Here is a 57,098-nt window from a genome sequence, read left to right as displayed (position 1 = left end):
GCTGGTGGGGTGGCGCTGTATGGCGTGGCCACCCGCGATCAAAGCTTCGATGAGCTGAACCCAATGGCCAGCCAGCAGGAATCCGGGGCCAGTCATCGGTTGCTGGGGGTCTTGCTGTAGGTGTCGTACCACATCGTTGCCGGGGTGCTGATACTGGCGATCATGGGTGGCGCAATAGTGGGTTTGCTGAGGGTGGTGATGAGCTTGGTGGGCCAGGTGTATCCGCTGTTCGGTTACGGGGGGGTGCTGCGATTGGCGCCGTGGTGATCGGCGGGATCAGGGCACGCCGACTCGTGACCGCCTGACCGTTTAGCCCACTGCGCAGCGGGTAGAAAATCCTTATTTTTTGCCCGCTGTTCTAAATAAAGGCAAGGCCAGAAACAGCAGCCCGCCCCCTAGAAGACTGGTGCCAAAACTGGCATGCCCGGCAACGATCATCCCCAGCCCCGCAACAATCCCCGCGCAGCCGACGATTCGAATATTTTTGTCTGGTGATTTCAGTTCCATTCTTCAAGCACTCCCTTTGCGATTGCCACACAGCCTAGCAAAAGATAATGCTGCCTCGCCAGAGCATGGGCGTCGGCGCTATTGGCGCAGATGGCTTGTCAGCCATTGCCGGCAGGCCCTAACGGCCCGCCTGGGAAAGGTTGCAAAAAAGGCCCGGCGTGGCCGGGCGTCAATCAGTCAGCTAGCGCGTCAAAACGGGTATTGACGCGGCGTGTGTTGCACGCTGATCCAGTGATCACGGGTGAATTCGTCGATGGCCCAGTCGCCATTGAAACGACCCAGGCCCGAGTTCTTCTCTCCGCCAAACGGAGCGTTGGCTTCGTCGTTAACCGCGATGTCGTTAACGTGAGTCATGCCTGCTCGAACCTGCCGAGCAAAGTTCACCGCACGCTCCAGGTTGGTGCTGAACACCGCACTCGAAAGGCCGAATTCACTGGCGTTAGCCAGCTCCAGGGCATGGGCCTCGTCACGTGCGCGGATTAGCCCCACCAGTGGGCCAAAAATTTCGTTGCGCGCCAAGTCCATGTCGACCGTCACTTCGCCATACACATGCGGTGCCAGCACGTTGCCATGGCAGGGGCCCTCGTAAAGCGGCTCAGCGCCCTGCGTACGGGCCAGCTGGATTTTTTCATGCAGCCCCTGTAGTTGACGGGCGTTGATCACAGGGCCAATCACCGTGTCTTGCGCGTTCGGGTCTCCGACCTTGAGCCCCTTGACCCGCGCCACAAAACGCTCGGCAAACGCCGAATACAGGCGGTCGTCGATGATGATGCGATTGACCGCCATGCAGATCTGGCCCTGATGCAAAAACTTGCCAAACACCGCCGCATTCACTGCTTGCTCAAGGTCCGCATCCGCCAAGATCACAAAGGGGCTGTTGCCGCCCAGCTCCAAAGCCACGTGTTTGAGGTGCTCCCCGCCACTGGCGATAGCGCCGATACCTCGGCCTACCGGGGTCGATCCGGTAAAGGTGATGAGCGACGGCACCGGATGTTCGACAAAGGCATCACCAATCTCACTGCCCGCCCCGACGACCACGCTCAGCACCCCGGCGGGCAACCCGGCTTCTTCGAAGATCCGCGCCAGCAAAAGACCACCACACACTGGGGTATCGCTGGCCGGTTTGATCACCACGGCATTGCCCAACGCCAGCGCCGGTGCAATGGAGCGCTGAGTCAGATGCAGGGGGAAATTCCATGGACTGATGACCCCGACCACGCCGAGGGCGCTGCGATAAACCCGGCTTTCTTTGCCCGGCACATCGGACTCCACAATGCGCCCATGGACACGGGCCGGAAACGACGCTGACTCCAGAGCGATGGCGCGCGCAGCGCCCCACTCCAACTGTGCTTTGAGCCGGGTACTGCCGGACTCGCGGATCAGCCAGTCGATGATTTCTTCACGCCGCTGGTCGAACACCGCAACCACCCGATGCAATACCGCCGCCCGTGCTGACGGACCGAGTGCCGCCCACTGCGGCTGCACGTCGGCGGCCTTGCGGTAGGCCGCATCCAAGTCCTCGCGGTTGGCTTGGGCAATCTCCAGCACACACGTGTCGTCGAACGGGTTCGTCACTCGCAGCGTTTTACCGCCTGCGCCGCTGCGCCACTCTCCAGCAATCGGTTGCAGATGAAAGTCGCTGTAATGGGTCATGTCATGCTCCTTGAAAAGATTCAGTGGCTGTTTTTGGCTGCCACTTCGGGCTGGCCAATGGAAGGCTGGGGACGAACCTGAATGCACACGATCGCCAGGGCACCTATAACTCCGGGCAGCGCGAACGCCAGAAAGTTCTGTTGGAATGGCAACTCAAGGGCCAACAGGCTGCCACCCAGCATCGGCCCGGCAATCGCGCCAAGCCGGCCAATGCCGGCCGCCCAGCCCACCCCGGTAGAACGAATATGCGCCGGGTATGAAATGGACGCGTAAGCATGGATCACCGCCAGAGTGCCGATGGTGGTGGCGCCAGCGATCAGTAACAGGACGTTGAGCAGCACCGGGCCAGGTTTGAGGCCGAGCGCGGCCAGTGACAGTGCGGCCAACACGAAAAACAGTGCCAACGTGCGTTGCACACCCAGACGGTCGGCCAGCCAGCCGCCGAACAGCGCGCCAAAGGTGGCCCCAATGTTGAGGGTGACCAGAAACGCCAGACTCGACCCTAACGGATAGCCACCGTGGGCCATGAGCTTGGGCAGCCAGGTGTTAAGCCCGTAGCTCATCAGCATGCACATCGCAAATGCCACCCACAGCAGCAAGGTTGCCAGTGCCTGGCCCTTGCTGAACAACTGCGGTAAACGCGCACCACGGGTCTGTTTGTCACTGACCGGCAAGCTCAACTCAGTGCCCGGGCGGTAGGCAGGATCGACTTTGACCAGCAGTTGGTCGAGTTCACCTCGCCGCCCCTTGAGCGCCAGAAACGCCGCCGACTCAGGCAGGTAGCGCCACATAAAAGGCACCGCCAGCACAGGCAGTACCGCCACGTAGAACACCGCCTGCCAGCCCCACTGCGGGATCACCGCAATCGCCAGCAACGCCGAAAGCACCGCGCCTACCGAGTAGAAGCTCGACATCACGGTGATCATGGTGCTGCGCCGCCCTTCGGGAGCGAATTCGCTGATCAGGTTAATGGCACTCGGCACCAGTGCGCCCAAGGCCAATCCGGTGACCAGACGGCAAGCGCCCAGCTCGAATGGGGTGGTCGCATGCCCCGTGAGAAACGCCGCCAGACTGGCCAACAAGGTGGTGAGGATAATCAGCTTGCGGCGCCCGAAGCGGTCGGCCAAAGGTGCGAGCAGAGTACCGCCAAACAACATGCCGAACAGCGCGCAACTGCCCAAGGTCCCGGCTTCAATCGCGGTGAGTTGCCATTCCTGCATCAGCTGCGGCACGACCGAGCCGTAGATCACCATGTCGTAGCCATCGAACAGCATGATGAAGCAGCCCCACATCAGAATCAGCAAATGGGTGCGATTAAAAGGCGCAGCGTCGATCACTTCGCTGACGGAAGTCTTGTTCATAACCACCTCTTTTTTATTGTTGTTGTAGTGCCGCGTCAGGCCTGTTCAGCAGCATCGTGCCCGGGCCTGACGCCAAGCCTCAGGGTTCGATGGTAAGCGTCGGCACCTCGATCAAGACCGGGCGCTGCCCCGCCAGGGCTTCACGCAATGCCTGCGCAAACTGCTGCGCGGTATTAGCCTGCACAGCGTGTACGCCGTAGCCCTGAGCAATCGCGCAAAAATCCAGACCTGGCACATCCAGCCCCGGCGCGTCGCTCACGTTCAGTACATCGGCAAACCAGCGCAAGGCGCCGTACGTGCCATTTTTAAGGATGATAAAGACCACGGGGATGCCGTACTGCGCAGCGGTCCACAGGGCCGTAATGCCATAGTTGGCCGAACCGTCACCAATGATTCCCACGACGCGTCGCTCGGGGGTTGCCAACTGCACACCGACCGCCGCGGGTAGGCCAAAACCCAAGCCACCGGCCGCCGGAAAGAAGTAACTGCCCGGCTCACGCATTTCGACTCGCTGCCAAAACGCCCCCACTGTGGAGGTAGATTCTTTGACGTAGATGGCATCTTTAGGCGCCAGTTGATCGATCAGATCGAACACGGTTTCGGGGCGCAGCAAGCCACCCTCCTCGACCACTGTCTGCGGGCGTGGCAACGCCTCTGGCATCGCTCGGGTACTGGTGTGAACAGTGTCCACCAATGCTTCTAGGGTCAGGGCAATATCAGCCACCAGCGCATCGCCCATGGGTGCGCGCGCCGCTTCACCCGGATCACAGGTGATATGCACCAGCTCAGTACCGGCTGGCAGGTAATCGCCGGGGGCGAATTGGTGGTAACGAAACACCGGCGCGCCCACCACTAAAATCAAATCATGCTCGGCCAAGATACGACTGATACCGGCAATTGCCGCTGGCAACACGCCCCTGAAGCACGGATGACGCGTCGGGAAAGGGCACCGCGACGCCGAAGGTGCAACCCACGCAGGCATTCGCAGCTTTTCGGCCAATTGCACGGCCAAGGCATTGCTGCAACTGCCATCCACATCCGGTCCAAGCACCAGCACCGGGCTACGTGCTGACGACAGGCGCTGAGCCAGTTGCTGCAACTGTGCCGTTGAGGGCAGGCCAGCGCTGATCACCTGGCGCCGCGCCAAATGCTCGACCCCAGGCGGGGCTTCGCAGGCCCAGTCATCGTAAGGAATAGACACATACACCGGCCCGCGCGGGGCCATGCTGGCCATATGAATCGCCTGACTCAAGGCCCGTGGCACGTCTTGCGCACAGGCCGGTTCGTGACTCCACTTCACCAGAGGCTTGGGCAACTGGGCGGCATCTACGTTAGCCAACATCGCTTCGACGCCGATCATTGAGCGCACTTGCTGACCAGCAGTGATCACCAGCGGGCTGTGGGAGTACCAGGCATTGGTTAGCGCGCCCATGCCGTTGCCGGTACCGGCCGCCGCATGCAGGTTCACGAAGGTTGGTTTGCCCGTGGCCAGGGCAAAGCCATCCGCCATGCCGACCACCGCGCCTTCGTGCAGGCCGAGAATGTAGGTGAAGTCTTCGGGAAAACCTTTAAGAAATGGCAGCTCATTAGAACCGGGATTACCAAAAATGGTGGTCAGGCCTTGCTCGCGCAAAATGTCGTAGGACGCAGAGTGAACAGTTTTCATGGGGACCCTTGCCGCTGTTTTTAGACGTTGAGTTACTTTTGCAGCTGTCAGGCAATTGATCAAATCGATACTATCTCTAACAAAAATAAGCACTATCTATATCGATACCGCAGTGCGAGGCACCATGAGCCACATCGACCTGAACCTGATCCGCACCTTCATCACCCTGTACGAAGCCCGCAGCGTGACCTTGGCTGCCGAACGCCTGTTCGTCACTCAACCTTCGGTCAGCTACGGTTTGGCCCGCCTGCGCGAGTTGTTCGATGACAAACTGTTCAGCCGCACTCGAGACGGTATCCAGCCGACCTTTGTTGCCGAACAGTTGTACCCCACATTGCGTGATTGCCTGACCCGCATCGAAGGTGCAGTGCAAAGCACCCGCCAGTTTGACCCGGCCACGACTGAACGCCGCTTTCGCATCGCCCTTTCCGACCTTGGCGAGATGGGATTTTTACCGTTGATTCTGGCGCGCCTGAACCGCGACGCGCCGTTGGCTGAAGTCGAGGTCTTGCCGCTGCAGGTCGATCAAGTAGGTGAGTGGCTGGCCAGCGCCAAGATCGATGCCGCCATATGCCGTCATCCCGTGTCCGGCACTCACAACCAAGTGCTGATGAACGAGCGTTACGCCTGCTTGCTGAGTGCCAGCCATCCCCGTATCAAGCGGCACCTCAACCTGGAGCAATTTCTTGCCGAACGGCACGTCACCGTAACGCGCACCACCGGCCACGGCAGTGTTGAAGATGTTTTGAAAAGCATGAATGTAGAACGTCGGATCAGCCTGCATGTGCCGCATTTTTCAGTGCTGCCCAAGATCTTGCCGGGCACAGATCTGCTGGCCGTGTTACCCGCGCAAATAGCCAAACTGTTCATTAATGAGGGCGGTTTGCAGATGCTGGAACTGCCGTTCCAGGTGCCCGAGTTCGATGTCTCGCTGCACTGGAACCCCAACAGTGACAGCTCAGCAGCGTTGCGCTGGTTTTGCGCAACCATCGCCGATGCCATCATCAGCGGGCAGGTTTGACCCTGATTGGAGTAACCAGCAAACGGTCTGCGCAACCGTTTTCAACGGCCGCCATCAGACGCCAGATCATCGACCAGCCCAAGTCAGAAGAGCGGCGTTACTCAAAGCTTGTTGGAAGCAACCAAACTACGCTTCTCGCGCCTTGCCCTGCCCCACGTGGGCTTTCGTCGCGGCGGCAATGAAATGGGCCTGGAGGCACGGAAGACAAAAAATCCCGGCTCACTCGCATTGACAGTCTTGCAAACTATGAGAGGCTTGCCTGCCCTGCTGCTTGAGTCTTCCGGAGATTTTCCCGTTGGTTTCAATAAATGATTGGCTCAGCTTCACCTTTATTGCCCTGCTCGTGACGCTCACCCCTGGACCCGCGGTCATCATGTCGCTGTCCAATTCCGTCAGCTACGGCCCGTTGCGTGCCATGATCGGCTCGCTTGGCAACGCGATCGGGCTGCTGATTATTGCCTCGGCAACCAGTGCCGGGCTGGGCGCGCTGCTAATAGCGTCGGCCACGGCCTTTTTGGTGCTGAAAGTCGCAGGTGCCAGCTACCTCATCTACCTGGGCGTTAAGCAATGGCGCAGCCGTAATCGCGCTTTCGATAACGTGCAGGCAGCTACCTCGCAAAGCCTGTCGGCCTGGAAGCTGTTCAGCAAAGGGTTTTCGGTGGCGATTACCAACCCCAAGGCCATTCTTTTCTTCGCCGCATTCCTGCCTCAGTTCATTCAGGGCGGTGACTCCAGCATGACCTACCTGGCCGTGCTGATTGTCACGTTCGCCGGCTGTTCAATTGTCGCGCATGGGTTTTACGCCCTGCTGGCTCAAACGTTAAAGGGCTACCTGTCGTCTCCTGGACGCGCAAAAGCACTTAACCGTTTGTTTGGGGTTTCGTTTATCGGATTGGGCGTAAGCCTGCTGACGATCCGCGGCAAAGTTGCCTAAGTCCGCCCCTCAAGTCGCAACGTAGCCCGTACCAGTCGCTGCTCCTCGTTTTCAATTTCTTTGAGGTTTTCGCAAATGCTCTGGATGTGCGCGATAGCGGCTTTACGCGCCTGCTCCGGCAGGCGTCCGGTCACGGCGTTGTAAAGCCGCGCATGCTGACGGTCGATTTGGCGTTTCTGCGGTTCGCGGTGGTACAGGTTGTTGACCGAGGCAAACACCGTGTTGAGCAGCAAGTCGGTCAGCGAACGCAGGGTTTGCACCAGCACCGGATTGTGCGAGGCCTCGCAAATGGCCAGATGAAAGGCATGATCGAGGCGGGCATGCTCGCACGCTGGTAGCGATCGGCTGTGAGCAGCAAGCAGGGCGTGATAACTGCGGGTGATCAGTACAAAATCGGCGTCAGTGCCGCGCAATGCCGCCAGACGCGCTGACTCCCCTTCCAACAGGCTGCGAACCTCGAACAGATCATAGAGTGTGCGTGGCTGAGAGTTGAACAAGTGCATCAGTGGCGACGCGCCCGCATGGCCTGAAAGGTCGGCCACAAAAGACCCTTTGCCCTGTTCGGTGTTGATGATGCCGCGAGCCCGCAGCAACTTGAGCCCCTCACGAAGCGCAGTGCGCGAGACACCGAGTTTTTCGGTCAAACGGCGTTCCGAGGGCAGCACTTGCCCAGTCTTGAGAACGCCATCTACGATCAGGCGCTCAATGCGCTCGCTCACCACGTCGGCCACTTGCGGCTGGCGGGTCGATTCTGCATTTTGCATGAAGCTCTCCAACAGGTATGACCCGCCAGGCCACCCGTATCAGTTCGACTCAGATGCAAACTCAAGCCGTTGTTTTATTGATTATTTTTATTAAAAACAAAAAATCAGCAGGTCAGAAACTGGTTCGACCAGTTTAATAACCCATGGACAGTAGAACGCCTCAGGCCAATGATGCAAGTCAGCTGCATCCGGCAACGGACCTCTAATAAAAATAACTGAGCGTCGCCTACCGCCTATGAACATTCTCTACGACGAACGCGTTGACGGGATTCTGCCCACCGTCGACAAAAGCGCCCTGCTGCTGGCCCTGCAAACGCAGGTGCCGGACCTGAAAATCCTGCATGAACCCGAAGAGCTAAAGCCTTACGAGTGCGATGGCCTCTCGGCGTATCGCACCACGCCCATGCTGGTGGTGTTGCCGCACCACATCGACCAGGTCCAGAGTGTGCTGCGGCTGTGCCATGAACGCCAAGTGCCGGTGGTCGCACGTGGCGCGGGCACGGGCTTGTCCGGGGGGGCATTGCCGCTGGAGAAAGGCCTGCTGCTGGTGATGGCGCGCTTCAATAACATCCTCGACATCGACCCGGCCGCACGCACCGCACGGGTTCAGCCGGGGGTGCGCAACCTGGCGATTTCCCAGGCCGCAGCGCCGCTCGGTCTGTACTACGCGCCGGACCCTTCGTCGCAGATTGCCTGTTCAATTGGCGGCAACGTGGCCGAAAACGCCGGAGGTGTGCACTGCCTGAAATACGGCCTGACCGTGCACAACGTGCTCAAGGTCGACATTTTGACCGTCGACGGCGAACACCTGACCCTGGGCTCTGATGCCCTCGATTCGCCAGGGCTGGACCTGTTGGCGCTGTTCACCGGCTCCGAAGGCATGCTGGGGGTCATCACCGAAGTCACGGTCAAACTGTTGCCCAAACCACAAACCGCCAAGGTACTGCTGGCGGCGTTTGACTCCGTCGAAAAGGCCGGGCGTGCGGTCGGTGACATTATTGGCGCCGGGATCATTCCGGGGGGGCTGGAGATGATGGATAACCTGGCGATTCGCGCCGCCGAAGACTTTATCCACGCGGGCTATCCGGTCGAGGCCGAAGCCATTTTGCTGTGCGAGCTCGATGGCGTTGAGGCTGACGTACACGATGACTGCGAGCGCGTACGCCAGGTGCTGGAAAGGGCCGGGGCCACCGAGGTTCGCCAGGCCCGCGATGAAGCCGAACGCGTGCGTTTTTGGGCCGGGCGCAAAAATGCGTTTCCTGCGGTGGGTCGCCTCTCGCCGGACTATTACTGCATGGACGGCACCATTCCACGCCGCGAGCTGCCCGGCGTACTGCGCGCGATCAGCGCCTTGTCCGCCGAATATGACTTGCGCGTGGCTAACGTTTTTCACGCGGGTGACGGCAACATGCACCCGCTGATCCTGTTCGATGCCAATCAACCCGGCGAACTGGATCGCGCCGAAGCACTGGGCGCCAAGATCCTCGAGTTGTGCGTCAAGGTCGGTGGCAGCATTACTGGCGAACACGGCGTGGGCCGCGAGAAAATCAACCAGATGTGCGCGCAGTTTAATCGCGATGAGTTAACGCTGTTTCATGCCGTAAAAGCCGCGTTTGACCCCAGCGGGCTGCTCAATCCGGGCAAGAACATCCCCACCCTGCACCGCTGCGCCGAGTTTGGCGCGATGCACGTCCACATGGGTCAGATGCCCTTCCCTGAACTGGAGCGTTTCTGATGCGCAACCCACTCGATATCGACAACAGCACTGCGCTGCTGGAGCAGGTCAATCAGGCCCTTAACAGCGCTACGCCACTGCGTATTCAGGGCGCCAACAGCAAGGCATTTCTGGGGCGCCCGGTGGCCGCAGATGTACTCGACACCCGCGCCCACCGGGGCATCGTCAGCTACGACCCGACCGAACTGGTGATCACTGCCCGTTGCGGCACGCCCTTGACCGAGTTACGCGAAGTGCTGGACGCCGCGCAACAAATGCTGCCCTGCGAGCCGCCGGGCTTTGGGGTTGGCGCCACAGTCGGCGGTATGATCGCCAGCGGGCTGTCCGGGCCACGCCGCCCATGGGCCGGGGCCGTTCGCGATTACATACTGGGGACCCGCGTGATCACCGGCCACGGCAAGCATTTGCGCTTTGGCGGTGAGGTGATAAAAAATGTCGCGGGTTACGACCTGTCGCGTTTGATGGCCGCCAGTTATGGCGCGCTGGGCATCATCACTGAAGTGTCGCTTAAAGTCCTGCCCAAGCCGCGCCAGTGCTTGAGCATCAGCCTGGAGATCGACACCGATCGCGCCCTGCTGCGCCTCGCAGAATGGGGCCAGCAGCCGCTGCCGATCAGCGCCGCCTGCCACGATGGGCAGCGCCTGCACCTGCGACTTGAAGGGGGCGAAGGTTCGGTGGCCGCCGCCCATGACCGACTGGGCGGCGAGTTGCTCGACGCTTCGTACTGGGCTGACCTGAATGAGCAACGCTTGAGTTTCTTTGAGCAAGAGCCGCCCCTTTGGCGCCTGTCCTTGCCCAACAACACCCCGCCTTTGTCACTGCCGGGGCAACAATTGATTGATTGGGGCGGCGCTCAGCGCTGGCTCAAATCCGATGCCGAAGCAGCCTATATCCGCCGAGTCGTCGAAGCAGTCGGCGGGCACGTGACCTGCTACCGACACGGCCTGATCGACAGCCCGTTCCAACCGTTGCCAGACGCCCTGATGCGCTACCACCGCAACCTTAAGCAACAACTCGATCCCAAGGGCATCTTCAACCCCGGGCGCCTGTACGCGGAGCTTTGAGCCATGCAAACCACCCTGAGCCAACACGCCCGCCAGCTGCCACGCGCCGAAGAAGCCGAGCGCATTCTGCGCTCGTGCGTGCACTGCGGTTTTTGCAATGCTACCTGCCCGACTTACCAATTGCTTGGCGATGAGCTGGACGGCCCGCGAGGCCGTATTTACCTGATCAAGCAAGTGCTGGAGGGCAATGAAGTCACGCAAAAAACCCAGCAGCATCTGGACCGCTGCCTGTCGTGCCGCAACTGCGAAACCACCTGCCCTTCGGGCGTCGATTATCACAATTTGCTAGACATTGGTCGGGCGGTGGTTGATGCGGCGGTTACGCGCCCTCTCGGCCAACGCCTGTTGCGTGGGGGGTTGCGCGCTGTGGTGCCCAGCGCTGGGCTGTTCAAAGGGCTGGTCGGCAGTGGCCAGATGCTCCGCGCGTTGCTGCCCAACACCTTGCAATCCAAATTGCCGCACGCCGTACCGCCTGCCAAGGCACGCCCCACCCGCCGCCATGCCCGGCATGTATTGATGCTCGAAGGCTGCGTGCAACCGAGCCTGTCACCCAACACCAACGCAGCCACCGCACGGGTGCTGGATCGACTGGGGATCAGCGTCACCTCAAGCCGTGAAGCCGGTTGTTGCGGTGCCGTGGATTACCACCTTGACGCGCAGGCGGCGGGCCTTGACCGGGCCCGACGCAACATCGACGCCTGGTGGCCAAGCATTGAACAAGGCGCCGAAGCGATTGTGCAAACAGCCAGTGGCTGTGGCGCCTTTATCAAAGAATACGGGCACTTGCTCAGCACCGATCCGGCGTATGCCGACAAGGCCAAAACGGTCAGTGCGCTGGCCAAGGATCTGGTTGAAGTGTTGCGCAACGAGCCGCTGGAAACACTCGGCGCCCACGCCAGTCAGCGGCTGGCGTTCCATTGTCCGTGCACCTTGCAGCACGCACAAAAACTTGGGGGTGCGGTGGAGTCGATTTTGACTCGTCTGGGGTTTAGCCTCACAAGCGTTGCCGACAGCCATCTGTGCTGTGGCTCGGCAGGCACCTACTCATTGACCCAACCCGAACTGTCCCGGCAACTGCGCGACAACAAACTGAACGCGCTGGAGAACGGAGATCCTGACATCATTGTCACGGCCAATATCGGCTGTCAGTCACACCTCAACAGTGCGGGTCGAACCCAAGTGCTGCACTGGATCGAGCTGGTCGAAGCGGCATTACCCCACTGAACAGACCCACTGAAGACTGGAGAACCCCATGAAAAGCAAAGCCGTACTGAGCCAGACCGAAGTCCAGCAAATCCTCGCCGCCGCTCGCGCTGAAGCTCAGCACAATCAGTGGGCAGTCAGCATCGCGATCGTCGACGACGGTGGCCACCCTTTGGCGCTTGAACGACTCGATGGTTGCGCCCCGATCAGCGCCTACATCGCCACCGAAAAGGCCCGCACCTCAGCCCTGGGTCGGCGCGAGTCCAAAGGCTACGAAGAAATGGTCAATGGCGGGCGCCAGGCCTTTTTGTCGGCGCCGCTGCTGACCTCCCTTGAAGGTGGCGTGCCGATCATTTTCGACGGCCAGGTGATCGGCGCGATTGGCGTGTCCGGTGTGACCTCCGCGCAGGATGCCCAAGTGGCCAAAATGGGCGCGCAGAGCCTCAATTGACCAGAACGGATGGAGACAGCAAGTGACTGATCTGCGCGGCCGGGCACCGATGGTCAAAGGCAGGTGGGTGCGGGTTGCCCGCTCGTCCTACAGCACGCGCCTACTCCCTCTGCAACACCGACTCCCCAGCCTTGGGTGGCAGCCGCAGGTTGTCCAGCAGCGCGAGGGTTGCGATCACTGCCACACACAGGAAGGTCAGTTGAAAGTCGACCGTTTGCGCCTGCCCCGCATTGCCATGGAGGTTCATGGCAAAGCGCAGCAGCAACGCACCAATAGCCACGCCCATCGCCATGCTCAATTGGAAGAACATGCTGAACAAGGTGGACGCATCGCTCATCTGGGTTTTGGGCACGTCGGCAAAACCCAGGGTGTTGTAGACAGTGAACTGCATTGAGCGAGACAAGCCGCCCACAAACAGGATGAACATGATCAACGCCCAACTCATGCGCTCATCCAGCAAGGCGCAGGCGGCAATCGCCAGCACCCCGAGGATGCCATTGACCATCAATACCGGGCGAAAACCCCAGCGCTGCATCACCCGGGTGGTGAACGGTTTCATGGCCAGGTTGCCGGCAAATACCGCCAGCACCAACAGCCCCGCATCGAATGCCGACAGGCCGAACGCCAGTTGAAACATCAGCGGCAGCAAGAAAGGCAAGGTGCTGATCGCCACCCGAAAAATCGACCCACCGAGCAAGCTCACACTAAAGGTGCGCACGCTCATGACGCCTAGCGCCAGCAACGGTTGCGCGTGCTGGCGCATGTGGCGCCAAGCAAACAGCCCAAGCAACAGGCCTGCACCGCTCAGCAGTAGGCCTGGCAGGAGATTGGCGCGGTTTTGCCCAAGCATTTCCACGCCATACAACAACGCCGAGCTGGCGATTCCCACCCGCAGAAAACCACTGAAATCAAAGGTTCTGGCGCTGACGTCGTGTTCCTTGGGAATCAACACCAAAGCGCCGATCAGCGCGAGCAAGCCCAGGGGCAAGTTGAGGTAGAAAATCCACGGCCATGAGGCGTGAGTGACGATAAAGCCGCCCACTGGCGGGCCAAGTATCGGGGCCACCAGACCGGGCCAGGTGATGAATGAAATCATCCGTACCAAATCTTTTTTCTCGGTGGAGCGCAGCACCGCCAAACGCCCGACCGGCACCATCATCGCCCCGCTTATACCTTGCAGCACCCGCGCCATCACGAACGTCTCGAGGCTTTCGCTCATGCCGCACATCAACGACGACAGGCTAAACAGCACGATGGCGACGCTAAAAACCCGTCGTGAGCCGAAGCGGTCGGCCAACCAGCCACTGAGGGGAATGAACACCGCCACCGCCAGCATGTAGGCACTCATGCCGATGTTCACGTCCACGGCGGTAACGCCAAATGTTCTGGCCAGATCTGGTAACGCGGTACTGATCACCGTGGCGTCGAGGTTCTCCATAAAGAACGTGACGGCCACCAACAGGGCGATCAGGGTTGAACGACGTGGGGACATCAGGCACCTGTGTTCAGCGATGGCAACGCCCGACACTTTACGCCCGATGCGTGAACAGAAGGGTGAAAAACGTAGTACCCCTCTATTACCTACCTGCCTGCGCTTGGGCTCATGATCAATTGGAAGGTGCTTATAACAAGAATCAGGCATTCCAATAAAACAGGTAGAGGCAATGGCAAAGTTTATTCACAGCATGATCCGCGTAGGCGATCTCGAAAAATCCATGGACTTTTATCAGCAGGCGTTTGGACTCATGGAATCTCATCGCCTGGACTTCGATGATTTCTCTCTGGTGTATTTGCGAGACATCGAAAGTGGCGCAGAAATCGAGCTGACCTGGAACAAGGGACAGACCGAATACACCCACGGCACGGGCTACGGGCACACCGCTTTCGTGGTGGATGATCTCGACCAGCAGTTCAATCGGCTGACCGAGCTGAAGTTATCGCCCGCACCGATCAAGGCGTTCAAACGGGACGGTGCGTTACTGGCGCGCTTCTTTTTTATCCAAGACCCCGATGGTTACAAGATCGAGGTCTTGCAGCGTGGAGGTCATTACCAATAAAGCGGCTGACTGGACAGGCGTGACGTCATAGCACCCTGTTACCTTTCCCGTGTACCCGCGACCTATGATTTGCCTGTGACACTGTTACTCCTGAATAAAAATAAGAAGGAGACATTTCATGCAAGACCTAAAGGTCAATCGTCGTCGTTTCCTGCAAGGAAGTGGCGGTCTGTTGTTAGGTACCCTCATGTTCGGCTCCGGCCCCATTGCATTACTGGCTCCCAGCCGGTCCTGGGCCATGGAAATGAACACTCTGCCCAGCGAAACAGCGTCGAAGTTGCTGCTCGTGGTGCGCCGCATTTATCCCCATGACCGAATGGAAGACGCTGTCTACGCCTTTGCCGTGAAGGCACTTGATGAGCGCGCGTCTGCCGATCCTTGCGTGTTGGCGCAGCTTGAAAAAGGCTTGTCTGAACTGGACACCCTGGCAGGTGGCCAGTGGTCGAGCCTCACTGAAAACCAGCAAGTCGCCCTGCTCGAAAAAATCCAGGATTCGGACTTTTTCAAACAGGTACGCGGCACCTCGGTCAACTCGCTCTACAGCAATGAATTGGCTTATGAGCATTTTGGCTACGAAGGCGCTTCCTTCCCTAAGGGCGGCTACCTGATGCGTGGCTTCAATGACCTGAAGTGGCTACCCGCCGCGCCAGCAGAAGCCAGTCCCAGTGCGTTTTCTTGAGGAGCAGCGAGCATGACGACTTACAGTTTTGACGACGACTCTGTGGTAATCATCATCGGCTCCGGCGCAGGAGGCGGCACACTGGCTAACGAATTGTGCCAAAAGGGTATTGCGGTGGTGCTGCTTGAGGCCGGCGCCCGGCAATCCCCGGCGACGTTCATCAATGATGAATGGCCTTCATTTGCGCAGCTGTCCTGGGGCGACACCCGGACCACATCGGGCTCTTGGCAGATTGCCCAAGACTTCCCCAACCTGCCCGCCTGGATCTGCAAAACCGTGGGCGGCACCACCACCCATTGGGCGGGCGCCAGCATTCGCCTGCAAGAACACGAATTTCGCGCACGCCAGATGTACGGCGACGTCAAAGGCGCCAACCTGCTGGACTGGCCCTTGACTCTGGCCGAGCTTGAACCCTACTACGAACGCGCCGAAAACAAGATGGGGGTTACACGCACCCACGATATTCCCGGCCTTGCGGGCAATAACAACTTTCAGGTGATGTACAACGGCGCCACAAGGCTCGGCTACAAGCACTGCTCGACCGGGCACATGGCCATCAACCCCCGTGGGCGTGACGGCCGCGCGCAATGCATGCAGCTCGGGTTCTGTTTTCAGGGCTGCAAGATGGGCGCGAAGTGGTCAACCCTTTACACCGAAATCCCCGCCGCCGAAGCCACCGGCAAGCTGGATCTGCGCACTCAAGCGCATGCTGTGCGCATCGAACACGACGCCAAAGGCCGTGCCAACGCCGTGATCTATGCCGATGCCAAGGGCCAATTGCAGCGGCAAAAAGGTCGAATCGTGGCCATTGCCGGCAATGCCATCGAAACACCGAGATTGTTGCTCAACTCCTCCAGCACGATGTTTCCACACGGGTTGAGCAATGGTGCGGGGATGGTCGGCAAACACTACATGCGCCACACCACCGGTTCGGTTTTTGCTGAATTCAGCGATCCGGTGCATTTTTATCGCGGCACTATCATGGCGGGCTTGATCAGCGACGAAGCGCACTTCAACCCTGATCGCGGCTTTGTAGGGGGCTATGAGATGGAGACGATTTCGCTCGGGCCTTCGTTCATGGCCGCGTTTTTCAATCCGGGCGCCTGGGGTCGGGACTTCACCCGCGTGATGGACAACTACACGCACCTGGCCGGCATGTGGCTGGTGGGTGAAGACATGCCCCGCGAGACCAACCGCATCACCTTGAGCGACACCAAGGACCACTTGGGCATCCCGGTGGCCAACGTGCATTATGACGACCACCCCAACGACCTGGCCATGCGTGAGCACGCTTTCAAACAAGGCAGTGCGGTGTACGAAGCGGTCGGCGCGCTGAAAACCCACCGGGTTCCACCCTACCCTTCAACCCACAACATGGGCACCTGCCGCATGAGCCTCAAAGAAGCAGATGGGGTGTGCAATAAGCATGGCCAGAGCCACGAGGTACCCAATCTGTTTATCTCGGATGGGAGCCAGTTCACCACCAGCGCCGCAGAGAACCCGACGTTAACCATCGTCAGCCTGGCCATTCGACAAGCTGATTACATTGCCGAGGCGTTGAAGACCCTGGCAGCAATGGATCGGGCGTCATGACCGGGGAAGTGCTGCATGTGAATGGCGAGTTATATATCGCAGGGTGAGTCTGGCGAACTCTGTTCCAGCGACAGCGTGCAATGTGCAGGAGCGGGCTGCCCGCTCCTGCAAGGAATAGAACCGACTGGCCTTAGCCCCCCTGGTTACGTACAAACAGCTTGGCCATCACCTGCAACAAACGATCATCCTCCCCCGCCGCACCAATCACTTGCAGCCCTACCGGCATGCCATTAACCCACCCCACGGGCAGGCTGATCGCAGGCAGGCCCGTGAGGTTCCAGGCACTGGTGTAGCTCAGTACGGCGGCGCGCACATCGATGTCTTGTTCACCTACACGGACCTCGCGCGCATTCACTTCAGTTGCGGTAATCGGCACGCTGGGCGAGACCAACACGTCATAGCGTTCGAACAAGTGGGCCATTTGCACCTTGTATTGCGCTTGGCTGGCCTGCGCACGAATGTATTGCCAGCCTCTGGTTTCTTGCGACAGTTCGAGGCGTTCGCGCACTTCTTGATCGAACAACTGCGGCGCTTGCTGCATGCGCTCGGCATGAATATTGAAGGCTTCTGCCCGTTGCAGTACCAACAAGGTTTCTTTCATGCCCGCGGCCAGCGGCGCCAGTTCGGCGGCCTCCTGCAACGCGTCGCCAAACAGCTGCTGTGCCGCCTCATAGACCTGATGATCCACGCGGGCATCGACCGGACCAAAACTACCGGAGGTGATCCAGCCCACACGCAGGGCGCGCGGGTCGGCCTGCACAACACATTTACGGCCCGCAATCACTTCGAACAGCAGGCGCGCATCTTCAACGTGATTGGCGATGGGCCCGACATGATCGAGGCTGGATGACAGCGGGAACACGCCTTCCAGCGACACGCTGGCAAACGATGGCTTGAAGCCGACCGTGCCGCACAAAGCTGCCGGAATGCGGATTGAGCCACCGGTGTCGGTGCCCAGCGCCAGCGGCACCATGCCGCTGGCCACCGCCGCCGCACTGCCCGCGCTGGAACCGCCAGTCATGCAACGGGCGTCCCACGGGTTGCGTGCTGCACCCTGCAGCGAACGGTCGCCAGTGGGACCGTAGGCGAATTCATGGGTCAGGGTTTTGCCGACAATCACCGCTCCTGCCTCACGCAAGCGCTTTACACACAACGCATCGTGGCTCGGTTTAAAACCGTCGAAATGCGCCGAGCCATAGGTAGTGACGTAGTCGAAGGTGTCGATGTTGTCTTTGACCGCCACCGGAATGCCATGCAGCGGCCCCAGGTCTTGGCCTTGGGCCAACAGCTCATCCGCTTTAAGCGCTTGCGCCAAGGCGATGGGGGCATCGACCTGCACAAAGGCGTTCAGGGTCGGGTTGAGGCGCTCGATGCTGTCGAGGGCGGCTTGAGTCAGTTCGACGCTCGTCAGGCTGCCCGCACGCAGGCGCTCAGCCAGCACAATGACCGATTGGCCAAAAAAATATCCAGCATGGGTAGGCTTCACCAGGCTCATACAAACAACTCCATCAAACTGCAGCAGGTAGAGGGGATGCAGCCGCCTGTCGACCACCGGGACGCACCATCAACATGGCGCTCATGCCCAGGGCAGTGGCGACTGCCGCAGCCACGAACATCGACGAGTAGCCGTAGCGAACGGTCAGGTAGCCGGTAAGCATGGGAGCGATAAACGAAGCGGTGTTGGCGATGAAATGGGTCATGCCGCTGTAGGCACCCACCCGATTCGACGGCGCGGTGTCGATTACCACGGCCCAGTACACGGAGTTGGGCAGCGCGTTGAGGGCGTTGGCCAAGGTCATCAGGGCGATCACACCCCACACGGTTTGGGCTTGCGACACCATGATGAAACACAGCGTAGTCAACAGCAGCCAGTCGGAGATCTTGCCGCCCAACAGCACAGTGAAGCACGCACCGGTCCAAGGGATCATGCCCATGTACCACAGCGACGACAGGTTGTAGTGGAACTCGTCTTGCAGGTACTTGGGGGTCCAGGTCAGCAACAGGAAGGTGACGTACACAAACGAAAAGTAGCCGACCGCATTGAGCAGCAGGTCTTTGTTCTTGAAGAAGTGCCATACCGGCGAAACGGTGGTGGTTGGGGTCGACGCATTGACCGATTCGGCGCGCTCTTTGCGCAGAAACTCAAGCTCGGCCTTGGACACACGCGGGTTTTCATCCGGAGTGTTGGTGAAGCGTGTCATGAAGAAAATCAACAGCGCCAGGCTGATAACGCCAAGGATCACGAACATGCTGCGCCAGTCGCCGGTCAGCGTTTGCAGCCCCACCGCAATCGGTGCAGTCAGCAGTGCACCCAGCGGAGTGCTAAGCAACCCAACCGACACCACAAAACCGCGCTCTTTAGGGGTCGCCCAGTTCGCCACGCTCTTGTTAATCACTGAATAGGCCGGGCCTTCAGCAAAGCCGAACATCACGCGGATGGTGGCGAAACCGGCCATGGCCGAACCGCCGAGAAATGCCAAACCGAAGTCGCCCGCAAATGCGGTGGCAATTTCAAAGATCGACCACGTAGCACCCGCAATAAACCAGATGCGCCTGGCGCCAAACCGGTCGGCCAGAATGCCACCAATCAACGCGCCGAGGATGTAACCGTAACCGAAGTAACCCAACACCTTGCCCCAGTCGGCCTTGTCGAAACCGTACTCGGGAAGAATGCTCGCCGAGGCATACGCAATCGCGCCGCGGTCAATGTAGTTGAGCAATGCCATCAGCATGATCAGGAAAAAAATCTGGTAGCGGAAAGACGGAATAGCTGGGCTGTTCATAGGGATCTGACTCTTCAAATGATGGCAGAAGTCAAAAAGTCGGCCGCGTCCGGCGTATTTTTATTGTGTGACCCAAACGTTTGGGTTGGAAAAATGTAGAACGCGCAAAAGTTTTAGTCAAACGTTTGGGTAAAAATTTTATCCAAGCGTTGCAGGCGCCTGTTCGGTTAGAATTCGCGCGCTAAATAACAGACAGCAGGAAGCCTCTCACACATGCCGAACCCATCTCGCCCCGCCACCCTGAAGTCCATGGCGACTGCACTTGGGGTGCACGTTTCCACCGTGTCGCGGGTGCTCAATGGCGACCCCGCGGGGGTCGAGCGAGCGGCGTCGCCCGAAGTGGTAGAGCGCATTCGCGCCTTGGCAAAAGAGCTGGATTATCGACCGAACACGCAGGCATCTAACCTGAAATTGCGTAAAAGCCAGGAAATCTGCGTGCTGATGCCACGCCTCACTGATTTGGTGATGGCGACCATTTACGACGGTATCGACAGCACTGCCGAACAGGCCGGCTACCTCACCTTCGTCTCCAATACCGACGACCAGCAACCGCGCCAAATGCAACGTGCCGAGCACGCCTTGCGCCGCTCGGTCGCCGGGCTGATTGTGGGCGACTCACATGTGGGCGAAACCCAGCCCCTGCTTGATTTACTGACCCGCAAACACATCCCCTACGTACTGGTCAGCCGCCAGATAGCCGGGCATGTCGCGGCCTGCAGTGACGATGAGCTGGGCGGTTGGCTGGCCGCCGAGCACCTGTACCGATTGGGCTGTCGCGACGTGGCCATTCTGGCCGGTGAAAAGCATGCCTCGACGGGCGCTGATCGCACCCGCGGCTTCACCCGTTATTACCGCGAGCAAGGCATTACCCTGCGGCCCGAGTGGACCATCAACGGACCATTCGACAGCCTCACCGGACATAAACAAGGCGAATACCTGCTGGGGCTGAAACCACGCCCGCACGCCTTTTTCGCGGTTAACGATTTTCTGGCCATCGGCCTCATGGGTGCTGCACGCGACAAGGGTTTAGTGCCAGGCAAAGACATCGCCGTGGTCGGCTTCAACGACATCCCGCTGGCCAACGAACTCATGGTTCCACTGACCAGCGTGCGCCTGCCGCTGGCCGAAATGGGCCAACATGCAGTTGAGTTGTTGCTCAAGCGCATCAAAGGTGAGCCGGCAGAGTCGATTATGCTCAAGCCGCAATTGCAGGTGCGGGCGAGTTCTTCAGTGTCGCCGGTTAACGCCTTGTAGCCGCTGAGGAGCGACTGGGCAGGTCGCGTCTTGATCCTGCGCTTCAGATGCATCCGCGGTGTAATGTCGTAAATATCTACCACTCACGATTCACCGTTCACTTCTAATGTGCGCACTCCACCGCTGAATACAAAACGGAGCGCACAACTGTGACGATCGGATCAACCTATGACTACCCGGAGTACCGCACACGCCCTTAACGAGACAGCTAACCGCCCTTCCCATGTAGTCCAATTGGATAGATAGCACTTCATTCAAGGCAATGGACTACATCTCAGAAGGATAAAGCCGATAGACGCTGATACTGACAAATCCTCTTACTAAACCCCCGTTATCCAGCGGGTCATAAGAATAAAGAGAGGTTTGAGCCATGAATCAAGCTGTCAGTGCAGTGCGCGTTGCGGTGGTGCAATTCGATCCGCAGGTGGGCATCCAACATAGCCAAAACAACTTGCGACACAGCCTGGAACTGGCCCGTGAAGCGGCCATGAACGGGGCAAATCTTATCGTGCTGCCGGAGTTGGCCAACACCGGGTATTTGTTCGGCACTGCCAGGAAGCTTACCTGCATGCCGAGGTGATTCCCGATGGCCCAAGCGTGCGGGCCTGGCTCGACTTTACACAAAAGCATCAGGTGTATCTGGCCGCTGGGCTGGCGGAACGGGACGGTGTTCAGCTGTTTGATACTGCGGTGTTGCTGGGGCCGAACGGTTTTATTGGCAAGTACCGCAAAGCCCATTTATGGAACCGTGAGAAGCTCTGGTTTACCCCTGGCAATCTGGGTTTCCCGGTGTTTGACACGCCCATTGGGCGTATCGGCCTGCTGATTTGCTGGGATATCTGGTTCCCGGAAGTACCACGCCTGCTGAGCCTGCAAGGGGCTGACATTATCTGCAGTTTGAACAATTGGATCTGGACGCCACCGCCGCTGTTCGATGAAACCGGCAAGTGCATGGCTTCGTATTTGACGATGACTGCTTCTCACGCCAATAACGTGTTTATTGCCGCTGCCAACCGCATCGGCGAGGAACAAGGCGAACGTTATCTGGGCTGTTCTCTGATTACCGGCACCCATGGCTGGCCAATCGCAGAAGTGGCTTCGGCAGACGAGCAAGCCATTCTCTATGCCGATATTGACCTGACGAGCACACGCAGCGCACCGATCTGGAACAACTTGAACGACCTGCACCGCGACCGCCGTGTCGACATGTATGAGTCGATGCTCGGCTATATCGACCACCCTCAACTGCCACGTTGATGAGGACGCCCTCATGCAATCTTTATCGCAAAGAGCGTCTTCAAATACCGCCACCCGTTACCTTGTGTTGCTCATTGCACTCACACTGGCAACCCTCGCGCTGATAAGCGGTTTATCGTGGCTCTACGCCTCGTCGGCGTCAGGTTACTGGCCCGGATATAACGACATGATGGGCGACTGGCCCTCACCACTCGCCTGGCTGCGCTGGGTTATCGGTGACATCAGTGAAGTCGCCTTTTACAAGCACGAGTTCGCTTCGCTGGGGTTGTTGCTTGGTGGCGCCCTGGGTTACTGGGCCAGTCGCTACGCGAAAGCGTGGCGAGGGTTCAGTATCAGTTATGGCTCGGGACTGTGGCCTTGGCTGGTCACCAGTTCTGTGTTGGGGTTGGTACTGAGCAATGCACTGTGGGGCTGGGCCTTGACGGCCGATACTTGGCAGCCCACGTTCGCAGCCTTTGTGTCCTTGCCCGCGGCGATGGTGTTGTTGTTTGGCGGCGGCTGGAAAGTCACGCTGAATGGGGCAATTCTGGGGGCCTTGCTGGTCACGCCGTCTTGCCTGCTAATGGTTAACTTTGTGTGCTTGCCTTTGGGATTGCCTGTGGTGGTTGGCAATGTACTGGGCATGGCACTGGGCAGTGCAGTGGCTTTTGGCATGTGCCGTTTCATGCCTGTACTGGTTAGCCGTCAGGCAGAAAAAAACGTTGCAAAACCTGAAGCCGATCCGCCCCCAGACTACGGCATGGTCTGGACGTTACGCCGGGTACTGGCGGACTTTTCCGAAGCGCCGTTCTTTGGCAATGAATGGGCCAGCCTGGGGATGTTGGCCGGTGTTTTATTGGCTTATACCTTAAACCCGTTAAGCCCCGCTTATGGTTCAGGCCTGTTGCTGCATCTGGTGGCAGCGCAAGCATTGACCTCGTTGCTGGGGGTGATTATGTGGCGTGGTCAATGGCACAAACGCGGCTGGTATCCCACTTATGTGCCCTTGGTGTCGGTGGTACCGGCGGCGGTACTGACCTACGGTGGTAGCGCGTCGGTGATGATCGCAAGCGCTTTACTCGGAGCTCTAATCGCCCCGCCACTGGCGTGCGCCATTACCCAGCGGCTGCCGACGTACATGCACCCTTACATTGGCAATGTGTTGTCGATGGCGATTAGCACGCTGCTGATTGTTCCCGTGATTGGTATCTGGATCGGTCGGTAGCTATTTGACCTGCGCACTACACGTCGATGTCGTAGAAGTTGCCACACGTCACATCCTATTGTTGATCGATCGTACGTGCAGTGAACTCAGTTTTTCTGGTTCGCCGCATACGCTGTCTTTACGACTGCTTGGCAATCGGACTTTGCAGATTGTTCCCGCAGAGGTGGTTGCTTTGCTGGGCGCCAATGGCGCAGGCAAATCAACCTTGGTGAAGATCAGTGCCGGCAGTCAGTCGCAGGATGGCGAATTGCATTGCCACTGACCAACCATTTGCATTCGACTTGACCAGTTGTTTGCATGGCATCTGACCAGCCAACGGGGTGGGCCTTGATCGGCATAAATCGGCCGATTCTGTTGAAAAAGTAGCTCCCCTGTTTGGCCTGCGGCAAAATATCTGCATTGGCCAGCAGGGAAGCACGCAGCATGATGGGACAGTTATCGAGTGGGCAGGAGCGGCTGTTTTACTCGTTCAACCTTGAAGATCACATTCCTGCTAATCACCTCCTGCGCAGCATTGATCGGTGTCTGGATCTGAGCGACCTGCGCCATTACCTCGCCGTTTTTTATAGCCCGATCGGGCGTCCGTCGATTGATCCTGAACTGATGATTCGCATGCTGATCGTGGGCTATTGCTACGGCATTCGCTCAGAGCGGCGGTTGTGTGAAGAGGCCCATTTGAACTTGGCGTATCGCTGGTTCTGCCGATTGAGCCTTGAAGATGAAGTCCCCAATCACTCGACCTTTTCCAAAAATAGACACGGCCGTTTTCGGGACAGCGATCTCTTTCGCTGGCTGTTCAATGAAGTGCTGCGTCGTTGTATGGACGCAGGCTTGGTCAAAGGTGAAGGCTTTGCCGTTGCCAGCCGGCAGCGCGGTGTACCGGGTGATGAACCGGTCAATTGGAGCGATCCGGCCCTGAGCACCCGCGCCGTGCGTGAGTATCTTGAAGCCCTCGATGAAGAGGCTCTGGCCGAAACTCTGCCGAAGCGCCTATCACTGACTGATCCGCAAGCCCGCTGGACCGCAGCGCCCGGTGGCCCAGCGTTCTATGCTTACTCCACGAATTATCTGATCGATACCGAGCACGGCGTGATCATGGATGTGGAACCCACACCGGCTCATCGAACCGCAGAAGTCGAGAGCACCAAGACGATGATCGATCGGGTCGAAGCGCAGTTCGACATCAAGCCAGAGCGCCTCATTGGCGACACCGCTTACGGTACCGCGCCGATGCTGGCCTGGATGGTTGAGGAAAAAGACATCGAGCCGCATGTGCCGGTGTGGGACAAAACCGAGCGTAAGAACGACAGTTTTTCGAGCAACGATTTCCACTGGAATGAAGAGGCTGAGGAATACCGCTGCCCGACCGGCAATCCATTGCGCAGCGAATGGCGAGCCTTCAAAAATGAGCGTTCACACGTCACCAAAGCCAAGACCATCATCTTCAGATCCAGGCAGACCGACTGCGTTGCCTGTCCGATGAAAGCCAAGTGCTGCCCGAACACTGCGTTCCGCAAGATCGCCCGCAGCGTCCATGAGGCCGCACGCGATGTGGCTCGGCGCATTGCAGCAACGCCGGCATATCAGCGCTCTCGCCACGAACGTAAAAAGGTCGAAATGTTGTTTGCCCACCTCAAGCGCATCCTGAAATTGGATCGCCTGCGGCTACGTGGCATGAGTGGCGCGACGGATGAATTCACGCTGGCCGCTGCGGTGCAGAACCTGCGACGGCTGGCCAAATTTTCATCTCAAGGGCCACCAGTCACGGGATAGGTGCGCCTGCACCAAGCAAAAAACCTCAAACTAACCCACTAACAGAGCAGCAAAGGTCAACGAAGGGCCGAGAAGCCACTCAATGTGGTGAGTAGGTTCTCCGGTGGTGGTCGCGCCTGAGTTCAGGCAATCTGAAAGTCCGACTTTTTCAACAGAATAGTCCTATAGCAGCCGTTCGTGACTGACTGCTTTTGGCCGCGAGTCGCCTGTTACGTGGATTTATATTGGCCATCGTTAGGGTTGCTGGAGCCTAGCTTGATTTCACAGAAGCCGAGTGAGTGGAGCCAGCTCGTGAGGTCGCTTTCGATTCAGAGTGTGTAAAAAGGGGGGCTCTTACTGGACTGCTGTATGTCCGCCAGTCAGTCGACTGCAGATGGACGCAGACAACCGATGGCCATGGTGACCAGGCTGTCGAGCAAGGCCGGATGCTCAAGCTGCGCCGGCATGTCTTCCAATATCGAGCGGATTACACTGCGCAACCCCTGCCCGAGCAGATAAGCCGCCAGGGCAGGGTGCTCCGTGCTGATCTCATGCTCGTACAGATGCAGGAGCGGCAGCCAGGTCGCCTCGATGAATTCACCTGTCGTGCGGTAAGGGCCACGCCACATTCCCAGATGAAGGGCGCAGTGGTAACGCAAGTGAAAGGCCTTGTTCAATTTGAACAGACGTGTTTCGACACGAATGATGTTGGCCAGAATATCGCGCAGTGCCGACTTCAAAGGCATGCCAACCAGCCGTTCGCGCACCCTCAGTAGCTCCTCCGATTCCTCGTCGAGAACACGCTCGTACAGCAAGGCGACAATCGCGTCCTTGTTGGGGAAGTATTGGTAGATCGAGCCAACGGCGACCCCTGATATTTCCGCGATGCGGGCGACGGTCAGCGCTTGCTCGCCGGCCCCATCCAGAATTCGCAGGCACGCCTGCTCCACTGCTTCGACCAGTGCGCGAGAGCGTGACTGGGTCGGACGCTTGCGTAGCGCGGGAAGCTGCTCCGGCGAAGAGTGTGGGCCCATCCTGGTTTCAAGGCCTTTCCTGTTCATGGAAATCCGAGTGTTGTATTTTTCGTGGTACTAAAAACTCAATATTTATCAATTGAATCAATAAGTTATTTGCGTATTTTGGTGCTTCCGGAATGCGAATATTCCAGCAGTCGCGACCTGAGTATGATCGTTTTCGTCGATCAGACATCGTCCAAACGCGTAGTGATACGCCCATAAGATCGTATGTTTCAACCTATCGGGAGATTGCCCATGTCTTCATCTTTCACCGTCCGGTCCCTTGGCCCAAGCCTGGGTGCCGAAGTGCTTGACCTGGATCCGGCTTCAGTCGTTTTGCCAGAAACGCTGGCGGCGCTTGAGGCCGCACTCATCAAGCATGAAGCCGTCGTACTGCACGTCCCAGGGCTTAAGCCCGAGCAACATTTGGCGATTGCACGGTATTTCGGTGAGCCGGAAGTACACACCTTCTACCCCAACCTGGGTGAGGGCTTTGAACAAATCACCGTGATCGACTCCAAACTGGGCGATCGAGCTGATATGTGGCATCACGACGAGAGCTTCCTGCCCAGCCCCCCGATAGTCACCATGACTCACGCCCAGATCCTGCCGCCGTGTGGCGGCGACACCTGCTGGATCAGCATGACCACGGCCTACGACGCGCTGTCCGAGCGTATGAAGCACTACCTCGAAGGCCTTAGCGTCTGGCACGATATGAACGGCCCCATGACGACGGCGCTACGCCAAAACGTGGTAACGCACGAGCGCTATGTCGAGGTCATCAAAGCAAACCGACGACACCTGCATCCGCTGGTCACTCAGCACCCGGTGACAGGTCGCAAGGCGCTGTACCTGAGCCCCACCTACACCACCCACATCGACGGCCTGGCGGTCCCCGAGGGCGACGCCATCCTTGCCTACCTGCATGCGCATTGCCAACACGTTCAATTCGGTTTCCGTCATCGCTGGCGCGTCGGTGACATGGTGCTCTGGGACAACCGCAGCGTGCTCCACAACGCCATCCTGGACTATAAACCGCACCAACGGCGCATGCAGCGCACCTCGGTATTCGCTCGCGGATCTTTCCACGGGTAATCCATTGTTGGGTCAATCACAGCTTTTGACAGTCGCAGAAGAGGAAACAGCTATGTTGAAGGACACGCTGAACAAGGAATTGCTGGCCCGCTACGCGCCCAAGCCGGGTCGCCATGCGCTGCTGCCCGAATTGACACCGCAGCAGGCCGTGGCATTGCTGTGCCGGGTGTTGTATCGCGAGGGTTATAACGACCACATCGCCGGCCACATCACCGTTCGCCAGGACGACGGCACTTACCTGGCCAACCCATGGGAGCTGACCTGGGGTGAAGTGACCGCCTCGGATATCGTGCGCCTCGATCCGCAAGGCAAGGTGATCGAAGGGCAGTGGAACATCACCCCGGCCATCAACCTGCACATTGATGTACATAACGCCCGGCATGAGGTCGGCGTAGTGATCCACAACCATCCACAGTGGGGATCGGTGTGGTCGGCGGCCGGGCGTGTTCCACCGATCTATGACCAGACGTCCGCCTTGGTCGACACGGACCCGGTGCTCTACGACGAGTACCGGGGCACCGTTGAAGACACAGAGCGGGGCCGTGCCGTCGTGGACGCTCTTGGAACGCAAAAATGGGCGTTGCTCGCCAACCACGGCGTACTGGTGGTGGCCAATGGCATTCGCCAGGCACATTTACGCGCCATCACCCTGGAGTGGCGCAGCCGCTTGGCCTGGCATGTCGAAATGCTCGGCGGCGGCTCACCGTTGCCCGCCAGCGTCGCGGTTGCAACGGGAGGGCGCACCGATGCCAATGGGTTTCCATTCCTGTGGGAAGCCATGGCTCGCGAGGAAATCCGGCGCGATCCAGGCGTTCTGAAGTAAGCCTTTCTCTCCAGTCGCGGCGGCATGGCGGACGCCCATGCCGCTGATGCCTTGAACCTTGCCGAGACATGACCACGCGATGAGACCCACTTTGCTACTGCTGTCCCGCATGCCCGATAGTTTTATCATCCGCCTGCGCGAGCATTTCGACTGCCACTCGTATTCGCTGCTCGACGAAAAGGCGCTCATCGCGCTGGCCCCCACTGTGCGAGGCATTGTTGCAACTGCCGAGTGCAGCGTGCCCCGTGTATTGATCGCTCGACTGCCAGCACTTGAAATCATCTCGGTGCTCGGTGTCGGTTACGACGGAATCGATCTTGAAGCCGCGCGCAAACACAACGTCTGTGTCACCTATACCCCTGGACTGTCCACCGACGACATTGCAGATTTCGCCATCGCGCTGTTGCTGTGTACCGCACGCCAAGTGTTAACCGCCGACCGGTTTGTGCGAAGAGGTGAATGGACAACCGGCCGTCATCCGATGACTGTGCGGGTGTTCGGCGGGCGAATGGGCATCGTCGGTTTGGGCCGTATTGGCAGAGCAGTGGCTTTGCGAGCCCAGGCGTTCGGTATGAGCATTGCGTATACGGGGCGCACGCTAAAGGCTGATGTGCCCTATCGCTGGTGTAACGATGTACAAGCACTGGCGGCGAGTGTCGATTATCTGGTGGTGTGCGCGAGCGGTGGCTCCGACACTCGCGGCATGATTAACGCGGCCGTGCTGGCAGAGCTTGGCCACCGCGGTGTATTGATCAATATTGCGCGCGGCTCCCTCGTCGACGAAGATGCGAGGCGTTGCGCGAGCGCAAGATTCTCGCGGCGGGGCTCGATGTGTTTTGCGATGAGCCGCACGTTTCGCAGGCATTGCTAGCGTTGCCCAACGTGGTGCTGACACCGCATATGGCCAGTTCTACTCATGCGACAGTTCAGGCAATGCTGGATCTGACGTTCGATAACCTGGCGACTCATTTCGCGGGGGAGCCTGTATTAACTCAAGTGAACTAGCGCTGTTATCGGCAGACCTTGTAGTGATGTTAAACCTTGTCGCGGCCGCTCTGACGGGCTGCTTCTGGCCGATTTCTGCCGGTCAAGGACTTCCCCGTGGGCGGGTCAGATCCCATGCAATTACGCAGCAGGATGGGGGTGAGCTTCAGGTTGACGGGCATCTCCAGCGTTTCAGCTTACCGCTCTCGACACGCAAGGACGGGATTGTGGCGGTGCATAAGCACGTCAACCAAGGTATTGCGCCCGGCTTGAGTGTGGCAGAAAACCTCTTGTTCGATGAGCTAGCCAGCCAGGCGCGGGGTTTTGGCTAGCACGTAAACATATGCTGGAACGTGCGGCGCGTATTGCTGCCGGATTGGGGCTGGATTTGCCACTGGAGCATCTGATTGAAAATCTCGGTGAGGCGGAACGCTAACTGGTGGTGCTGGCGCGGGCTTTTGCGCAAGAGCCGCGCTTGCTGATTCTCGATGAGCCCGCCGCCGCGCTGTCAGATACCGAAGCCCAGCGGTTGTTTGCGTTGGTAGAAACCTTGCGCGAGCGTGGTGTGGCGATTCTTTATATTTCCCATCGTTTGTCCGATCTGCAGCGTTTGGCTGATCGCGCCGTGGTGCTGCGAGAAGGCAAGTTTGCCGGTGAGTTTGGCGCACATCAGCTCAACGAGGCGGTGTACGCAATGCTCGGTGAAGCGCCGGACACCCGGCCCTTTGAGCCACGTTCTGTAGGTCGCCCAGTACTGACATTGCGTGCAATTAAAGTGACGCCAAACTCCGCCGAGTTTGATTTAAGCCTTCACGAAGGACAGGTCGTGGCGCTCACTGGGTGGCTGGGTGCAGGCAAGACAGAAAGTGCGGGCGCCCCGGTGCATCAGTTCAGGAAATGGATGGGTGCTCGATGCACTGGTCGCCACCTTGCTCAATGGATTGGCGATGCTTAACGCACCTTACTACGCCTAGGATTTCTTCAAGGGACTGGTGTTGGTGCTGGCTCTATTTGAGAGCACGGTGGTTTCATCCTGGATTTCTCTGCGATAGAAATCCAAGTGATCTTAAGACGTGCCAAATAGTGAACGTCTGAAGGAGACTCCTGATGAGGCCGAGTTTCTTCAGTAATGATCGTGGTCAAAGTACATCTCCAATGAGCTAAATGAGTTTAGAAGCCCTTTTTTGTGCGTGCCTTGTATGCCAGGCAGATTGGGTAATGAGTTTGAGTTTTTCTGGGTTGAACACCCGGTAGCGAGTACGGCTCTGGGCGTGGAAGCACCTATACCTCTAATAGGTACTCTGCAAAAAAACCTTGAGGCGCTGCGCCAAGCTTTCGAGGGTTAGCGTGCTGTAGTGCTGACGGTCCCAGGCAGCGTGCAGCGTGACACCCAGCTCAACGTGCGGGGTAAGTGCTGATGCTTGAATCAGCACGCAATGCAGCCCGTAGCGCGCAAGGTCAGTCACGACGCCCACGCCACGCCCATTGGCGGCCAATGCCTGAATAATGGGCGACTGATCGCACTCCTCCACCGACGTATAGCGCAATCCTTCGCGCGTCATGGCCAGATCCAGTTCAAGTCGGCTGACGCTTGAACTGCTGGGCAACAACAAGGGTTGATCCGCCAGTTCAGCAAGCGTCACCCTGCTTATTTTGTTGATGGCCCATGGATGATTGCAGCTCACATAGGCTCGAAGCGGTACAAGGCCCAATTGAAGCGTGGCGCAATCCTGCTGCGGCGTGATCGGGGAGACAACCATGTCCATCCCGCCATGCAACAGTTCGTGCAAACCAAAATGCGACGACTCGTGAGTCAGGATCAAGGGATCGTCGACATTCAACGTGCTGATAAAGGGCGCAATCAAGCCAGCGATCGTGGCATAGGTGGCCCCCAGATGAAGGCGTTTAATATGCCCTTTGGACCAGCTCTGCGCCGCCGTCTTTACCGACCGCGCGTTGCTTATCAGTTGGCGTGCCAATGGCACCAACTCGCGCCCGGCAGGCGTTAGCAGCAGGCGATTGCGCTGATTATCGAACAGCTTGAAACCCAGCTCGCCTTCAAAACTCTGTATCTGGCGACTCAGGGCTGGCTGCGCCATATGCAAGTGCAGGGCGGCAGCGGTCACCGTGCCAAAATCGACTACGGCGAGAAAACACTCGACACGTCTTAAGTTCATGGCGCCTTTACCCTTGTGCACTCCTGAAAAGTAGCGCTGGACGATGGCTGCGCTTTTAACAACTCAATCGGTCAGCGACGGACCGCCGTGACTTCTATTTCAACTAGATAACCCGGGTTGGCAAGGCCGGCCACCTGAAACACTGAACGAGTTGGCAGCAGAGGTTGTTGCGCAGTACCGAAGAACCCGGTGTACGCCTTCATGAAACCGGCAAAATCCATGTTGCCTTGCTTTGCCGGATCTCCCACCAGGTAAACTTGCATTTTCACCACATCACCCATGCCCAGGCCAAGACGCTTGAGCGACCTCTCGATACCCTGCAACACATTGACCGTCTGCGCCTGGGTGTCGCCATAGGCGGCGACTGTGTTTTTGTCCTCATCGGCATGGATAACCGCCGGCACCGCCCCACTGAAATTCACAAGCGTAGAGTTTGCCGGAATCTCGATCGCCAAGGCGACTGGAAAATCGGTGTCAGGTATTTTGTGACGGATTAATTCACCGGCATCGGCTTGAGTGATCAGCATACATAGTCCCAGACCAACGGCGAGCGTTTGATGGATGGCGTGATAAAACATTGAGATTCTCTCTTTGCGATGGGTCAAATCAGCGGCCGGTTAATGCTTTTACCGTTGCCATGTTGACCGGCTCATTGAATGAGTTGCCGTTGTGGGTGCGGATGTAGGTCACTACCGCGGCGATTTGTTCGTCGTCCAGGAAGTTCTTGAAGGCAGGCATGCCACCCTGCCCTTGAACCACCATGAACACCGGATAGGCGTCGGCAGAGAGACGCGGATTATTGGCCAGGGCCGGATAGGCTCCCGCACCGTGCGCACCTTGACCTTCGGCCATGTGACAGCCTTGGCAGATGGCCTTGAACAGGTTCTCGCCCTCTCGTTGCTCAAAATGCTCGCCCGGAGCGGACACTTGCGGGTCCAGCGCATGGGCGTGGGCACTCGCCAACATGATCAACAAGAAGGCTGGATAAAGTCGTTTCATGTACTGCTCCTCAGACCTTCGCGCTCGCACGGGCGACAATGTGCGCATGCAGACGGGTGATCGCATCCTGTGCTGAAAGGATGGCGCCTTCCTGCCAGGCCGGCAGGCGCGAGGCATGCTCCCCGGCCAGGACCAGGCGGCCATCGATCTGACACAGATTGTTGTAGTGAGCGTTACGCGAAGCCTCGGTCCAGGCCCCATAACACCCGTTGCTCCAAGGCACACGATGCCAACCCACCGCGATGCCGTTGTCAAACTCGGCCGGGTACTGCGGGTGAACTTGAGCGCCGTACTCCACAGCCTTTTTGATGCGTTCTTCAGGTGTCATGGCCGTAAACTCGAAAGCGTTGTTGTTCTCCCAGAGATAGCCCCCCAGCACCACGCCTTTGCCACGACTGCCGTAATCGCAATTGGGATAACCGATCTGTTGCATCGGTGAGTCCGTGTAACTCACACCGCCATAGATATGTTCGTCCTGCTCCCAGAACCGTCGTTTGAACTGCAAGCCGATTTTTACCGAGGCGTTGTAGGGCACCGCGCGAATGGCGGCCTGCATCGGCGCGGCGCAGTCGATCGGGATCTGGCTCAGGATTGACAGCGGTAACGTGCAAACGCACCAATCCGCCTGCTCTTGCCGGGGCTGGCCACCCTCGCTGCTTTCCCAGGTGACGCTCACACCCTCGGCGTTCTGCTGGATGCGGGTCACCTTGGTATTGAACTGGATAAACCCCGACAATTGGCGGGCGAATGCCTGGGCAATCATGTCCATCCCTCCCACGGGCTGGAACAGGGTGGTCTGGAACTCATGCAACTGACCGACCATCAGGTACAACCACATGCCTGACTGCAGCAGCGCCTGGCGCTCGATGATGGGCGAAGGCTGGGCTGGCGGCATCAGGCCGCCACCGGCATCCACGGCAAAGCCGCGGCGCAGGCTGCTGGTCGTTGACTGACGGTACTGATTATCGGCATCAAGGCCAGCCCAGACCCGCAGGCTTTCCAGGAGTTTTTGCCGATCTTCGGCTGTGACTTCCTGATCCAGCGCGCCCTGGTTGACGGCCTTGCTCAGCAGCTCGGCGATATGGCCCTGGTAATCGGCCTGGACTTCGCGGTAGCGCTTGGGCTTTGCGTCGAACGCCTGGCTGTTATGCACAAACGCGTTGTGGTTCACCTGCACGAAGGGCTCGAGCTTGACCTCGAATTTTTTGCAGTAATCCAGAATGGCGTAGTGATGGTAGGGAATTCGCCAAGGCCCCGGGTTGAAATACAGGCCCGGATCGAAGCGGCACTCCTGAACGGCCCCCCCCAACTCGGTGAAGCGATCACCGCCACGCAAGGTCCAGCAACGGCCTCCCGCCTTGGCGTTATATTCCAAGACTTTGACCTTGTAACCGGCCTGGCGCAGCTCATACGCAGCCGTCATGCCCGCCAGACCAGCACCCAAGACCAGCACGGTTGAACCTTTCGGTGCCTGGCTCAGCTTGAAATCCCCTGCGTAAGTCGACTCGCCGGCAAAACTCAAGGCGCTCATGGCCTGGTACATCGCAGCGGCACCGGCGGTGTTGCCTATCCAGCGCAGCAGCGTGCGGCGTGTCATTTTGGCTCGATCGATCATCACGGCTTTCCCCCCAAACCAGCGAGCAGTGGATAGTTCAGAATGAACTCGACATGAGCCCGCACACCGGTCTTGAGCGTGGCATCGTCAACGGTAAAAAAAGGGCTGTGGTTGACAGGTGCTTTGAGCATGTCCTGGTCAGGAGACGTCGCTCCGAGGAATACAAACAGCGCAGGAACCTTGTTCGCATAATGGGCAAAGTCCTCACTCGCAGCCGAGAAGTTCGGGGTGAGTTTAGCGTTGCCATCGGCCGCCTTTTTCATCGAAGCCGCCATCATGCGAGTCAGGCGCTTATCATTCATCAGCACCGGCGCGTACTCCGCGAGCTCGACGTGGGCGCTAACACCATTCGCTTGGGCAACGTGTTCGATCATCGGCGGCAACTGGCTCAGGATGCCGGCGCGGATCTCATTGTTGTTGGTGCGCACCGTGCCCAACATCGACAAGGAGTCGGGGATGATGTTGCCGACCGTACCGGCGTTGACTGCACCGATGGTCACCACTCCCATGCCCTGACTCAGGTCAGCGCGACGGCTGATGAGCGTTTGCAAGGCAGTGATCATCTGCGCACCGGCGACGACAGGATCCGCGCCTTTCCAAGGCATGGAGCCATGCACCTGGCGTCCGGTTACGGTAATGCGCAGCCCATCGGCACTGTTCAGAGTCGGCCCAGGTTTGTAGCGAATCTGTCCGCTCGGCAGCCCGGCCATGACGTGCAGACCAAAAATGGCCTCGACTTTCGGATTATCGAGCACGCCTTCGGCGATCATTTTCCGCGCACCAATGTCGGCGCCCTGGGTGAAGTTATCGATGTTCGCCCCCCCTTCCTCCGCGGGTTGAAACACGAACACCACGGTGCCCGCAATCTGCTCACGGTGATCGGCCAACAGTTTCGCCGCCCCGAGTAAAATCGCGGTATGCGCATCGTGCCCACAGGCATGCATCACGGGGACTTCTTTGCCCTGGTATTGCGCCCGAGCCGTACTGGCGAAGGCCAGCCCCACAGGTTCCTGCACCGGCAAGGCGTCCATGTCCGCGCGCAAGGCCATCACCGGACCAGGCTTGCCACCCTTGAGAACGCCAATAACTCCCGTATTAGCGACCCCCGTCCGGACTTCAATGCCCAGCGCCTTGAGGCGATCAGCGACCAGTCTGGATGTCTTAAACTCCTGGTTGCCGAGCTCAGGGTGCTGGTGGATCGTGTGCCGCAGTGCGATGACCTCAGGCTCTTCCAGCAAGGCGGCAGCCTTGACCCAGTCATCAGGCTCGCGGGCTTGCGCAGTGCGGGTGAGTGCGGCGGCCAGCATTGAAACGAACAACAGCAGGTAGATGGATTTCATGGGAACTCTCTTTAACGAACAGGCACACCTCTCCCGTGCCTGGAGAAACCAGGAGAAGCCGTACGTGTTGAAAAAAAGGGCAATGGGCGTGTTGCCCATTACCCTGAGGGAAACTCAGTCAGGCTGATGGCGAGTTACAACTAACGTGATGACCGTGGCGCTCAGCGAAATGGCCGCGATCAGACTGAGCAGCAGCGCTGGCCCCCATGACTTGCCATCCGAGAGCATCAGGAACCCAGTGGCCAGTGCCGGCATGAACCCTGCGATCAGGCCGGAAAGGTTGGCCGACAACCCCAGGCCGCTGTAATGCAAGTGCGCGGGAAACAGCCGGGTCAGGACATTGCCGATCGGCGCGTAGGCCACGGTGGACAACCCAAGGCCGAGGATCATTGCAAGGTTGATGTACATGGGTTCACGCGTATCAACCAGCCAGAAGATCGGGAAAGCCAGAGCCAGGGTAATGATGTAGCCGATGATCACCGTTTGCGTCGAGCCAATCCGATCAGCCAGCTTGCCGGACACCACGAGGGTGATCATTTGCATGATCGCTCCACAGGTCAACGCCGTGAGAATGACGTGGCTGGGCAAGTTCAGCGTCTTGGTGACATAGCTGATCATGAACGCGGTGATGATGAAGAAACCGGCATTGCAATACAGGTAGGTGGCGATGCCCAGCACGAGCCGTCCAGGAACTTGGCGGAACAGTTCGAGCACCGGCATTTTCTCGGTTTTGTTCTCACTGGCCAGCCGTTGAAATGCCGGCGTCTCTTCGACTTTCCAGCGCAACCACAGTGCTATGCCAACCAGCACGATCGACACCGCAAATGGCACCCGCCACGCCCACTCCAGGAACGCGTCACCCGGCAAAGAAGCGGCCAGGGCGACGGCCCCCGACGACAGCAAGGTGCCCGTCGGCGAACCCAGCTGCACAATGGCAGCGTACAAGCCGCGCTTTTTCGGTGGTGCGTACTCGATCGCCAGCAGTGTCGCGCCGCCCCACTCGCCACCGGCAGCAATCCCTTGTACCGCACGCAGGATAGTCAGCAGAATCGGGGCGACGATACCGGCCGTGGCGTACGTCGGCAAAAAGCCGATCATGGTCGTGGCTACCCCCATCATCATCACCGTGATGACCAATGCGCTGCGACGTCCATATTTGTCACCGATATGCCCGAATATCACCGCCCCCAGAGGCCGGGCAGCAAAACCAACTCCGAAACTTAAAAACGCGCCCATGATAGAGATCGCCGGGACGTTGCCCGGGAAAAAAAGCGGTGCGAATACAATCGCCGCCACAGTGCCGAACAGGAAAAAGTCGTACCACTCCAGGGCAGTCCCGATATAGGCGGCGATCACGATTTTGCGTGTCTGCGCCGCATCGAGACTGACCGGGGCAGCCCCCGGTTTATCCGTCGAGCTCACAGGGAGCGTGGTGGATTTCATGCGTACTCCGTATTTCTTGGCTGTTATAGGTTTTGTCGAGCGGCGTCGCTTCAGAATATTTTGAACGGCACGTTGACGATCAGGCGAAACTCTTCGAGATTACCTTCGAACTGATTTTCACTCGCGCGATGCCAGGCATATCCGCTGAGTAGGTTGACCCCTTTCAGCTGTCCGGACTGGACGACATAACTGACGAAGGTTCCAACTTCGTAGTGGCTTTCATCGCTCTGCTTGAGGACGGAGGAATAGATACCGTTGCGGCCGCCATCATAGTGAGTGCCATCGATGCCCCACCCCTTGATGTACCAGAGAATGGTCTTGAAGCCCGGGACGCCGTACGCCGTGAAATCATTGATGTAATTGACTTGGAATGAGCGTTCATTGGGCCCGTTGTAGTACGAGAGCATTGTGTTCGGCAGATTGATCGCATTGGATTCGGCCACATAGTCGAAATATTCATCTCCCTTGATCTGCTGCAAACCAAATTTCAACGTATGGTTTTTGTAAGTCGGGGTGATGCTCAGCCCATAAGCCTGCTGATCAATGGTGCCAGCCAATTCCCGGCCACTGGACTGGGTGTTGTAGAAGTCAAACTGAACATCTGTGGTGATCTCGTCCCATTTGAATGTTTGCCCCAGCCCCACGTACTGACGATCCCAGATGTCCTCAAAGCGCGAGGCATAAACACTGGCGCGCCAGCCGCTGCTGGCCAGGTAATCGGCACCGGCGTAGGCCACCCAGTCACTGGTGACCAGCCGCGATCCGAAACTGGGCGACAAATCCTGACTGCCGGCGCCGCTACGTGGCGTCGCCTTGTCGAAGTACCCGGACTTGATCGTCAGGCCTTCAATTTCATGACTTTCCAGCGACACACCGTCGAAAGCCGCCGGTAGCGTACGCGTATCGGAATAGCCCATCACCGGCGTCTTGACCTGGTGTCGGCCGACCTTGAGCACCGTGTCTGACACCTTGAATTTCAGCGCTGCCACGCCAATCTTGCTCCAGTCATCCACCACGTCGCCGTTTTTGTCGACCAACAGGCGATTGCTACCACCGGCAGTGGCCAGTTTGCTGCGCTCCAGCGCAACAGCTGCATAGGCCGATAGATCAAGGCCAAAACCGATCGTGCCTTGGGTGAACCCAGACACATAGTCAAGCTTGAAGCCTTCCAGCCAAGCTGTCCGGTCCCTGACTGGCTTGCGTCCTTCAGAGGTCTGCGCGGAAAAGTAGGTGTCCTTTCGGCCGATTTCGTGCGAGTACCACATCCGGGTATTGAGCATCAGCGAACTGTCCTCGACAAAGCCGGTTTCCTTGGCCTGAACTCCCATAGAACCTAGAAAAAAAGCGGCCGCGAGCGACCCGGCCACCTGAGGTGCCGAACGAACCTTATGCATAACTGAACGCCTTATAATTTTTGTGATGGCAGGCAGAAACTCGAACTTAAGCTTTTTTGTATTTTTTATTGGGCGTGGTTGAGGCCGCACCAGCGTGCGATGAACACGGCCAGAACCTTGGTGACATCCATCATGCTGTCGATCGAAACCCACTCGTCAATGCCGTGAATGGAGCCACCGACAGGGCCGTAACACGTGGCGGGAATACCCCCGTACACGTTGAAAAACCGCGCGTCGGTGGCGCCCTCGAACGTCACCAGAGGCAGTGCCTCGCCGATCACATCGGCATAGGTTTTTTGCAGCGACGCAATCACCGGTTGGTTCATATCGATCTCACAACCCTGCGCCTGAAATCCGCCATAACGGACACGGTACTGAGCAGACGAATGAGCGGGATGCGCAAGGAACAACGCTTCGAGTCGAGCTTCGACCTGCGCTTTGATTTGCTCCACGGTTTTTTCCGGATAAAAACCGATGCGGACATCCAGACGGCACATAGACGGCACTGAAGACGTCCATTCACCGCCCTGAATCTTGCCCAAATTAAAATTGATCGGTTTCGGATGGTGGCTGTAGCAATGATGCCGGTTCGCAGGCTCGTTCCACTCACTTTCCAGCGTCTTAAGGCCGGCGAACATCGCCAAAGCAAAATCCACTGCACTACTGCCCTGCGTCGCTTGGGCCGCATGTGCCGGTTTTCCACTGATCTCCAGCGATAACCAGAGCACCCCCATCTGGCAAGTCATCAAACCCGCTGTTGGCTCGGTAATGATCGCAGCGTCGGCGGTGTACCCGGCGACCAGGCAGGCTAACGCACCATTCCCCGTGCATTCCTCTTCAATCACCGACTGCAGAATAACCTTGGCTGCCGGCTCGTAGCCCAGTCGCTTTAAGGCCTTGAACGCCATGATGTAGCTGACGATGCCGGCCTTCATATCCGAAGCGCCACGCCCAATCAGTTTGTCGCCGTCAACCCACGGCTGGAAAGGCGGCCGGGTCCATAGTCGTTCATCCCCGACTGGCACCACGTCGATATGGCCATTGAAGATAATGGACTTGCCCTGCACAACGTATGGCCGATGAGTGCCGATCACGTTGACTCGGCCATCATAGGAAACCAGCGATGGTGAATACCCAGGGTGATCCTTGATTTGGCTCTCGTCGATCGTCAGCGCTTGAACTTCAAGTTGGAGCTCATCGGCAAACACTCTTTCCATTACGTTCTGCGCCGATTGCTCTTCACCCAGTAGCGAGGCGTGGGATACCAGCTCACTGAGCAAGGCGATCGACTCGTTGCGCAGCGTCTCAACCGTGGCAACGATGTCTTTCTCAAGCGCACTAATGTTTATTTTTTTCATTGTTCAAGTCCACCGATAGCTGGATGTGGGAGGAGCGTAAATTCAGCCGATCATGCCGTCCAATGCTGATTTGCTAGATTATCAATGCTCAAACAGCATGGTATTGATCAGCAAAAATTGACTTGCAAACCTGCTCGAGCGTGACGCCATCGAACAGGCCATCACACGCTGCTACAGCTGAATCCAGGTGGCTTTAAGCTCGGTATATTTGTCGAATGCATGCAGCGACTTGTCGCGACCGTTACCCGACTGTTTGAAGCCTCCGAACGGGGCTGTCATGTCACCCCCACTGTATTGGTTGATCCACACACTACCCGCTCGCAGGGCTTTGGCGGCCAGATGCGCCCTCGACAGATCGCACGTCCAGACTGCTGCTGCCAGACCGTAAGGACTGTCGTTGGCGATCTCAATCGCTTGCTCCAGAGTGTCAAAACCGATCACTGAGAGTACTGGGCCAAACACCTCTTCACGGGCGATATCCATAGCGTTATCGACCCCGTCAAACAGCGTTGGCTCGACATAGGCACCACCACTTTCAACGCGTACTTGCCGACCGCCGCCACGCAAGATCGCCCCCTGTTCTTGCGCTCTATCGATATGCGCCAGGACACTCTGAAGGTGCTGGTGGTCGACGACTGCACCCGCCATGCTCGAAGGGTCCAGGGGATGTCCAGGTACCCATGCCCGTAACGCGTCGATGACCCTGTTCACAAAATCTTCTTTGATGCTTCGCTCCACCAGTAGTCGCGAACCCGCCGTGCAGACCTCGCCCTGATTGAACGCAATGGCCGCTGCTGCGGCGTGCGCCGCCACCTGCAGATCCGGAGCATCGGCGCAAACGATGTTGGCGCTCTTGCCCCCCGCCTCTAGCCAGACACGTTTCATGTTCGACTCACCGGCATTCACCAGCAACTGTTTGGCGATACGTGTGGACCCGGTGAACACCAAGGTGTCGACATCCATATGCAGCGCCAATGCCTTGCCCACGGTATGACCGTAACCCGGTAAAACGTTGAACACCCCTGCAGGAATACCTGCGTCCAGCGCCAACTGAGCCAGACGAATCGCGCTGAGCGGCGAGCGCTCGGAAGGTTTCAGAATCACCGAGTTGCCGGTGGCGAGCGCCGGCCCGAGCTTCCACGCACTCATCATCAGCGGGAAATTCCACGGCACAATCGCCGCGACCACACCTATGGGCTCACGCGTGACCAGGCCCAATTGATCATGGGGTGTGGCGGCCACTTCGTCATAGATCTTGTCGATGGCCTCGGCGCTCCAACGAATCGCGTCAACCGTCGCCACCAGGTCCATACCCAGGGCATGGGCAATGGGTTTGCCCATGTCCAGGGTCTCCAGCAACGCCAGCTCTTCACTGTGTTGCTCGATCAGCGCTGCGAAACGCAACATGATTTGCTTGCGGGCAGCCGGTGCCTTGCGTGACCAGTACCCGGATTCAAACGCCTTGCGTGCAGCGGCCACGGCAAGTTGCGCGTCATCGGCATCACAACTTGCCACCTGACCGAGGATGCGGCCATCCACCGGACTTACACATTCGAACGTGGCACCCTTCGACGCCGCAGTGTAATGCCCGTCGATAAATGCTCGAGTTTCAATCGACAGCGACAACGCACGTTGCTGCCATTGAGCATGGGTCAATTGAGCCATGGAAATTCCTTAACGAGAGAGGAAGGACAATCAGCGGTGCAGATCGCTCATGCGCATATCCGGACCCAACAGGTCCTGAGGAATGCGTATTTCGATAATGCTGAACGTGTCACTGGACAGAGCACGATCAAGCGCGCTGGCGAACTGTTCAGTCTCGGTCACCACTTCACCGTGCCCACCAAATGCGCGGGCGTAGGCGGCGAAATCCGGGTTGACCAGATCGGTGCCACTGATACGTCGTGGGTGATGAATTTCCTGATGGGTGCGAATGGTTCCGTACATGCCGTTGTTCAACACGATAATCAACGGCTTCAATCCCAGGCCTCGGGCCACCGCCAACTCCTGGCCGTTCATCATGAAACAGCCATCGCCAGCCACGGAGACCACTTGCCGCTGCGGATGTGCAAGGGCAGCCGCGATAGCCGCTGGAACCCCGTAGCCCATTGAACCGTTGCGTGGCGACAATTGCGCTGGATAACCGTTAAAGCGCAGGTAGCGCCCGGCCCATCCGGCATGATTACCCGCGCCCCAAGTGCCGATCGCATCCTCTGGCAAGGATTGTTGCAAGTGCTCGAAAATGACATTCAGGTCAATACGCCCGCCAAGCGGCGGTGGCTGACGATAGCGTTCGCCTTCCTGACGCAAGGCTCGGGTACGCTCACCCCAACGCTGTGTTGAAGCAGGCGTCAAGTTCTCGAGTGCGCAGGCAAATCCAGGCATTTGCGAGATGATCCGCAAGGCTTGCGGATGCGCTGCACCCAGGCAGTCTGTATCGGGCAATACCGTCACCAAGGTGGCTGTATGACTGTGCACCGGGAGCAGCGCCCAGCTATCTGTAACGATGTCACCCAACGGCGAACCAATGCCAATCACCAGGTCAGCGTCACGCAAGGCATCGGCCATGGCACTTGAACGTCCATAGCCAAGCGACCCGACGTACGACGGCGAGCGATGGTCGATCAGGTCCATGCAATTGAAGTCCACCGCTACCGGCAACTCGTAGCGCTCGGCCCACTGCTGGACCTGCCTGGTCGCCAGCGGCGTCCACCCTCCCCCACCCAGTATCACCAAAGGTTTCAGAGCACCGGCCAACAGGCGTTCCAGTTCGGCAATGACCTGCGGTCCGGGCACACCTTGCAGGGAGCGGATGGGCGGGACGGCCTGGGCCTGCACGCAATCACGCAACATATCTTCCGGCAGCCCGATCACCACCGGTCCTGGCCGACCTGAACGCGCCAGCGAAAAGGCACGGGTTACGATTTCCGGGATACGTTCGGCGTGCTCAACCTGGAACACACCTTTGCTGGTCGTACCGAACCAGCCATCCAGATCAAACTCCTGGAAGGACTCACGGTAGGTTTCAGCGCGAGGAATAAGCCCGACAAAGAGGACTAAAGGCACGCTGTCCTGCCAGGCGGTATGCAGTGCAACCATGGCGTTAGCCGCACCCGGACCTCGGGTCACCATGAACACGCCAGTGTTCCCGGTGATTCGAGCGTGGGCGTCAGCCATGTAACCCGCACCACCTTCCTGACGGCAAACCACCAACTTGATGGGTGAATCGTGTAATGCATCCAGCACTTGCAGATAACTTTCACCTGGAACGCAGAACACTGTCTGCACCCCTTCTTGAGTTAACTGGTCAACGACAAGCTGGCCACCCGTACGTTCAGACATCACCCATTCCTCGATTATTTTGAGATGCCGGGCGCGTCAGGCGCCTCAGGAATGTGGCGAAGACTAAGGATCGTGAACAATGTCGTCTAATGCTGAATGCGTGTAGTTTTAATGCCTTTTGAGCATACCTTTAGCCTGGTAAAACAGCGGATGCTTAGCCTGAAGGTGTTGAAAATCAGTCATCGCATCGTTGCAATTCAGGCAGGCGGCTGTCGGCAATCCCCGGCCACTATTGGGAATGCGACGTCAAGGCTCTGATCACCAGAGGCTGCCACGCTATTGCTCATGGCATGTCCCGTCTTACAAGAGGCAGCAGCTATGCGAGCAACCTCGCACTGGGCGATGTGAGGTTTTCGCATCTGCACAAAAAGATTACCAATTCATTGTCAGGTGATTTTTTTCAGCCTATCTTAAGTAAAACCTATACAAGCTATTTAACTTCGTACAAGTATTTAGCTCTGGATTAGCACCCACGCACAGCACCGCCGCGAGAACTTGAATGAACCCACTATTAGCCAGTCATTACCGTGAAATCCTCGTCGGCCTCGGTGAAAACCCCGAGCGCGAGGGACTGTTAGACACGCCCCAGCGTGCCGCCAAAGCGATGCAGTATCTGTGCAATGGCTACACGTTGAGCCTGGAAGACGTCACCAACGGAGCCTTGTTCGAGTCGCAGAGCGATGAAATGGTGATTGTCAGCGACATCGAGCTGTACTCCTTGTGTGAACACCACATGCTGCCTTTCATCGGCAAGGCGCATGTGGCGTACATACCCACCGGCAGGGTGCTGGGGCTATCGAAGGTCGCGCGGGTGGTAGACATGTTCTCGCGTCGCCTGCAGATCCAGGAAAACCTCACTCGCCAGATTGCTGAAGCCATCCAGCAGATCACCGATGCCGCGGGTGTGGCGGTGGTCATTGAAGCCAGGCACATGTGCATGATGATGCGCGGCGTAGAGAAGCAGAATTCGGTCATGACCTCGTCCGTCATGCTCGGCGCCTTCCGTGATAGTTCGACGACGCGCCAGGAATTCCTTCAGTTGATCGGACGCCGATAAACCTATACACAGAACACTAACTGTATAACCTCGTAGTTCGACACTTCACCCGCATCATCTGGGTACTTCAGGGAGTATGGCAATGACTCGATTTCTGCTGTTACTGGCACTGGTACTCAACGTCGCGAGCTGCACCAGTGTAGATGTCGCCCGTTATGCGGATCAGCAACCGGCATTGAATCTGGAGCATTTTTTCAGCCAGCCCGTCAAAGCCTGGGGGATGTTTCAGAAGCGCAGCGGTGAGGTGGCCAAGCGTTTTGAGGTCAACATCGTTAGCCGTCGCGAGGGTAATAACCTGATTCTCGACGAGCGCTTCCTGTACAGCGACGGTACCCGCCAACGCCGCGTCTGGACCCTCACGCCTGAAGGCGAGGGGCGCTGGAGCGGCCGCGCGGATGATGTGGTGGATGTGGCCAAGGGCCAAGTCGCTGGAAACACGTTGCACTGGCGTTATCGCCTGAACCTGCCGGTCGACGACTCTACCTACGAAATGAGCATGGACGACTGGATGTACTTGATGGATGAGGACACATTGATCAACCGCACCCGTATGTCCAAGTTCGGGGTAGAGGTCGGTCAGGTGACGTTGTTCTTCCGTCGCCAAGACGCGGGAGCGAGCCAATGAACAGCGCATGGACCATGACTTCGCTCGGCGACGGTTATCGCGCGCTGGTAATCGGCGCCAGTGGAGCCCTCGGCACGGCATTTTGCGAACAACTCAAAAAGGATCCACGCTGCGCCGGGGTTCGCGAGCTGGGGCGCCATACCGTTCCCGAGCTAGACCTTGAACGACCTGAAACGATTACTGACGCCGCCACCGCACTGGCAGCCGAAGCGCCGTATCAACTGATCGTGCACGCTGCCGGCCTGCTCCATCGCGACCGGATCAAACCCGAAAAAAGCTTCAGCGCAATCGAGCAGGAATCCCTGCAGGCCGTGTTTCAAGTGAACACACTGGGGCCAGCACTGGTGTTGCGCCACTTTCTGCCGCTGCTCGAACCGCGGGGGGCGATGGCGATGCTGTCGGCAAAGGTCGGGAGCATTGGCGACAACCGTTTGGGCGGCTGGTACGCCTATCGCGCCTCCAAGGCTGCGCTGAACATGCTGATCAAGACCGCCGCCATTGAGCTGGCACGTACTCGCCCGCAGAGCCGCTTGCTCAGTCTGCACCCCGGTACGGTTGTTTCGGGATTGTCGCAACCTTTTCGCGGTGCTTCCAGCGCCCGTCCGGCAGATGTTGCCGCGGCCCAATTACTGACCTTGATTGACCAGTTGACGCCGGCCGACAGTGGCCATTTCTTTGCCTATGATGGAGAACGCCTACCCTGGTAGGCAAGGAGTGAAGCATGAACCTGCAAACCCTCATCGAACGTGCGACCAACAGTGAAATACGCGAGCTGGAGCTGCTGTCCATCGAAGGTGGTTTTTATCTGGCACGAATCCGCTCGGATCAAGGCCAGTTCACCTTACTTGATAATGCGGCCAAGCCGATGCACCTGCGTTCGATCACCCACTTGCGTGACTTGCTGCATGCTGTGCCGGCATTTCCTTGCGTGCTGGTGCAGCAATGCGTGCACGACGAAATGTGCGGCCGGGAGACTGCATCTGTCGAAGAGCTGCGCCTTCCGTTTTCGCTGACCACGCCATCATGAATTGGACAACACGTCATGATGTAATCGACTTCACCACTCAGGACACGCTCGCGTTTCAAACCGCGAACCTGTACCTGCCAATAGCCTCTTGAATGTCAGAATGACCCTATGTTGGAGCCGCCCCGCACATGAACTTACCACCCGACGATCTACCCATTTATCGTATTCTCACAGGCCCAGATGATGCTGCCTTCTGTCACCGTGTGAGTGCTGCATTGCAGATGGGCTATCAGCTTTATGGTAGCCCTTCAGCCACCTTCAATGGGCAGAGTGTCATCGTGGCGCAAGCGATTGTGTGGGGTGGATATACCCAGGCATTGGCTGAATAATCAACCTGTCTCGCTGATGGGGTGAAGCACTTGCCCTGCTGCATCAGGGGGGGGCGCGCACTGGGCATTAGCCAAAGTGATGCGTTTCACATTCACGCCCGCGCCATCCACCCTTGAAATTCAAAGCGTCATGATCGGCCGCAGCAGCGCCTGCCCTTCATACAGGGCCGACAAATACCTTTCGCGCATCTCATCGACACTCATACGCGACGCGTGAGTAGTCAACGTCAACGTTGCCTGTAATTGCCCTTCTCTATCAATCAGCGGCACGCTCAGCACCCGCATACCCACTTCATACTCCTGATCCACCATCACGTAACCACGCTCCCCCGCCAAGGTGATTTCGCGGCGGATCAGTGCTTCGTCAGTGACGGTATAAGGCGTCATGGCCAAGGGCAGATTGCGTTTGAAGTAAGCGCAAAGCGCTTCTTGCGAAAGACTCGCGAGCCACAGCCGTCCGCTGCCTGTGCAGTACATCGGCACCCGTGAGCCTGGGCGGATCGACATTGACGTTATATGGCTATAACGACTACGCACCACATGCACAATGTCATCACCGTCGCGAACCCCTACCGACACATGCTCCTGGGTGGTCCGCGCCACCTGTTCGACAATGGGCCGCAGCATGCGCGGTAACACGGCGGAATCGACATAAGCCTGCCCGATACGCAAGGTCTTGGCGGTCAACCAGTAATGACGGCCGTCAGTCTGCGCAAAGTCGTCGTGTACCAAAGTCAGCAGAAATCGTCGGGCGGCGCTCTGGGTCATACCGGCCATGCGCGCGACTTCAGGCACGCTCAGGCGTGGATGCTCTTGGGAAAACAACTGCAACAGCGCCAGGCCTTTTTGTAGACCGACGATCAAATCCCGTGGGCGGATGTTGGGTTGCTTCATCAGTCGGACCCTTTATTGCGTATTGACTGCGATTATCGCACTGACAATGCGATTATCAACCCGATCCGCAACAAGCGCCATTGTTCGCTGTGTTCGCCGCTTGCAGTATCGGCCCACAACACAGCCAATAAGCGGGTACCTCACATGATTCAGGGTTCGACTGAACTGGTCGCCATAGTCGGTTCACCTGTAGCCCAGGTGAAATCGCCGGAAAACTTCAATCGCTGGTTCGTCGACCATCAGCAGAACATCGTCATGCTCGCCATCGACCTTGCACAGACAGCTCTGGATGACTTCGTCCAGACCCTGCGAGGCTGGCAAAACATGCGCGGGTGCGTGGTGACCGTACCTTACAAACAAATGCTGGCCAGCCGCCTGGACAGCGTCAGTGAACGCTCGGCGGCGCTGCGCTCGGTCAATGTCATTCGCCGCGAACCCGACGGTCGACTGGTGGGCGATATCGTTGACGGAGAAGGCTTTCTCAACGCTGCTCGCCAGCAGGGTTTCAATCCAAAAAACAAACAGGCCCTGGTGATCGGCACTGGCGGCGTCGGCAGCGCAATTGCGTATTCGTTGTGCCAAGCCGGGGTCAGTCATTTGGTGATCAGTGACATCAGTCATGAACGCGTCGAGGCGCTAGGAGACCTCTTGCGCAGTGCTTTCCCGAATAGTGTGATCAGTGCCTGCCTGGCCTCGCTTGAACACTTCGACCTGGTCGTCAATGCCTCACCCGTCGGCATGAGTGCAACACGCGATGACGGTCCCATGCCATTACCGGCGGCCATGATGAAAACCCTGAACGCTAAAACCCTGGTGGCCGATGTCGTGACATCACCGACGGTAACGCCGTTTCTCGCCTTTGCCCGAAACCGCGGCTGCCCAATTCAGACCGGGCCGCAAATGGCCCTGGCGCAGTTAGGCAACCTGGGTCACTTCATAGGTGTGACTCCGCTGGAGATCTGATGCTGCGGCCTTGTCCTTAACAGGCCATAACAATGAACACTTCGACTGCCCTGACGCCTGCCGGTGCCGACTTGACCTATGACGTGATTGCCCTGGGTTGCGGGGCCGCCGGCCATCACCGGCCTGCCGAACAAGGTATCGACCGTCGACTCGATCAACGCCCGACACAACCATCCTGCACTGGAGAACACCATGTATTACGAACTGCGCACCTACACGATTAAACCAACCAAGCTGGGCGACTGGCTTGCCCTGTACAAAAGCGCAGCATTGGCCGTGCAGCAGGAACACTTAGGCAATCTGATTGGCTTCTTCACCACCGAAATCGGTGAGGTCAATCAAGTGGTACACATTTGGGGCTACGCCAGCCTTGACGATCGCATGGCACGCCGCAACGCCATGGCGGCAGATGTGCGCTGGCAGGACTTCGCGCGGCAAAACAAGGCGCTGGATGCGGTGGTGACGCTGGAGTCACGCCTGCTGCGTCCGACCGACTTTTCCCCGCTTAAATAACCTCCGTTGCAGCGTTGCGCCGCTTCTGGACGGGAGCGGCGAATCTCATTCACTCTCGCGGTAAATCCTATGCACATCAGCGATCCCCTGCTTTGTGATGTTCTAGTCGTCGGCTCTGGTGCCTCTGGCCTCGCAGCAGCAGTGACGGCAGCGCAATTGAACCTCAATGTCATCGTGGTGGAAAAGGAGCCGCAGCTAGGCGGTACCAGCGCGTGGTCGGGCGGTTGGCTGTGGATTCCGCGTAACCCATTGGCCATCGCCGACGGGATAGTTGAAGACGTGGAGCAGTCGCGGATTTACCTGCGTCGTGAACTGCACAGCGAAGTGCTCGACCCTCGTGTGGAAACGTTCCTGGAACAAGGCCCGAAAATGGTCGATTTTTTTCAACGCCATACAGAGGTGCAGTTTTTCTCCGGTAGCAAGATGCCTGACTTTCACGCCAGCGAAGGCCACGCTCAAGGTGGCCGCTCGGTCTGTGCACAACCCTTTGACGGTCGTCGCCTTGGCCCCTGGATCAACAAACTCCGACGCCCGCTCGACGTGATCAGCCTGGCAGGAATGGGGATTGCCGGCGGTGTCGACTTCAATCACTTTCTCAATGCGCGCCGGTCACCGTCTTCATTGCTCTACGCCGGTAAACGCCTGTTGCGCCACGCCCGCGATCTGCTGTGTCATGGCCGGGGCATGCACCTGGTGAACGGCAATGCACTGGTTGCCCGTCTGCTCAAAAGCGCCCTGGAATGTAAGGTCCGCCTGCTGACTGACACGCCCGTGCGCGAACTGCTGCGTGACGGTGAGCGCGTGGTCGGGGCGCGAGTCGAGTCTGCCGGACGCCTGATCGAGATTCAGGCCCGGCGTGGGGTCGTGCTCGCTTGCGGTGGTTTCCCCCACGACCAGCAGCGCATCGCCCGCCTGTTCAGGCATGCCCCCCATGGCACCGAGCATCTCAGCGCAGCGCCCAAGGGCAACACCGGAGATGGTCTGCGCCTGGGCGAAAGCGTCGGGGCATGCGTAGCATCCGATCTGGCCCATGCCGCCGCTTGGGCACCGGTGTCGCGTGTGCAGCGCAAAGATGGTGGGTTCAGCGGCTTTCCGCACCTGATGGAACGAGCCAAACCCGGGTTCATCGCCGTGCGCCAGGATGGCCGACGCTTCGTCAACGAGGCCGACTCCTACCATGACTACATGTGCGCACTGTTTGAAGCCACCGGTTCGGGAGAAACCCCGATATCTTGGCTGATCTGCGATCACCCCGCTCAACGTCGCTATGGCCTGGGCTGGTCCAAACCCTTTCCGTTCCCCACTGCACGGTACGTGCGCGAAGGTTACCTGTTCAAGGCCCCGACGTTGATCGAGCTTGCACGCCAATGCGGCATCGATGGGCAACAATTGGAAGCCACCGTCAGTGCCTTCAACCTGGGGGCTGAAGAAGGTCGCGACCCGCTCTTCCATCGAGGAGAATCGCGTTACAACAAAGCCCAAGGGGAAGTTCTGCACGGGCCAAACCCGTCTCTGGGCAGCCTGCGCAAAGGGCCGTTCTACGCGGTTAAGCTGGTACCCGGCAGCCTCGGCACCTTCGCCGGTCTGAAGACCGATGCCTGCGCACGCGCATTAGACGAACACGGTTCGCCCATTGCGGGGCTATTTGCCGTGGGTAATGACATGAGCAGCATCATGAATGGCCATTACCCAAGCGGTGGCATCACTCTCGGTCCGGGCATGACCTTTGGTTACATCGCCGCAAAAGTGCTTGCCGGCCAAACAGTGGACGGGGAGACATCCATCAATAAACGCTGACGACCTGATTTTGAAAGCATCGTCAGCGGGATTTGGCATTTGGATGGAACGGCGCTCAGTGTCAATGGCTACCCGCCAAAGCCTCGCGAGTGCAAGTAACTGACAGAAGCAAAGCAGAGGCAAAAGAAAAGAGTGACATTGCCCAATGAGTCTTGATGGGCTCGCTTAGAACTTAAAGCGAATGATGATTATCTTGCAACTACCAGATACAGCCAGCGTGTCATCATGCCGCAGAATCTTATTACGATAATCGCTCATTCATGAGTATTGTTTTTTCACGCCGAAAACGAGTTTCCGACCTTCTTGTAACGCTCACGAATGGCCAATACAAGGTGCTGAGTGACCGCACTACAATCTGCAGGAAGACGGATTCACGCCTATAACCGGACATTAATCATCTGTTAAATCATTACATTAGAGCGAGTGACCCAAATCGAGAATAGAAGTACGGCAGCCCCCACAAGAATGGACAAAACCAACAATCGTAGAGACGTTTACAACAAATTAAGTGGGTATTGGCCAACACCCAAATTCTTCGTTAAGGTAGAAAGCAGGTACTCTCGTAGAACATAAATATAATGAACAAGATTCCCTACTACGCCCTGTACGGCGAGTCGACGCCACCCGTCTGGCATGACTTCCTGCATGTTGAATCAATCTCACACCGCTCCGGCAGTTACAACTGGGAGATCGCCGCCCATCGACACGACGGGCTGTTTCAGATGCTTTACCTGCAAAGCGGCGAAGGCGAAGTACTGCTCGACAACCAGCGGGTCGAGGTCAAGGCCCCGTGTTTGTTATTCATCCCTGAACAAATTGTCCACGGCTTCGCCTGGCACGGGCGGGTCGACGGGCATGTGATCACAGCCGTCCAGCACCCGCTGGAAAACATCATCCAGGTGCTCTCCCCCCACCTTTTGCCGCAGATCCAGAAACCCTGCATCGTTGCCCTGCCGCATTGGGAACCCGTCAATAATCCGCTGATGCCGCTGTATCGAGCGTTGTACGAGGAATATCACGACCGAGGGCGGGAGCACGTTGCGTGCAGTGTGTCATTACTGCTCGCACTGGTGATCCAGATGCTGCGCCTGGGCGAGCACACCGACGGCCTGCCTGCGCACCATCACGATCGACGCAGCCAGCAGATCATTGCCTTTCGCGAATTGGTGAATAAACACTTTCGCGAACACCTGTCGCTCAATGAGTACGCCAGTCGCCTCGGTATCACCGTCGTAACCCTAGGGCGACTATGTCATGAGCAACTGGGAATGACGCCAATGACCCTGCTGAACGCGCGGCTGATCCTTGAGGCCAAGCGCGAGCTGGCCCATTCATCGCAGAGCGTTAAGCAAATCGCCCACAGCATCGGCTATCTTGATGTCGGTTACTTCAGCCGATTCTTTCGCAAACACACCCAGCTCAGCCCCAGCGAGTTTCGCTTGCAAGCCCAAGCCTCGCGCCAGTGAACGCTCAACCTCAGTGCGCTCGGCCAGTGTGATCCGTGGAAGGCGATAGCTTGCTCAATGCCGCGCGCACGTTGAGGTATTGGGCACTTTTCCAGCCGCAGGCACAGAGCCAGAGAGACCGATGGCATCACTGGCTTGGCCCGAAAAGTGTGGAGTATTTTTTCGTGTCTTGCGCCGCTCATCTTTGCCTGACAGGTTCCAGCAGTCGATGAACCGTTGAGGGTGGCAGCCCCGAGCCGAGACTTCGAAGGGCTGCCAGGGATTGAATCATCAGCGTCGCTATACCGCCGTATACCCACCATCCGCATTAATGCAGGCCCCGGTGATCATTGATGCCGCGCTGCTGGCCAAAAACGACACCACCCGCGCAATTTCAATCGGCTGCCCCAAGCGTCCTATGGGCTGTCTTGCCACAATAGCGGCCAAAAGGGACTGCGGCAGCCTGCTCAACAATGGCGTTTCCACATACCCAGGTGAAATGCAATTGGCACGAATGCCTTGCTGGGCATAGGTCAAGGCTACGCTACGCGTGAGGTTCACAACGCCAGCCTTCGAAGCCGAGTAAGCATGACTATTGGCTTGCCCTACATGGGCGAGGATGGAGGCCATATTAATGATTGCGCCTCCATTGCCTTGCAACATTCTCAGGATCGCGTATTGATTACACAAGGCCACGCCCGTTAGGTTGATGTCGATCACCCGTTGCCAGGCAGCCAGATCCAACTCATGAATGGGGCTTTTGGCTTCGGGGATGCCAGCATTTGCGACCAAAACATCCAGGTGGCCAAAATGCTCCACCGTCGAGGTCATCAACCTCGCCACACTGTCTGGGTCAGTGACATCGGTGCACACAAACAGTGCGTCGCGGCCCAGGCTCGCCGCCACCTCCCGTGCCGCGCTGTCAATGTCCCCGAGCACGACCTGTGCTCCCTCTTCAACCAGCAAGCGCGCGGTAGCTTCACCAATGCCCGATGCGGCCCCCGTAATCACTACCACTTTTCCCTTGTGTGTAGGCGCGCTCATGATAAAGCCACCTTCTCAGCCGACTCCAAGGGTGCAGTCAATCGAGAGCCATGCCGACACTGGCAATAAATCGCCAGCGCGGCAACCGCAGCCGGAATCAGCATCGTCATGCAGATTTCAGCCAGCGACCAACCAAGACTGAGCATCTGCGCACCTGCAAATGCACTCAAAACAGCACCGATGCGACCGACCCCGCTCATCCAGCTGGCGCCCGTGGCGCGGGCTTGAGTAGGGTAATAACTGGCCGCCAATGCGTTCATGCCCACGGACACCCCGTTGAGCCCGAACCCGACCAGACAGGCCACTGCACACAGTAAAACAAAATGACCTGTGGACTGGCCGATGGCAAAAATCGCGAAGCCGCAGCCCAGAAATGCAAGCGTCAAAACGTTACGCATGCCCCAGCGATCCATCGCCCAGCCCACGAAAATTGCACCTGCTGGACCACCGACCTGAAAGATCGCGGTGACCACAGCCGCGTCAGCAACGCTGTATTGGCCGACCTCTTTTATCAGTGTCGGCAACCAGCCGCTAAAGAGATAAACCATAAACAGGGCAATGATGTAGCCGATCCACAGCATCAACGTGCCAAACAGATAGCGCCGCGACAGCACCAGACCCACGGCCCCAGCCGCCGATTTGCTCTGCGGGGGCATCACAAACGTTAAATCCGCAGTCATCAGTTCTGGCGCCAGTCGCTTCATGATGGCGTGAATACGTTCAGGCGCCGCATGCTGCGACACCAGAAAGGGGACAGACTCCGGTAGTTTGAAATACAGGATGGGGAGTACCAGCAACGGCAAGATACCGCCCATTACCAACACACTTTGCCAGCCCAGATTCGGGATCATCCAGGCACTGGCAAAACCTCCCACCGCCGCCCCTAACGAGAAGCCACAGAAAGCAAGGGTGATCAAGAATGAACGGCTGCGCGCCGGGGCGTACTCACTGACCAGGATACTTGCGTTCGGCATAGCGGCGCCCAGACCAAGGCCGGTCAAAAAGCGCAAAGCGACCAAGGTTTGCACATCCGGGGCGAAGGCTGTCGCGATGGTCAGCCCCCCAAACAGGCCGATACTGCATAGCAATACGATCCTGCGCCCATAGCGATCAGCCAGCGGCCCGGCCGTCAACGCGCCGACCGCCAACCCGATCAACGCGGCGCTGAGTACCGGACCCAACGCCTGCGGCCCCAACCCCCATTCCGTTTTCAATTGCGGTGCGATAAAGCCCATGATGGCGACGTCGAAACCATCCAGAGCGATGATCAAAAAGCCAAAGAATACAACCCATTTCTGAAAGCGACCCACCGGGTGAGCATCGATCCACTCACACACATCAATCGATTTTTGCTGGTCCATCGAGTGTCCCTCATTCTTATTATTGTGGTGACTCAATCGTGCAGGTCGCTTATTTGGAAGGATTCAAACTGGCGAAGTACACCGGTTTGATAATGCGTGTTTCCTGAGCCACGATCAGATGACGGGTCGCCTGTAGATAAGCCCCGAAGTCCGGATCGCTATCACGGGCCATGCTGCGTTTTTCCATATCGTCGAGGCTTTCGTAACCCCATAGATGAACCACTTGGTTCAGCGGGCCGATGCTGCTGGTGTAGAACGCCAGCGGCTCGCCCAAATGCTTGAGCAGAAGAGGCATCGCCAACTGGTCGAACGCCTTGAGAAACTCAGGCATTGCGCGGGGGACGATGGTGTAGATGCGATGGTCAACAATGGGCTTGGACAGGATCATGCGACGTGCTCCTTTTTGAGGGTTTCAGCGCCCAAAGAGATGTTGGCCAAATGACGGCCGGTGATGAAACCGAATGTCATAATCGGTCCCAGGGTGATACCGGCGCCGGGGTAGTTGCCGCCCATGATGCTGGCGCGGTCGTTGCCCACCGCATAAAGCCCTGGGATCGGCCTGTTCTTTTGGTCCAATACTTCACCAACGGTGCTGGTGCGCAGACCATCGAAGGTGCCCAAGTCGCCCATCACCACTTTGACCGCGTAGTAAGGTCCGGTACCGATCGGCGCCACGCATGGATTTGGCTGGTGCTGAGGATCTGCCAGGAAGCGGTTGAAGGCTGTCGTCCCACGACCAAACTCGGCGTCCTTGCCCTCGCTTGCCCCTAGGTTGTAGCGCGCAATAGTTAGCTCCAGCCCTGGCCCGTCAATACCTGCCTTAAGCGCCAACTCTGCCAACGTACGGCCCTTTAACAAGTAACCATTGCGTAGCAGCGGACCCAGAGGCATGGGGGAAGGCTTGGCAAATCCAAGGCCGTATTTGCCCAACGTCCGGGCATCGCACACCAGCCACATGGCGGTCTGGGTGCGCGCCGCGTCGTTGTTGATCATGGCTGCGCCGACGTCATGGTAGGAGTTGGACTCATTGGTGAAGCGTCGCCCCGCGACATCGACGCCGATGATGCCGGGTTTGTAGCGATCCAGAAGGTGCGGGAATGCAGTGTATTGTCCGTCGCCCGTTGGCACTTTCGACACCGGCATCCAAGCAGCCGCTGCTTGCAGAGAAATATCCACGTGGCCGCCCACCGCTTCTGCCATTCGCAATCCGTCGCCAGTATTGCTGTCGGGGACGGGCGAAAAATGCTCGCCTCCGCGTTTTACATGAGGGTAAGCCTCACGCAATCGCTGCACGTCATGGGAGAAGCCGCCGCCAGCCAACACAACGCCCCGACGCGCTTCGATCCGAAACTCGCCTTGCGCGCCAGAAGCCAGCACACCTGTAATCCGATCTTTATCCTTGAGCAATTGCCGAGCGGCGACCCCGGTGAAAATAGGAATGTCGAGATCAAGCGCCGACTTGGCCAGTCGCGCGGCCAAGGCATTGCCGCTGGTCACCTGGGTACCGCGCCGATACATGATCATCTCGCGGATATGCGTACCCAGCCGTTTGGCCACGTAAATGAACGACTTCAGCGAGCGCGTAGCATTAAAGAAGTGTTTGAGATCAGCGTTGGAGGAGTTGAACATCATGCCGATGAACGTGATGGTTTTAAGCGGTGGCCGCAACCGTTTCATATCAGCCCCTAGCTCCCGAATATCGAACGGCGCGGCGAGGATCGAACGGCCGATGTCGAGCCCCCCGGGGGCATCGGGGTGATAGTCCGGATACAAAGTGGGCACAAACTTGACGCAGGTCTCGCGCTCGAAGAACTCGACCATCTTCGGGCCGTTCTCCAGAAACGCCTCCACTGCCGGTGCGTCGTAATGCTTGCCGGCCTCATGACGCAAATAGGTTCGGGCCAAGTCGAGGCTGTCGCCGCTGTTTTGCGACTTGCCAAGATGATTGCCGGGAATCCACAGTACCCCGCCAGAAAATGCCGTGGTACCGCCAAAGACATCGGCTTTTTCAATGACAATCACATCAAGGCCGGCCTTTTTCGCGACGATCGCAGTACTGAGTCCACCTGCTCCGGCTCCGATGACAACCACATCGCACACCCGATTCATGGTCGTCCCCCTTCGAAGCCTGGCCGCGGCAACAATGCCATCGGCATACTTTCAAAACCGCCATCCACTACCAATTCGGCACCGTTGATGTAGCTGGATCGAGCGCTAGCCAGAAACAACACGGCATCGGCAATATCCTGCGGCTCGCCAATGCGGCGACTGGCAGTCATGGCGCTACGTTGCCGTTCAATGTCGGGGTCGGCATAGAAGGCTGCTGACAAGGGGGTGCGGATCAGACCGGGACAAATGGCATTACTGCGGATGCCGCGGTCCCCCCACTCCACCGCAAACTGGCGGGAAAGCATCGCGACCCCGGCCTTGGCAGTGCTGTAAGCGCCGCTCCAGGGCTGCGGCGAATGGGCGGCGATAGAGGCAATATTAATGATGCGTCCACTGCCTTGAGCAAGCATTTGCTGCCCGAATGCCTGGGCGCAGAGTAAGTAGCCGCTCAGGTTGACCGAGAGCACCTGATTCCATTGCTCAAGCGTTATCTTCTCGAGGGACGCCGCACGCAGGACGCTGGCGTTGTTGACCAGAATATCGCAACGACCATGGCGTTCCTGCACCTGCCTGGCAGCCTGCCGAACACTGTCCGGGTCACCGATATCACAGGCCAAAGCGCTGACGGACGCCTCACTGTGCTCACTCAAATTCGCAGCCAGTTCGGCGCATTTGCTCAGATCAAGATCAAGCAATACAACCGAGGCACCTTGCTTGACCAGTTCACGCGCGACAACTGCACCGATGCCGCCTGCGGCTCCTGTCACCACACACACAGCGGCGTTCAGGCCGAGCCAATCATTACTCTTATAATTATTCATTCACTTCTCCAGCTTGTGCCGCTCACAAAAGACACTTCGACTGGAATCAGGTTAAGCCGCAACCGGCGGCGCAAGAATGAACAAAACCCGCAATACACAGCACTTTTCCAACAAAAAACTCAAGGATCGCGCAGAGTGCGTGCAGGGTTGAGATGGCTCGGATTGGCAAACATTGGCGCCATCAGTACCGGAGTTCAGCTCATGGCTGCGACGGCCGATCGCAGCGTTAAAACTCGAAGAACTCCGTTTGCGCTGCGTCCTGGACATAGAGGCAAACGCGAAAAGCCCGCTAGCCTTTAACGACACCCGCAACATTCAACGTTTCTGTATCGCGACGGGTATAACCCATTTGCACCCGCAGTTCGCGGGTGTGGCTGCCTGGCTCATGCTTGCCAGTCGATCGGCACTCTTTTACCAGCCAATCACGCGCTACGATCCGCTGGTTATTTTGCGTGGGGCCGGGTCAGCGTCGAGTCAGGGGAAGCCGAGGGCCAGACAGAAGCTCTGCCACTGGCTATCGGTCACGCCCCGAGAAACAGCTGTTCGTTGTCTTTGCCGGCGAAGACGTCGCAATGACATCAATAAAAAA

General features: G+C 58.1%; 52 protein-coding genes and 3 pseudogenes (1 of these 55 only partly in view). 29 read left to right on the top strand and 26 right to left on the bottom strand.

From position 1 onward, the window contains the following. Both ACIQYF_RS15020 and ACIQYF_RS15015 read left to right on the top strand, forming a co-directional pair. A protein-coding gene (locus tag ACIQYF_RS15020; RefSeq protein ID WP_402863058.1) for a hypothetical protein crosses the window boundary here: on the top strand, positions 1-120 show its 3' portion. The gene continues 27 nt to the left of window position 1, outside the view; only the last 120 of its 147 coding nucleotides appear in the window; its start codon lies beyond the left edge, outside the window; it ends in the stop codon at positions 118-120. Beyond that, entirely contained in the window at positions 121-267 is a 147-nt protein-coding gene (locus tag ACIQYF_RS15015; RefSeq protein ID WP_402863055.1) for a hypothetical protein, read from the top strand. Positions 268-339: 72 nt separating this feature from the next. Here ACIQYF_RS15015 and ACIQYF_RS15010 read toward each other — a convergent pair whose 3' ends face one another. The 4 genes from ACIQYF_RS15010 to mdlC form a co-directional block, all read right to left on the bottom strand. Next, on the bottom strand, positions 340-507 hold the full coding sequence (locus ACIQYF_RS15010; protein WP_402863052.1) for a hypothetical protein: 168 nt from the start codon (positions 505-507) through the stop codon (positions 340-342). A 189-nt stretch (positions 508-696) separates the two neighbouring features. Continuing rightward, the gene (locus ACIQYF_RS15005) at positions 697-2,160 is read right to left on the bottom strand and encodes an aldehyde dehydrogenase family protein (RefSeq protein ID WP_402863049.1); all 1,464 of its coding nucleotides are present in this window, start codon (positions 2,158-2,160) and stop codon (positions 697-699) included. 20 nt (positions 2,161-2,180) lie between these two features. Beyond that, positions 2,181-3,521, bottom strand: coding sequence for an MFS transporter (locus ACIQYF_RS15000; protein ID WP_402863046.1), 1,341 nt, complete (start codon positions 3,519-3,521; stop codon positions 2,181-2,183). Between the two features lie 79 nt (positions 3,522-3,600). Further along, on the bottom strand, positions 3,601-5,187 hold the full coding sequence (mdlC, locus tag ACIQYF_RS14995; RefSeq protein ID WP_402863043.1) for a benzoylformate decarboxylase: 1,587 nt from the start codon (positions 5,185-5,187) through the stop codon (positions 3,601-3,603). 124 nt (positions 5,188-5,311) lie between these two features. On the opposite strand from mdlC, the gene ACIQYF_RS14990 reads away from it, so the two are divergent. Together ACIQYF_RS14990 and ACIQYF_RS14985 are read left to right on the top strand one after the other, a co-directional pair. Beyond that, positions 5,312-6,208, top strand: a complete 897-nt coding sequence (locus ACIQYF_RS14990) for a LysR family transcriptional regulator (protein WP_402863040.1) — start codon at positions 5,312-5,314, stop codon at positions 6,206-6,208. Between the two features lie 295 nt (positions 6,209-6,503). Then, positions 6,504-7,142, top strand: coding sequence for a LysE family translocator (locus ACIQYF_RS14985; RefSeq protein ID WP_402863037.1), 639 nt, complete (start codon positions 6,504-6,506; stop codon positions 7,140-7,142). On the opposite strand, the gene glcC is transcribed toward ACIQYF_RS14985, so the two are convergent. Next, positions 7,139-7,906, bottom strand: a complete 768-nt coding sequence (glcC, locus tag ACIQYF_RS14980) for a transcriptional regulator GlcC (protein ID WP_402863034.1) — start codon at positions 7,904-7,906, stop codon at positions 7,139-7,141. The two genes, ACIQYF_RS14985 and glcC, sit on opposite strands and share 4 nt — an antisense overlap. A 235-nt stretch (positions 7,907-8,141) precedes the next feature. On the opposite strand from glcC, the gene glcD reads away from it, so the two are divergent. Genes glcD through ACIQYF_RS14960 form a run of 4 tightly spaced genes read left to right on the top strand, consistent with a single transcriptional unit; the run spans position 8,142 to position 12,359 of the window. Continuing rightward, positions 8,142-9,641: a glycolate oxidase subunit GlcD gene (gene glcD / locus ACIQYF_RS14975; RefSeq protein WP_402863031.1), complete on the top strand. Its 1,500-nt coding sequence runs from the start codon at positions 8,142-8,144 to the stop codon at positions 9,639-9,641. Beyond that, complete coding sequence (glcE, locus tag ACIQYF_RS14970) at positions 9,641-10,705, top strand: glycolate oxidase subunit GlcE (protein WP_402863028.1); 1,065 nt, start codon at positions 9,641-9,643, stop codon at positions 10,703-10,705. The genes glcD and glcE overlap by 1 nt, the downstream gene beginning before the upstream one ends. 3 nt (positions 10,706-10,708) lie before the next feature. After that, a complete protein-coding gene (gene glcF / locus ACIQYF_RS14965) occupies positions 10,709-11,929 on the top strand; it encodes a glycolate oxidase subunit GlcF (RefSeq protein WP_402863025.1) in 1,221 nt (406 codons plus the stop codon). A 28-nt stretch (positions 11,930-11,957) separates the two neighbouring features. After that, the gene (locus ACIQYF_RS14960; protein WP_402863022.1) at positions 11,958-12,359 is read left to right on the top strand and encodes a heme-binding protein; all 402 of its coding nucleotides are present in this window, start codon (positions 11,958-11,960) and stop codon (positions 12,357-12,359) included. A gap of 100 nt (positions 12,360-12,459) precedes the next feature. On the opposite strand, the gene ACIQYF_RS14955 is transcribed toward ACIQYF_RS14960, so the two are convergent. Continuing rightward, the gene (locus tag ACIQYF_RS14955) at positions 12,460-13,851 is read right to left on the bottom strand and encodes an MFS transporter (protein WP_402863019.1); all 1,392 of its coding nucleotides are present in this window, start codon (positions 13,849-13,851) and stop codon (positions 12,460-12,462) included. Positions 13,852-14,023: 172 nt separating this feature from the next. Here ACIQYF_RS14955 and ACIQYF_RS14950 point away from each other — a divergent pair, with 172 nt between their 5' ends. The 3 genes from ACIQYF_RS14950 to ACIQYF_RS14940 all read left to right on the top strand — a co-directional run bounded on the left by ACIQYF_RS14950 (position 14,024) and on the right by ACIQYF_RS14940 (position 16,688). Continuing rightward, complete coding sequence (locus ACIQYF_RS14950; protein WP_402863016.1) at positions 14,024-14,416, top strand: VOC family protein; 393 nt, start codon at positions 14,024-14,026, stop codon at positions 14,414-14,416. A 118-nt stretch (positions 14,417-14,534) separates the two neighbouring features. Further along, on the top strand, positions 14,535-15,095 hold the full coding sequence (locus ACIQYF_RS14945; RefSeq protein ID WP_402863013.1) for a tat (twin-arginine translocation) pathway signal sequence: 561 nt from the start codon (positions 14,535-14,537) through the stop codon (positions 15,093-15,095). A 12-nt stretch (positions 15,096-15,107) separates the two neighbouring features. Then, positions 15,108-16,688: a GMC family oxidoreductase gene (locus tag ACIQYF_RS14940; RefSeq protein WP_402863010.1), complete on the top strand. Its 1,581-nt coding sequence runs from the start codon at positions 15,108-15,110 to the stop codon at positions 16,686-16,688. Positions 16,689-16,818: 130 nt separating this feature from the next. Here the strand turns inward: ACIQYF_RS14940 and ACIQYF_RS14935 are convergent, their stop codons facing one another. Further along, a complete protein-coding gene (locus ACIQYF_RS14935) occupies positions 16,819-18,183 on the bottom strand; it encodes an amidase (protein WP_402863007.1) in 1,365 nt (454 codons plus the stop codon). Between the two features lie 13 nt (positions 18,184-18,196). Further along, positions 18,197-19,471, bottom strand: coding sequence for an MFS transporter (locus tag ACIQYF_RS14930; protein ID WP_402863004.1), 1,275 nt, complete (start codon positions 19,469-19,471; stop codon positions 18,197-18,199). 213 nt (positions 19,472-19,684) lie between these two features. Here ACIQYF_RS14930 and ACIQYF_RS14925 point away from each other — a divergent pair, with 213 nt between their 5' ends. The 4 genes and pseudogenes from ACIQYF_RS14925 to ACIQYF_RS14910 all read left to right on the top strand — a co-directional run. Further along, positions 19,685-20,725, top strand: coding sequence for a LacI family DNA-binding transcriptional regulator (locus ACIQYF_RS14925; RefSeq protein WP_402863001.1), 1,041 nt, complete (start codon positions 19,685-19,687; stop codon positions 20,723-20,725). A gap of 370 nt (positions 20,726-21,095) precedes the next feature. Beyond that, positions 21,096-21,982 (top strand): annotated as a pseudogene (locus tag ACIQYF_RS14920) (nitrilase family protein). A 13-nt stretch (positions 21,983-21,995) separates the two neighbouring features. Further along, positions 21,996-23,186, top strand: a complete 1,191-nt coding sequence (locus ACIQYF_RS14915) for a hypothetical protein (RefSeq protein ID WP_402862998.1) — start codon at positions 21,996-21,998, stop codon at positions 23,184-23,186. Positions 23,187-23,337: 151 nt separating this feature from the next. After that, positions 23,338-23,436 (top strand): annotated as a pseudogene (locus ACIQYF_RS14910) (ATP-binding cassette domain-containing protein); the annotation flags it as partial. On the opposite strand, the gene ACIQYF_RS14905 reads toward ACIQYF_RS14910, so the two are convergent. Next, entirely contained in the window at positions 23,402-23,611 is a 210-nt protein-coding gene (locus ACIQYF_RS14905) for a hypothetical protein (protein WP_402863235.1), read from the bottom strand. The pseudogene ACIQYF_RS14910 and the gene ACIQYF_RS14905 sit on opposite strands and share 35 nt — an antisense overlap. On the opposite strand from ACIQYF_RS14905, the gene ACIQYF_RS14900 reads away from it, so the two are divergent. Further along, complete coding sequence (locus tag ACIQYF_RS14900) at positions 23,610-24,959, top strand: transposase (protein WP_402862995.1); 1,350 nt, start codon at positions 23,610-23,612, stop codon at positions 24,957-24,959. The genes ACIQYF_RS14905 and ACIQYF_RS14900 overlap by 2 nt on opposite strands. A 359-nt stretch (positions 24,960-25,318) precedes the next feature. Here ACIQYF_RS14900 and ACIQYF_RS14895 read toward each other — a convergent pair whose 3' ends face one another. Further along, positions 25,319-25,972 carry a TetR/AcrR family transcriptional regulator gene (locus ACIQYF_RS14895; RefSeq protein WP_402862992.1) on the bottom strand — a complete coding sequence of 218 codons (654 nt, stop codon included), beginning with the start codon at positions 25,970-25,972 and terminating at the stop codon, positions 25,319-25,321. A 237-nt stretch (positions 25,973-26,209) separates the two neighbouring features. Between ACIQYF_RS14895 and ACIQYF_RS14890 the strand changes: the two genes are divergently transcribed. The 4 genes and pseudogenes from ACIQYF_RS14890 (at position 26,210) to ACIQYF_RS14875 (ending at position 29,811) form a co-directional block, all read left to right on the top strand. Beyond that, complete coding sequence (locus ACIQYF_RS14890) at positions 26,210-27,049, top strand: TauD/TfdA dioxygenase family protein (RefSeq protein WP_402862989.1); 840 nt, start codon at positions 26,210-26,212, stop codon at positions 27,047-27,049. 52 nt (positions 27,050-27,101) lie between these two features. Next, positions 27,102-27,872, top strand: a complete 771-nt coding sequence (locus tag ACIQYF_RS14885; protein WP_402862986.1) for a class II aldolase/adducin family protein — start codon at positions 27,102-27,104, stop codon at positions 27,870-27,872. A gap of 79 nt (positions 27,873-27,951) precedes the next feature. Then, positions 27,952-28,877 (top strand): annotated as a pseudogene (locus ACIQYF_RS14880) (2-hydroxyacid dehydrogenase). A gap of 454 nt (positions 28,878-29,331) precedes the next feature. Continuing rightward, on the top strand, positions 29,332-29,811 hold the full coding sequence (locus ACIQYF_RS14875) for a hypothetical protein (protein WP_402862983.1): 480 nt from the start codon (positions 29,332-29,334) through the stop codon (positions 29,809-29,811). A 334-nt stretch (positions 29,812-30,145) separates the two neighbouring features. On the opposite strand, the gene ACIQYF_RS14870 is transcribed toward ACIQYF_RS14875, so the two are convergent. The 10 genes from ACIQYF_RS14870 to ACIQYF_RS14825 form a co-directional block, all read right to left on the bottom strand. Next, positions 30,146-31,033 (bottom strand): LysR family transcriptional regulator, encoded by an 888-nt coding sequence (locus ACIQYF_RS14870; RefSeq protein ID WP_402862980.1) that lies wholly within the window; start codon positions 31,031-31,033, stop codon positions 30,146-30,148. Positions 31,034-31,104: 71 nt separating this feature from the next. Beyond that, complete coding sequence (locus ACIQYF_RS14865) at positions 31,105-31,560, bottom strand: RidA family protein (RefSeq protein WP_402863223.1); 456 nt, start codon at positions 31,558-31,560, stop codon at positions 31,105-31,107. 79 nt (positions 31,561-31,639) lie between these two features. Further along, a complete protein-coding gene (locus ACIQYF_RS14860) occupies positions 31,640-32,032 on the bottom strand; it encodes a c-type cytochrome (RefSeq protein WP_402862977.1) in 393 nt (130 codons plus the stop codon). A 10-nt stretch (positions 32,033-32,042) separates the two neighbouring features. Further along, complete coding sequence (locus ACIQYF_RS14855) at positions 32,043-33,629, bottom strand: flavin monoamine oxidase family protein (protein ID WP_402862974.1); 1,587 nt, start codon at positions 33,627-33,629, stop codon at positions 32,043-32,045. Positions 33,630-33,646: 17 nt separating this feature from the next. After that, positions 33,647-34,987 carry an amidohydrolase gene (locus ACIQYF_RS14850; RefSeq protein ID WP_402862971.1) on the bottom strand — a complete coding sequence of 447 codons (1,341 nt, stop codon included), beginning with the start codon at positions 34,985-34,987 and terminating at the stop codon, positions 33,647-33,649. Positions 34,988-35,101: 114 nt separating this feature from the next. Continuing rightward, positions 35,102-36,430, bottom strand: coding sequence for an MFS transporter (locus ACIQYF_RS14845; RefSeq protein ID WP_402862968.1), 1,329 nt, complete (start codon positions 36,428-36,430; stop codon positions 35,102-35,104). A 50-nt stretch (positions 36,431-36,480) separates the two neighbouring features. Beyond that, the gene (locus ACIQYF_RS14840; RefSeq protein ID WP_402862965.1) at positions 36,481-37,824 is read right to left on the bottom strand and encodes an OprD family outer membrane porin; all 1,344 of its coding nucleotides are present in this window, start codon (positions 37,822-37,824) and stop codon (positions 36,481-36,483) included. Positions 37,825-37,889: 65 nt separating this feature from the next. After that, a complete protein-coding gene (locus tag ACIQYF_RS14835; protein ID WP_402862962.1) occupies positions 37,890-39,182 on the bottom strand; it encodes an ArgE/DapE family deacylase in 1,293 nt (430 codons plus the stop codon). A 171-nt stretch (positions 39,183-39,353) separates the two neighbouring features. Beyond that, the gene (locus tag ACIQYF_RS14830) at positions 39,354-40,847 is read right to left on the bottom strand and encodes an aldehyde dehydrogenase (RefSeq protein ID WP_402862959.1); all 1,494 of its coding nucleotides are present in this window, start codon (positions 40,845-40,847) and stop codon (positions 39,354-39,356) included. 30 nt (positions 40,848-40,877) lie between these two features. After that, positions 40,878-42,524 carry a thiamine pyrophosphate-dependent enzyme gene (locus ACIQYF_RS14825; protein WP_402862956.1) on the bottom strand — a complete coding sequence of 549 codons (1,647 nt, stop codon included), beginning with the start codon at positions 42,522-42,524 and terminating at the stop codon, positions 40,878-40,880. A gap of 499 nt (positions 42,525-43,023) precedes the next feature. On the opposite strand from ACIQYF_RS14825, the gene folE reads away from it, so the two are divergent. From folE to ACIQYF_RS14800, 5 genes are all read left to right on the top strand, one after another. Next, positions 43,024-43,581: a GTP cyclohydrolase I FolE gene (folE, locus tag ACIQYF_RS14820; protein WP_402862953.1), complete on the top strand. Its 558-nt coding sequence runs from the start codon at positions 43,024-43,026 to the stop codon at positions 43,579-43,581. Between the two features lie 82 nt (positions 43,582-43,663). Further along, positions 43,664-44,206, top strand: coding sequence for a DUF3833 domain-containing protein (locus ACIQYF_RS14815; RefSeq protein WP_402862950.1), 543 nt, complete (start codon positions 43,664-43,666; stop codon positions 44,204-44,206). Continuing rightward, positions 44,203-44,913, top strand: a complete 711-nt coding sequence (locus tag ACIQYF_RS14810; RefSeq protein ID WP_402862947.1) for an SDR family oxidoreductase — start codon at positions 44,203-44,205, stop codon at positions 44,911-44,913. Before ACIQYF_RS14815 ends, ACIQYF_RS14810 begins: the two co-directional genes overlap by 4 nt. Before the next feature lie 14 nt (positions 44,914-44,927). Then, a complete protein-coding gene (locus ACIQYF_RS14805; RefSeq protein ID WP_402862944.1) occupies positions 44,928-45,233 on the top strand; it encodes a DUF6482 family protein in 306 nt (101 codons plus the stop codon). 128 nt (positions 45,234-45,361) lie between these two features. Then, positions 45,362-45,562: a DUF1737 domain-containing protein gene (locus tag ACIQYF_RS14800; protein ID WP_402862941.1), complete on the top strand. Its 201-nt coding sequence runs from the start codon at positions 45,362-45,364 to the stop codon at positions 45,560-45,562. Positions 45,563-45,682: 120 nt separating this feature from the next. Here ACIQYF_RS14800 and ACIQYF_RS14795 read toward each other — a convergent pair whose 3' ends face one another. Then, positions 45,683-46,456 carry an IclR family transcriptional regulator C-terminal domain-containing protein gene (locus tag ACIQYF_RS14795; protein WP_402862938.1) on the bottom strand — a complete coding sequence of 258 codons (774 nt, stop codon included), beginning with the start codon at positions 46,454-46,456 and terminating at the stop codon, positions 45,683-45,685. A gap of 144 nt (positions 46,457-46,600) precedes the next feature. Here ACIQYF_RS14795 and ACIQYF_RS14790 point away from each other — a divergent pair, with 144 nt between their 5' ends. From ACIQYF_RS14790 to ACIQYF_RS14775, 4 genes are all read left to right on the top strand, one after another. Beyond that, positions 46,601-47,419 (top strand): shikimate dehydrogenase family protein, encoded by an 819-nt coding sequence (locus ACIQYF_RS14790; protein ID WP_402862935.1) that lies wholly within the window; start codon positions 46,601-46,603, stop codon positions 47,417-47,419. Positions 47,420-47,611: 192 nt separating this feature from the next. Beyond that, the gene (locus tag ACIQYF_RS14785; RefSeq protein ID WP_402863220.1) at positions 47,612-47,932 is read left to right on the top strand and encodes an NIPSNAP family protein; all 321 of its coding nucleotides are present in this window, start codon (positions 47,612-47,614) and stop codon (positions 47,930-47,932) included. 69 nt (positions 47,933-48,001) lie between these two features. Further along, positions 48,002-49,729 carry an FAD-dependent oxidoreductase gene (locus tag ACIQYF_RS14780; RefSeq protein WP_402862932.1) on the top strand — a complete coding sequence of 576 codons (1,728 nt, stop codon included), beginning with the start codon at positions 48,002-48,004 and terminating at the stop codon, positions 49,727-49,729. A 578-nt stretch (positions 49,730-50,307) separates the two neighbouring features. Beyond that, positions 50,308-51,195: a helix-turn-helix domain-containing protein gene (locus ACIQYF_RS14775; RefSeq protein ID WP_402862929.1), complete on the top strand. Its 888-nt coding sequence runs from the start codon at positions 50,308-50,310 to the stop codon at positions 51,193-51,195. 279 nt (positions 51,196-51,474) lie between these two features. Here ACIQYF_RS14775 and ACIQYF_RS14770 read toward each other — a convergent pair whose 3' ends face one another. Genes ACIQYF_RS14770 through ACIQYF_RS14750 form a run of 5 tightly spaced genes read right to left on the bottom strand, consistent with a single transcriptional unit; the run spans position 51,475 to position 56,509 of the window. Then, positions 51,475-52,218 (bottom strand): SDR family NAD(P)-dependent oxidoreductase, encoded by a 744-nt coding sequence (locus tag ACIQYF_RS14770; RefSeq protein ID WP_402862926.1) that lies wholly within the window; start codon positions 52,216-52,218, stop codon positions 51,475-51,477. Further along, positions 52,215-53,579, bottom strand: a complete 1,365-nt coding sequence (locus ACIQYF_RS14765; protein ID WP_402862923.1) for an MFS transporter — start codon at positions 53,577-53,579, stop codon at positions 52,215-52,217. Before ACIQYF_RS14765 ends, ACIQYF_RS14770 begins: the two co-directional genes overlap by 4 nt. A 49-nt stretch (positions 53,580-53,628) precedes the next feature. Beyond that, positions 53,629-53,961: an NIPSNAP family protein gene (locus ACIQYF_RS14760; protein ID WP_402863217.1), complete on the bottom strand. Its 333-nt coding sequence runs from the start codon at positions 53,959-53,961 to the stop codon at positions 53,629-53,631. A gap of 2 nt (positions 53,962-53,963) precedes the next feature. Further along, positions 53,964-55,688: an FAD-dependent oxidoreductase gene (locus ACIQYF_RS14755; protein WP_402862920.1), complete on the bottom strand. Its 1,725-nt coding sequence runs from the start codon at positions 55,686-55,688 to the stop codon at positions 53,964-53,966. Then, positions 55,685-56,509, bottom strand: coding sequence for an SDR family NAD(P)-dependent oxidoreductase (locus tag ACIQYF_RS14750; RefSeq protein WP_402862917.1), 825 nt, complete (start codon positions 56,507-56,509; stop codon positions 55,685-55,687). Before ACIQYF_RS14750 ends, ACIQYF_RS14755 begins: the two co-directional genes overlap by 4 nt. Positions 56,510-57,098: the final 589 nt, after the last annotated feature.

Origin of the sequence: Pseudomonas sp. NPDC096917 (genome assembly GCF_044762555.1) — a bacterium.
GTDB lineage: Bacteria > Pseudomonadota > Gammaproteobacteria > Pseudomonadales > Pseudomonadaceae > Aquipseudomonas.
The sequence above is the reverse complement of the archived record's forward strand: the minus strand, read 5'-3'. Positions and strand labels throughout refer to the sequence as shown.

Coding starts and splice junctions, on each gene's coding strand:
- ACIQYF_RS15010 (WP_402863052.1), bottom strand. CDS start 507: ATGGAACTGAAATCACCAGACAAAAATATTCGAATCGTCGGCTGCGCG.
- ACIQYF_RS15005 (WP_402863049.1), bottom strand. CDS start 2,160: ATGACCCATTACAGCGACTTTCATCTGCAACCGATTGCTGGAGAGTGG.
- ACIQYF_RS15000 (WP_402863046.1), bottom strand. CDS start 3,521: ATGAACAAGACTTCCGTCAGCGAAGTGATCGACGCTGCGCCTTTTAAT.
- mdlC (WP_402863043.1), bottom strand. CDS start 5,187: ATGAAAACTGTTCACTCTGCGTCCTACGACATTTTGCGCGAGCAAGGC.
- ACIQYF_RS14990 (WP_402863040.1), top strand. CDS start 5,312: ATGAGCCACATCGACCTGAACCTGATCCGCACCTTCATCACCCTGTAC.
- glcC (WP_402863034.1), bottom strand. CDS start 7,906: ATGCAAAATGCAGAATCGACCCGCCAGCCGCAAGTGGCCGACGTGGTG.
- glcD (WP_402863031.1), top strand. CDS start 8,142: ATGAACATTCTCTACGACGAACGCGTTGACGGGATTCTGCCCACCGTC.
- glcE (WP_402863028.1), top strand. CDS start 9,641: ATGCGCAACCCACTCGATATCGACAACAGCACTGCGCTGCTGGAGCAG.
- glcF (WP_402863025.1), top strand. CDS start 10,709: ATGCAAACCACCCTGAGCCAACACGCCCGCCAGCTGCCACGCGCCGAA.
- ACIQYF_RS14960 (WP_402863022.1), top strand. CDS start 11,958: ATGAAAAGCAAAGCCGTACTGAGCCAGACCGAAGTCCAGCAAATCCTC.
- ACIQYF_RS14955 (WP_402863019.1), bottom strand. CDS start 13,851: ATGTCCCCACGTCGTTCAACCCTGATCGCCCTGTTGGTGGCCGTCACG.
- ACIQYF_RS14950 (WP_402863016.1), top strand. CDS start 14,024: ATGGCAAAGTTTATTCACAGCATGATCCGCGTAGGCGATCTCGAAAAA.
- ACIQYF_RS14945 (WP_402863013.1), top strand. CDS start 14,535: ATGCAAGACCTAAAGGTCAATCGTCGTCGTTTCCTGCAAGGAAGTGGC.
- ACIQYF_RS14940 (WP_402863010.1), top strand. CDS start 15,108: ATGACGACTTACAGTTTTGACGACGACTCTGTGGTAATCATCATCGGC.
- ACIQYF_RS14935 (WP_402863007.1), bottom strand. CDS start 18,183: ATGAGCCTGGTGAAGCCTACCCATGCTGGATATTTTTTTGGCCAATCG.
- ACIQYF_RS14930 (WP_402863004.1), bottom strand. CDS start 19,471: ATGAACAGCCCAGCTATTCCGTCTTTCCGCTACCAGATTTTTTTCCTG.
- ACIQYF_RS14925 (WP_402863001.1), top strand. CDS start 19,685: ATGCCGAACCCATCTCGCCCCGCCACCCTGAAGTCCATGGCGACTGCA.
- ACIQYF_RS14915 (WP_402862998.1), top strand. CDS start 21,996: ATGCAATCTTTATCGCAAAGAGCGTCTTCAAATACCGCCACCCGTTAC.
- ACIQYF_RS14900 (WP_402862995.1), top strand. CDS start 23,610: ATGATGGGACAGTTATCGAGTGGGCAGGAGCGGCTGTTTTACTCGTTC.
- ACIQYF_RS14905 (WP_402863235.1), bottom strand. CDS start 23,611: ATGCTGCGTGCTTCCCTGCTGGCCAATGCAGATATTTTGCCGCAGGCC.
- ACIQYF_RS14895 (WP_402862992.1), bottom strand. CDS start 25,972: ATGGGCCCACACTCTTCGCCGGAGCAGCTTCCCGCGCTACGCAAGCGT.
- ACIQYF_RS14890 (WP_402862989.1), top strand. CDS start 26,210: ATGTCTTCATCTTTCACCGTCCGGTCCCTTGGCCCAAGCCTGGGTGCC.
- ACIQYF_RS14885 (WP_402862986.1), top strand. CDS start 27,102: ATGTTGAAGGACACGCTGAACAAGGAATTGCTGGCCCGCTACGCGCCC.
- ACIQYF_RS14870 (WP_402862980.1), bottom strand. CDS start 31,033: ATGAACTTAAGACGTGTCGAGTGTTTTCTCGCCGTAGTCGATTTTGGC.
- ACIQYF_RS14865 (WP_402863223.1), bottom strand. CDS start 31,560: ATGCTGATCACTCAAGCCGATGCCGGTGAATTAATCCGTCACAAAATA.
- ACIQYF_RS14860 (WP_402862977.1), bottom strand. CDS start 32,032: ATGAAACGACTTTATCCAGCCTTCTTGTTGATCATGTTGGCGAGTGCC.
- ACIQYF_RS14855 (WP_402862974.1), bottom strand. CDS start 33,629: ATGACACGCCGCACGCTGCTGCGCTGGATAGGCAACACCGCCGGTGCC.
- ACIQYF_RS14850 (WP_402862971.1), bottom strand. CDS start 34,987: ATGAAATCCATCTACCTGCTGTTGTTCGTTTCAATGCTGGCCGCCGCA.
- ACIQYF_RS14845 (WP_402862968.1), bottom strand. CDS start 36,430: ATGAAATCCACCACGCTCCCTGTGAGCTCGACGGATAAACCGGGGGCT.
- ACIQYF_RS14840 (WP_402862965.1), bottom strand. CDS start 37,824: ATGCATAAGGTTCGTTCGGCACCTCAGGTGGCCGGGTCGCTCGCGGCC.
- ACIQYF_RS14835 (WP_402862962.1), bottom strand. CDS start 39,182: ATGAAAAAAATAAACATTAGTGCGCTTGAGAAAGACATCGTTGCCACG.
- ACIQYF_RS14830 (WP_402862959.1), bottom strand. CDS start 40,847: ATGGCTCAATTGACCCATGCTCAATGGCAGCAACGTGCGTTGTCGCTG.
- ACIQYF_RS14825 (WP_402862956.1), bottom strand. CDS start 42,524: ATGTCTGAACGTACGGGTGGCCAGCTTGTCGTTGACCAGTTAACTCAA.
- folE (WP_402862953.1), top strand. CDS start 43,024: ATGAACCCACTATTAGCCAGTCATTACCGTGAAATCCTCGTCGGCCTC.
- ACIQYF_RS14815 (WP_402862950.1), top strand. CDS start 43,664: ATGACTCGATTTCTGCTGTTACTGGCACTGGTACTCAACGTCGCGAGC.
- ACIQYF_RS14810 (WP_402862947.1), top strand. CDS start 44,203: ATGAACAGCGCATGGACCATGACTTCGCTCGGCGACGGTTATCGCGCG.
- ACIQYF_RS14805 (WP_402862944.1), top strand. CDS start 44,928: ATGAACCTGCAAACCCTCATCGAACGTGCGACCAACAGTGAAATACGC.
- ACIQYF_RS14800 (WP_402862941.1), top strand. CDS start 45,362: ATGAACTTACCACCCGACGATCTACCCATTTATCGTATTCTCACAGGC.
- ACIQYF_RS14795 (WP_402862938.1), bottom strand. CDS start 46,456: ATGAAGCAACCCAACATCCGCCCACGGGATTTGATCGTCGGTCTACAA.
- ACIQYF_RS14790 (WP_402862935.1), top strand. CDS start 46,601: ATGATTCAGGGTTCGACTGAACTGGTCGCCATAGTCGGTTCACCTGTA.
- ACIQYF_RS14785 (WP_402863220.1), top strand. CDS start 47,612: ATGTATTACGAACTGCGCACCTACACGATTAAACCAACCAAGCTGGGC.
- ACIQYF_RS14780 (WP_402862932.1), top strand. CDS start 48,002: ATGCACATCAGCGATCCCCTGCTTTGTGATGTTCTAGTCGTCGGCTCT.
- ACIQYF_RS14775 (WP_402862929.1), top strand. CDS start 50,308: ATGAACAAGATTCCCTACTACGCCCTGTACGGCGAGTCGACGCCACCC.
- ACIQYF_RS14770 (WP_402862926.1), bottom strand. CDS start 52,218: ATGAGCGCGCCTACACACAAGGGAAAAGTGGTAGTGATTACGGGGGCC.
- ACIQYF_RS14765 (WP_402862923.1), bottom strand. CDS start 53,579: ATGGACCAGCAAAAATCGATTGATGTGTGTGAGTGGATCGATGCTCAC.
- ACIQYF_RS14755 (WP_402862920.1), bottom strand. CDS start 55,688: ATGAATCGGGTGTGCGATGTGGTTGTCATCGGAGCCGGAGCAGGTGGA.
- ACIQYF_RS14750 (WP_402862917.1), bottom strand. CDS start 56,509: ATGAATAATTATAAGAGTAATGATTGGCTCGGCCTGAACGCCGCTGTG.